The sequence below is a fragment of the Blastomonas sp. AAP53 genome (genome assembly GCF_000331245.1).
Taxonomy (GTDB): domain Bacteria; phylum Pseudomonadota; class Alphaproteobacteria; order Sphingomonadales; family Sphingomonadaceae; genus Blastomonas.
Map to the genome: position 1 here is coordinate 230687 of NZ_ANFZ01000009.1, position 55283 is coordinate 285969.

General features: G+C 62.6%; 57 protein-coding genes, 3 tRNA genes and 1 other RNA gene (2 of these 61 running past the window's edge). 43 read left to right on the plus strand and 18 right to left on the minus strand.

Features of this window, described 5'->3' with window-relative positions:
- From D618_RS0107990 to D618_RS0108015, 6 genes are all read right to left on the minus strand, one after another.
- Positions 1-779: the 5' portion of an inositol monophosphatase gene (locus tag D618_RS0107990; protein ID WP_152414598.1), read on the minus strand. The gene continues 16 nt to the left of window position 1, outside the view; 779 of the gene's 795 nt are visible here — the first part of the coding sequence; it begins with the start codon at positions 777-779; its stop codon lies off the left edge, out of view.
- Positions 776-1384: a glutathione S-transferase family protein gene (locus tag D618_RS0107995; protein ID WP_026091432.1), complete on the minus strand. Its 609-nt coding sequence runs from the start codon at positions 1382-1384 to the stop codon at positions 776-778. Before D618_RS0107995 ends, D618_RS0107990 begins: the two co-directional genes overlap by 4 nt.
- A 5-nt stretch (positions 1385-1389) precedes the next feature.
- The gene (gene argJ, locus D618_RS0108000; protein ID WP_026091433.1) at positions 1390-2616 is read right to left on the minus strand and encodes a bifunctional glutamate N-acetyltransferase/amino-acid acetyltransferase ArgJ; all 1227 of its coding nucleotides are present in this window, start codon (positions 2614-2616) and stop codon (positions 1390-1392) included.
- A gap of 119 nt (positions 2617-2735) precedes the next feature.
- Positions 2736-2819, minus strand: a tRNA-Leu gene (locus tag D618_RS0108005).
- A gap of 72 nt (positions 2820-2891) precedes the next feature.
- On the minus strand, positions 2892-4340 hold the full coding sequence (locus D618_RS0108010) for a coniferyl aldehyde dehydrogenase (protein ID WP_017670986.1): 1449 nt from the start codon (positions 4338-4340) through the stop codon (positions 2892-2894).
- A 97-nt stretch (positions 4341-4437) separates the two neighbouring features.
- Complete coding sequence (locus tag D618_RS0108015) at positions 4438-5637, minus strand: PQQ-dependent sugar dehydrogenase (RefSeq protein ID WP_238550621.1); 1200 nt, start codon at positions 5635-5637, stop codon at positions 4438-4440.
- 106 nt (positions 5638-5743) lie between these two features.
- Here D618_RS0108015 and D618_RS0108020 point away from each other — a divergent pair, with 106 nt between their 5' ends.
- The 4 genes from D618_RS0108020 to D618_RS0108035 all read left to right on the plus strand — a co-directional run bounded on the left by D618_RS0108020 (position 5744) and on the right by D618_RS0108035 (position 9035).
- Positions 5744-6340 carry a ribonuclease HII gene (locus D618_RS0108020; RefSeq protein ID WP_026091436.1) on the plus strand — a complete coding sequence of 199 codons (597 nt, stop codon included), beginning with the start codon at positions 5744-5746 and terminating at the stop codon, positions 6338-6340.
- A 249-nt stretch (positions 6341-6589) separates the two neighbouring features.
- Positions 6590-7711 carry a DNA methyltransferase gene (locus D618_RS0108025; RefSeq protein ID WP_026091437.1) on the plus strand — a complete coding sequence of 374 codons (1122 nt, stop codon included), beginning with the start codon at positions 6590-6592 and terminating at the stop codon, positions 7709-7711.
- Positions 7711-8820, plus strand: coding sequence for a dihydropteroate synthase (gene folP, locus D618_RS0108030; RefSeq protein ID WP_017670990.1), 1110 nt, complete (start codon positions 7711-7713; stop codon positions 8818-8820). Before D618_RS0108025 ends, folP begins: the two co-directional genes overlap by 1 nt.
- Positions 8821-8834: 14 nt before the next feature.
- On the plus strand, positions 8835-9035 hold the full coding sequence (locus tag D618_RS0108035) for a hypothetical protein (RefSeq protein ID WP_017670991.1): 201 nt from the start codon (positions 8835-8837) through the stop codon (positions 9033-9035).
- 582 nt (positions 9036-9617) lie between these two features.
- Here the strand turns inward: D618_RS0108035 and katG are convergent.
- A complete protein-coding gene (gene katG / locus D618_RS0108045) occupies positions 9618-11810 on the minus strand; it encodes a catalase/peroxidase HPI (protein WP_017670993.1) in 2193 nt (730 codons plus the stop codon).
- A gap of 292 nt (positions 11811-12102) precedes the next feature.
- Positions 12103-12179: transfer RNA gene (locus tag D618_RS0108050), tRNA-Pro, on the minus strand.
- A gap of 143 nt (positions 12180-12322) precedes the next feature.
- Between D618_RS0108050 and D618_RS0108055 the strand changes: the two genes are divergently transcribed.
- From D618_RS0108055 to D618_RS0108070, 4 genes are all read left to right on the plus strand, one after another.
- The gene (locus D618_RS0108055) at positions 12323-13288 is read left to right on the plus strand and encodes a thymidylate synthase (protein WP_017670994.1); all 966 of its coding nucleotides are present in this window, start codon (positions 12323-12325) and stop codon (positions 13286-13288) included.
- 119 nt (positions 13289-13407) lie between these two features.
- Positions 13408-14682, plus strand: coding sequence for a 3-methyl-2-oxobutanoate dehydrogenase (2-methylpropanoyl-transferring) subunit alpha (locus D618_RS0108060; RefSeq protein ID WP_026091439.1), 1275 nt, complete (start codon positions 13408-13410; stop codon positions 14680-14682).
- A gap of 53 nt (positions 14683-14735) precedes the next feature.
- Positions 14736-15740 (plus strand): alpha-ketoacid dehydrogenase subunit beta, encoded by a 1005-nt coding sequence (locus D618_RS0108065; protein WP_026091440.1) that lies wholly within the window; start codon positions 14736-14738, stop codon positions 15738-15740.
- A gap of 6 nt (positions 15741-15746) precedes the next feature.
- Positions 15747-17030, plus strand: coding sequence for a dihydrolipoamide acetyltransferase family protein (locus D618_RS0108070; protein ID WP_017670997.1), 1284 nt, complete (start codon positions 15747-15749; stop codon positions 17028-17030).
- 40 nt (positions 17031-17070) lie between these two features.
- Here the strand turns inward: D618_RS0108070 and D618_RS0108075 are convergent, their stop codons facing one another.
- On the minus strand, positions 17071-17538 hold the full coding sequence (locus D618_RS0108075; protein ID WP_017670998.1) for a hypothetical protein: 468 nt from the start codon (positions 17536-17538) through the stop codon (positions 17071-17073).
- Positions 17539-17731: 193 nt separating this feature from the next.
- On the opposite strand from D618_RS0108075, the gene D618_RS18050 reads away from it, so the two are divergent.
- Positions 17732-18901 carry an AI-2E family transporter gene (locus D618_RS18050; protein ID WP_051041302.1) on the plus strand — a complete coding sequence of 390 codons (1170 nt, stop codon included), beginning with the start codon at positions 17732-17734 and terminating at the stop codon, positions 18899-18901.
- Positions 18902-18955: 54 nt separating this feature from the next.
- Positions 18956-19032 (plus strand) — tRNA-Asp (locus tag D618_RS0108085).
- Positions 19033-19138: 106 nt separating this feature from the next.
- Here D618_RS0108085 and D618_RS0108090 read toward each other — a convergent pair.
- The 5 genes from D618_RS0108090 to D618_RS19670 form a co-directional block, all read right to left on the minus strand.
- A complete protein-coding gene (locus D618_RS0108090; RefSeq protein WP_017671000.1) occupies positions 19139-19348 on the minus strand; it encodes a DUF2842 domain-containing protein in 210 nt (69 codons plus the stop codon).
- A complete protein-coding gene (locus D618_RS18055) occupies positions 19345-19929 on the minus strand; it encodes a 5-formyltetrahydrofolate cyclo-ligase (protein ID WP_017671001.1) in 585 nt (194 codons plus the stop codon). The genes D618_RS0108090 and D618_RS18055 overlap by 4 nt, the downstream gene beginning before the upstream one ends.
- A gap of 63 nt (positions 19930-19992) precedes the next feature.
- Positions 19993-20149, minus strand: a non-coding RNA gene (ssrS, locus tag D618_RS19360) — 6S RNA.
- Positions 20150-20156: 7 nt separating this feature from the next.
- Entirely contained in the window at positions 20157-20531 is a 375-nt protein-coding gene (locus D618_RS0108100) for a cell division protein ZapA (protein WP_017671002.1), read from the minus strand.
- 5 nt (positions 20532-20536) lie between these two features.
- Complete coding sequence (locus tag D618_RS19670) at positions 20537-20743, minus strand: hypothetical protein (protein WP_152414600.1); 207 nt, start codon at positions 20741-20743, stop codon at positions 20537-20539.
- A 198-nt stretch (positions 20744-20941) separates the two neighbouring features.
- Here D618_RS19670 and tkt point away from each other — a divergent pair, with 198 nt between their 5' ends.
- From tkt to D618_RS0108140, 7 genes are all read left to right on the plus strand, one after another.
- Positions 20942-22915, plus strand: a complete 1974-nt coding sequence (gene tkt, locus D618_RS0108110; protein ID WP_026091442.1) for a transketolase — start codon at positions 20942-20944, stop codon at positions 22913-22915.
- Between the two features lie 38 nt (positions 22916-22953).
- Positions 22954-23961: a type I glyceraldehyde-3-phosphate dehydrogenase gene (gap, locus tag D618_RS0108115; RefSeq protein ID WP_017671005.1), complete on the plus strand. Its 1008-nt coding sequence runs from the start codon at positions 22954-22956 to the stop codon at positions 23959-23961.
- A 32-nt stretch (positions 23962-23993) separates the two neighbouring features.
- Complete coding sequence (locus D618_RS0108120; RefSeq protein WP_017671006.1) at positions 23994-25184, plus strand: phosphoglycerate kinase; 1191 nt, start codon at positions 23994-23996, stop codon at positions 25182-25184.
- Positions 25185-25240: 56 nt separating this feature from the next.
- Positions 25241-26140, plus strand: a complete 900-nt coding sequence (locus tag D618_RS0108125; protein ID WP_017671007.1) for a fructose bisphosphate aldolase — start codon at positions 25241-25243, stop codon at positions 26138-26140.
- 4 nt (positions 26141-26144) lie between these two features.
- Complete coding sequence (gene thiE, locus D618_RS0108130) at positions 26145-26786, plus strand: thiamine phosphate synthase (RefSeq protein ID WP_017671008.1); 642 nt, start codon at positions 26145-26147, stop codon at positions 26784-26786.
- Positions 26787-27188: 402 nt separating this feature from the next.
- On the plus strand, positions 27189-27752 hold the full coding sequence (gene efp, locus D618_RS0108135) for an elongation factor P (protein ID WP_017671009.1): 564 nt from the start codon (positions 27189-27191) through the stop codon (positions 27750-27752).
- A 15-nt stretch (positions 27753-27767) separates the two neighbouring features.
- Positions 27768-28586, plus strand: coding sequence for an inositol monophosphatase family protein (locus D618_RS0108140; RefSeq protein WP_017671010.1), 819 nt, complete (start codon positions 27768-27770; stop codon positions 28584-28586).
- Positions 28587-28615: 29 nt separating this feature from the next.
- Here the strand turns inward: D618_RS0108140 and D618_RS0108145 are convergent, their stop codons facing one another.
- Positions 28616-29095, minus strand: coding sequence for a YbjN domain-containing protein (locus D618_RS0108145; protein ID WP_017671011.1), 480 nt, complete (start codon positions 29093-29095; stop codon positions 28616-28618).
- A gap of 220 nt (positions 29096-29315) precedes the next feature.
- On the opposite strand from D618_RS0108145, the gene ndhC reads away from it, so the two are divergent.
- The 20 genes from ndhC to D618_RS0108245 all read left to right on the plus strand — a co-directional run bounded on the left by ndhC (position 29316) and on the right by D618_RS0108245 (position 47849).
- Positions 29316-29681 (plus strand): NADH-quinone oxidoreductase subunit A, encoded by a 366-nt coding sequence (ndhC, locus tag D618_RS0108150; protein ID WP_017671012.1) that lies wholly within the window; start codon positions 29316-29318, stop codon positions 29679-29681.
- Positions 29651-30247: an NADH-quinone oxidoreductase subunit B gene (locus D618_RS0108155; protein WP_193746696.1), complete on the plus strand. Its 597-nt coding sequence runs from the start codon at positions 29651-29653 to the stop codon at positions 30245-30247. Before ndhC ends, D618_RS0108155 begins: the two co-directional genes overlap by 31 nt.
- A gap of 49 nt (positions 30248-30296) precedes the next feature.
- Complete coding sequence (locus tag D618_RS0108160; protein ID WP_017671014.1) at positions 30297-31064, plus strand: NADH-quinone oxidoreductase subunit C; 768 nt, start codon at positions 30297-30299, stop codon at positions 31062-31064.
- Complete coding sequence (locus D618_RS0108165; protein ID WP_017671015.1) at positions 31061-32299, plus strand: NADH-quinone oxidoreductase subunit D; 1239 nt, start codon at positions 31061-31063, stop codon at positions 32297-32299. The genes D618_RS0108160 and D618_RS0108165 overlap by 4 nt, the downstream gene beginning before the upstream one ends.
- A 26-nt stretch (positions 32300-32325) precedes the next feature.
- Entirely contained in the window at positions 32326-32631 is a 306-nt protein-coding gene (locus D618_RS0108170) for a nuclear transport factor 2 family protein (protein ID WP_040370471.1), read from the plus strand.
- On the plus strand, positions 32631-33299 hold the full coding sequence (gene nuoE / locus D618_RS0108175; RefSeq protein ID WP_017671017.1) for an NADH-quinone oxidoreductase subunit NuoE: 669 nt from the start codon (positions 32631-32633) through the stop codon (positions 33297-33299). The genes D618_RS0108170 and nuoE overlap by 1 nt, the downstream gene beginning before the upstream one ends.
- The gene (locus D618_RS19860) at positions 33299-33469 is read left to right on the plus strand and encodes a hypothetical protein (protein WP_017671018.1); all 171 of its coding nucleotides are present in this window, start codon (positions 33299-33301) and stop codon (positions 33467-33469) included. The genes nuoE and D618_RS19860 overlap by 1 nt, the downstream gene beginning before the upstream one ends.
- Positions 33466-34764, plus strand: coding sequence for an NADH-quinone oxidoreductase subunit NuoF (gene nuoF / locus D618_RS0108185; protein WP_017671019.1), 1299 nt, complete (start codon positions 33466-33468; stop codon positions 34762-34764). The genes D618_RS19860 and nuoF overlap by 4 nt, the downstream gene beginning before the upstream one ends.
- 2 nt (positions 34765-34766) lie before the next feature.
- Entirely contained in the window at positions 34767-36785 is a 2019-nt protein-coding gene (nuoG, locus tag D618_RS0108190) for an NADH-quinone oxidoreductase subunit NuoG (protein WP_017671020.1), read from the plus strand.
- Entirely contained in the window at positions 36782-37825 is a 1044-nt protein-coding gene (gene nuoH / locus D618_RS0108195) for an NADH-quinone oxidoreductase subunit NuoH (RefSeq protein ID WP_017671021.1), read from the plus strand. Before nuoG ends, nuoH begins: the two co-directional genes overlap by 4 nt.
- A gap of 4 nt (positions 37826-37829) precedes the next feature.
- Positions 37830-38309, plus strand: coding sequence for an NADH-quinone oxidoreductase subunit NuoI (gene nuoI, locus D618_RS0108200; RefSeq protein ID WP_017671022.1), 480 nt, complete (start codon positions 37830-37832; stop codon positions 38307-38309).
- A 107-nt stretch (positions 38310-38416) separates the two neighbouring features.
- Entirely contained in the window at positions 38417-39031 is a 615-nt protein-coding gene (locus tag D618_RS0108205) for an NADH-quinone oxidoreductase subunit J (RefSeq protein WP_017671023.1), read from the plus strand.
- Positions 39028-39333, plus strand: a complete 306-nt coding sequence (nuoK, locus tag D618_RS0108210) for an NADH-quinone oxidoreductase subunit NuoK (protein ID WP_017671024.1) — start codon at positions 39028-39030, stop codon at positions 39331-39333. The genes D618_RS0108205 and nuoK overlap by 4 nt, the downstream gene beginning before the upstream one ends.
- 5 nt (positions 39334-39338) lie before the next feature.
- The gene (gene nuoL, locus D618_RS0108215) at positions 39339-41336 is read left to right on the plus strand and encodes an NADH-quinone oxidoreductase subunit L (RefSeq protein ID WP_017671025.1); all 1998 of its coding nucleotides are present in this window, start codon (positions 39339-39341) and stop codon (positions 41334-41336) included.
- 1 nt (position 41337) lies between these two features.
- Entirely contained in the window at positions 41338-42879 is a 1542-nt protein-coding gene (locus D618_RS0108220) for an NADH-quinone oxidoreductase subunit M (protein ID WP_017671026.1), read from the plus strand.
- Positions 42879-44342 carry an NADH-quinone oxidoreductase subunit NuoN gene (gene nuoN, locus D618_RS0108225; protein WP_017671027.1) on the plus strand — a complete coding sequence of 488 codons (1464 nt, stop codon included), beginning with the start codon at positions 42879-42881 and terminating at the stop codon, positions 44340-44342. Before D618_RS0108220 ends, nuoN begins: the two co-directional genes overlap by 1 nt.
- Positions 44343-44356: 14 nt before the next feature.
- Entirely contained in the window at positions 44357-45049 is a 693-nt protein-coding gene (locus D618_RS0108230; RefSeq protein WP_343207530.1) for a biotin--[acetyl-CoA-carboxylase] ligase, read from the plus strand.
- 32 nt (positions 45050-45081) lie between these two features.
- On the plus strand, positions 45082-45858 hold the full coding sequence (locus D618_RS0108235; protein WP_026091445.1) for a type III pantothenate kinase: 777 nt from the start codon (positions 45082-45084) through the stop codon (positions 45856-45858).
- 4 nt (positions 45859-45862) lie between these two features.
- Positions 45863-47539: a ribonuclease J gene (locus D618_RS0108240; protein WP_017671030.1), complete on the plus strand. Its 1677-nt coding sequence runs from the start codon at positions 45863-45865 to the stop codon at positions 47537-47539.
- A 31-nt stretch (positions 47540-47570) separates the two neighbouring features.
- On the plus strand, positions 47571-47849 hold the full coding sequence (locus D618_RS0108245) for a DUF1467 family protein (protein WP_017671031.1): 279 nt from the start codon (positions 47571-47573) through the stop codon (positions 47847-47849).
- An 85-nt stretch (positions 47850-47934) separates the two neighbouring features.
- On the opposite strand, the gene D618_RS0108250 is transcribed toward D618_RS0108245, so the two are convergent.
- Complete coding sequence (locus D618_RS0108250; protein ID WP_017671032.1) at positions 47935-48189, minus strand: hypothetical protein; 255 nt, start codon at positions 48187-48189, stop codon at positions 47935-47937.
- 168 nt (positions 48190-48357) lie between these two features.
- On the opposite strand from D618_RS0108250, the gene D618_RS0108255 reads away from it, so the two are divergent.
- Positions 48358-48567: a cold-shock protein gene (locus D618_RS0108255; protein WP_017671033.1), complete on the plus strand. Its 210-nt coding sequence runs from the start codon at positions 48358-48360 to the stop codon at positions 48565-48567.
- A gap of 62 nt (positions 48568-48629) precedes the next feature.
- On the opposite strand, the gene D618_RS19675 is transcribed toward D618_RS0108255, so the two are convergent.
- On the minus strand, positions 48630-49016 hold the full coding sequence (locus D618_RS19675) for a hypothetical protein (protein WP_238550622.1): 387 nt from the start codon (positions 49014-49016) through the stop codon (positions 48630-48632).
- 93 nt (positions 49017-49109) lie between these two features.
- Here D618_RS19675 and D618_RS0108270 point away from each other — a divergent pair, with 93 nt between their 5' ends.
- Positions 49110-50234, plus strand: a complete 1125-nt coding sequence (locus tag D618_RS0108270; RefSeq protein WP_017671036.1) for an ATP phosphoribosyltransferase regulatory subunit — start codon at positions 49110-49112, stop codon at positions 50232-50234.
- Between the two features lie 14 nt (positions 50235-50248).
- Here the strand turns inward: D618_RS0108270 and D618_RS0108275 are convergent, their stop codons facing one another.
- Entirely contained in the window at positions 50249-51268 is a 1020-nt protein-coding gene (locus D618_RS0108275) for an alpha/beta hydrolase (protein ID WP_017671037.1), read from the minus strand.
- A 192-nt stretch (positions 51269-51460) separates the two neighbouring features.
- Between D618_RS0108275 and D618_RS0108280 the strand changes: the two genes are divergently transcribed.
- The 4 genes in view from D618_RS0108280 to grpE are tightly spaced (at most 55 nt apart) and all read left to right on the plus strand, a layout consistent with a single transcriptional unit that may run on beyond the window.
- Positions 51461-52750, plus strand: coding sequence for an adenylosuccinate synthase (locus D618_RS0108280; RefSeq protein ID WP_017671038.1), 1290 nt, complete (start codon positions 51461-51463; stop codon positions 52748-52750).
- 25 nt (positions 52751-52775) lie between these two features.
- Complete coding sequence (locus D618_RS19010; RefSeq protein ID WP_152414602.1) at positions 52776-53678, plus strand: hypothetical protein; 903 nt, start codon at positions 52776-52778, stop codon at positions 53676-53678.
- Between the two features lie 55 nt (positions 53679-53733).
- Positions 53734-54774 carry a heat-inducible transcriptional repressor HrcA gene (hrcA, locus tag D618_RS0108290; RefSeq protein WP_017671040.1) on the plus strand — a complete coding sequence of 347 codons (1041 nt, stop codon included), beginning with the start codon at positions 53734-53736 and terminating at the stop codon, positions 54772-54774.
- Positions 54771-55283: the 5' portion of a nucleotide exchange factor GrpE gene (gene grpE / locus D618_RS0108295; RefSeq protein ID WP_017671041.1), read on the plus strand. It continues 114 nt past the right edge of the window; only the first 513 of its 627 coding nucleotides appear in the window; its start codon is at positions 54771-54773; its stop codon lies off the right edge, out of view. Before hrcA ends, grpE begins: the two co-directional genes overlap by 4 nt.

A 55283-nucleotide genomic window follows, 5' to 3' on the forward strand; every position in this document is an offset into this window, starting at 1 on the left:
GCTGCTGTGTCCCACATCGCTGGGCTGGCGGCGGCGAGCATGCCCTTGCGCTGGTCGCCGGGGCGATAGGGCGATCCATCAAGGCGCGCAGCCTTGCCGCCCGCTTCCTGGATGAACAGCACGCCTGCGGCATGGTCCCAGGGCAATGTGCGTTCGAACAACGTCATATCGTTCTGCCCCAGCACCAGCCGCGGGTATTGTTCTGCCGCGCACCGCGGAATGTCGACCATCGTGAACTTGCCACGCATCGCGTCTGATAGCGCGGTGCGGCGCGGTTCGGGGATGAACAGCGTCGAGATGGCTGCCACAGGCAGGGCGTTGCCGCTTTCGCGTGCCATCACGGGCGCATCGTTGATGAATGCGCCGCCATCCCGCACCGCATGGCACATGCGGTCTGCCAGTGGATCGTAAAGCCAGCCGGCGACAGTCTCGCCTGCCTCCACCAAGGCGATGATGATACCGAAGGGCGGATGCCCATGCGCATAATTGTGCGTTCCGTCGATCGGGTCGATGATCCAAGCCACGCTGTCGTTGACGCGCTCGATCAACGCCGGGTCCGCCTCAACAGCCTCTTCACCCACAATGCTGGCATCTGGCAGGATCAGCGCTAGCCCGGCGCTCAGTCGCCGCTCGCTTTCCTTGTCGGCGATGGTCACCAGATCGCCGGGGGTCTTTTCGTCAATCTGATCGGCTGCCAGCTGCTGGTAATGGTGCAGCACCACCTCGCGCGCAACGGTTCGGATCAGGTCCGATACCGGGGTGTGGAGCGTGTGCATCAGGTCAGCTTTATCATGACATTGGCCTTGTATCCGGGGCGGGTTTGCAAGCCTTCATACCAGCGGCGCACATGCGGCATGTCCGGACGCGGCATGTCGAGCGTGAACCAGGTGTGGGCGTAGGTTCCCATCGGTATATCGGCTATACCAAAGCTGTCGCCGGTAATCCACGGCTGCTGCGCCAGCAGGGCCTCGAGCATGGCCATCATCCGGCCTGTTGCTTCCGCCCCGCGCGCGATCACTGCCGGATCGTGAAGGTGCTCCGGCTTGCGCACCATCATCAGGAAGACATCGCGCTGCGCATCGGCAAAGGCGAACTGCCAGTCCATCCATTTGTCCGCCGCCGCGCGTTGCCTGAGGTCATCGGGCCACAGATGTGGGGCATAGCGCGCCGCCAGATAGCGCAGGATTGCGTTCGATTCCCACAAGACCAGCCCGTCATCCTCGATCGTCGGGATCAGCGCATTGGGGTTGAGCGCCAGATAGGCCGCATCCATGCCGAACGTGCCGCCCACATCGTTGCGGACATAGGCCAGCCCCATTTCTTCGGCAGCCCAAACGACCTTTTTGACGTTGTGCGAATTGAGCCGGCCCCAGATGGTCAGCACTGCGCTCAACTCCGGTAATCGGCGTTGATCGAGATATAGCCATGGGTGAGATCGCAGGTCCACACCGTGGCGCGTCCGCTGCCCAGCCCGATATCGGCCTCGACCAGTATTTCGCTGCCCTTGAGATGCGCTGTCACCGGCGCTTCGTCATAGCCCTCGATCACCACGCCCTGGGCTGCCACCTCGACGCCGCCGAAGCGGATCGAAAGCAGGTCGCGTTCGGCAGGTTCGCCTGCCTTGCCGACGGCCATCACGACCCGGCCCCAGTTGGCGTCTTCGCCCGCAATCGCAGTTTTCACCAGCGGCGAGTTGGCGATCGAAAGCGCGATGCGATGCGCGCTCTCGTCGGATACTGCGCCGGTAACGCGGATCTCGATGAACTTGCTCGCGCCTTCGCCGTCGCGCACGACCAGATGGGCGAGCTGACGGCACAGATCGGCAAGCGCGGCGGCAAAGGCATCCGCACCGGGGCTGCCCATCGTTTCCAGCAAGGCGTGCTGCGCCTGACCGGTGGCAAAGGCGAGCACCGTGTCGCTGGTCGACGTATCGCTATCGACGGTGATGCAGCCGAAGCTCTGGCGATTGGCTGCGCTGAGCATCTGCTGCAACAACGCGGGGGCGATGGCGGCGTCGGTGAAGATATAGCCCAGCATCGTCGCCATGTCTGGCGCGATCATGCCCGAACCCTTGATCACGCCGACCAGTTCGACCCGGCAATCGCCGATCATCGCGCTGGTCGTCGCCGCCTTGGCGAAGGTATCGGTGGTGCCGATCGCATCGGTGAGGTCGCGCCAGCTGCACGGCTCTGCGATGAACGCCGCCTCAAGCCCTGTGCGCGCCTTGTCCTGAGGCAACGGCACGCCGATCACGCCAGTGGCAGAAACGAACACCTCGTCGACGGAGCAATTCAGCTGCGTGGAGACCGTGTTCACCACCATTTCGACCGCAGCCCGGCCACGTCCGCCGGTAAAGGCGTTCGCATTGCCTGCGCTGACGACAAGCGCGCGTGCACGCTCCTGGTGGAGCGCGCTGCGGCACCATTCGACTTCTGGCGATGGGCATTTGCTAGTCGTGGTGACGCCAGCAACAGCGGTGCCGGGGGCCAGTTCTACAAAACTCAGGTCACACCGGTCCCAGTCCTTGTACCGCGCCCGTGCGACGCGCGGCGTGACGCCTGAGATGGCGGGAAGATCGGGGAAGGGGCGAGCGAGCGGCGATACCGGGTGTGTCATGATGCAGATCCAGACCAGAAGAGACTGGCTGCGGCCCTAATCGCAAACTGGCAGCGCGCAAAGTCCTTTGCCAGCGGACGCGGCAAAAGCGGAAGGGTTGCAGCGCTGTCAGGGATTATTGGTGCGGGCGGTGGGACTCGAACCCACACTCCTTGCGGAACCGGATTTTGAGTCCGGCGCGTCTACCATTCCACCACGCCCGCCAATGAGCGGCAGCCTATAGCGCCTTGATCATATCCTGCAAGGCGCAAAAGTGGCTGACCCGCCCCCTTCAGTTACAGCTTCATGTCGCGGGCAATCGTCTTGTGCGTGGCCTCGCCATAAGGCGGCAGGAACCCGGCCAGCTTGGCGACATCGATGCGCGGCTGGCTGTAGATGCCCTTGGCGTGGCTGAAGGTGCGGAAGCCATCGACCCCGTGATACGCCCCCATGCCCGATGGGCCGACACCGCCGAAGGGCAGGTCTTCCATCGCGACATGAAAAATCGTGTCGTTGAGCGTCACGCCGCCGGAAACCGTACGGTCGGTGACCTTTTTCGCCTCGATGCTATCCTCGCCGAAATAATAGAGCGCCAGCGGGCGGTCGCGGCCGTTGACGTAATCGATCGCCTCATCGACGGTCGAATAGGTCTTCACCGGCAGGATCGGGCCGAAAATCTCGTCCTGCATCACCTTCATGTCATCGGTGACGTTGCGCAGGATGTGGAGCGGCATCTTGCGGCTGTTGGCCGATTGGAAGTCTTCGCCCGCCGGGTTGACCTCGATCACTTCGGCGCCCTTTTCGCGGGCGTCGTCGAGATAGCTGCTCAGCCGCTGGTGGTGCCGTTCGTTGACCACCGCGGTATAGTCGTCGTTGCCCAGCAGCGTGGGATAGAGCGTCGCTGCGGACTGCTTGATGTTGTCGATGATCTCGCTCTCGTCCTCGCGAGGGACGTAGAGATAGTCGGGTGCGATGCAGATCTGCCCGGCGTTCATCATCTTGCCCATGGTAATGCGCTGCGCGGCCTTGGCCTTGTCTGCGCCGCGTCCGACGATGGCAGGCGATTTGCCGCCAAGCTCGAGCGTGACCGGAACCAGGTTCTTGGCTGCAGCGCGCATGATGTGATGGCCCACGCTGGTCGCGCCGGTGAACAGCAGATGGTTGAACGGCAGTTCGGAAAACGCCTGGCCGACTTCAGGCCCGCCGGTGAAGAAGGCGACCTCGCTGGCATCGAAATATTGCGGGCCGAGCCTGGCAAGCAGCTGCGATGTGTTTTCGGTATATTCGCTGTTCTTGATCATCACCCGGTTGCCGGCGGCCAGCGCGCCGATGGCGGGGGTGAGGCACAGCTGAATTGGGAAATTCCACGGGGCGATGATGCCGACGACGCCCAAGGGCTGGTATTCGACGCGCGCGCGGGCGCCCAAAAGGCCCAGCGGGAACTGCACCGGACGCTTTTCCGCCTTCGCCCAGCCATCCATGTGCTTGAGCGTATGGCGCGCGGTGTTCAGCACGCCGACGATATCGGTCATTTTCGACTGTTCTGCGCTGCGATGACCGAAGTCTTCGCTCATCGCCGCGACCAGCGCATCAGCGTTGTCGTGCACCAGCTTCATCAGCCGACGAATGCGGTCCTTGCGGACTGCCATCGGCACTGGCAGTTCTGCCAGAAAGGCCGATTTCTGCCTTTCGAGAATGTCGTTCAGCTGGTCCGCCTTCAGCGGTGCGTCTGTCGTGGTCGCCATGCATCGTCTCCCGAATTGTTGTTTGTCGCGAGGGATATCGCAATGGGTTGCGAATTGAAATGTCTTTTGCGCCACTTACGACGCGGGCGAAGACCGATTACTTCGCCGGTGTCAGCTTGAGCAGGCGGCCCTGCGACCCGCGCGCGCCGTCTTCCAGCAGCCAGATCGCGCCATCGGGACCCTGTTCGACCTCGCGGATGCGCCCTTCCATGCTCCAGTTGTCGGCCTTGGCGGCGTTTTCCCCATCGAGCTTGACCCGCACCAGTGCCTGTCCGCTGAGCGCTCCGATAAAGGCGCTGTTCTTCCAGGCGGGGAACAGGTCGCCGTTGTAGATCATCAGGCTGCCCGGCGAAATCACCGGGGTCCAGAACACCTTGGGCGGCACGAACCCGTCTTCGGGCGAATGATCGGGGATGTCGCGGCCATCATAGTGATCGCCGTTCGAAACTTTGGGATAGCCATAGTTGGCACCGCGCTTGACGAGGTTGAGTTCGTCGCCGCCCTTGGGGCCCATCTCGCTGTTCCACAGGTTGCCTGCGCTGTCGAAGGCAAGGCCCAGTGGGTTGCGGTGGCCATAGGACCAGATCTGCGCCTTGATGCGACCCTGATCGTACATGGGATTGTCAGACGGGATTCCGCCGGTCGGCGTGAGCCGCACGACCTTGCCCAGATTCTGCTCGAGATCCTGCGCCGGATCGAACTTCTGCCGTTCGCCCGAAGAGATGTACATCATGCCATCGGGACCAAAGGCGATGCGATGGCCATAATGGCCCTTGCCGCTGACCTTGGGTTCCTGTCTCCAGATCACCTGCATGTCATTGAGGCTGGCTGCGCCATCATTGGCGGTGACCAGCTTGGCCCGCGCGACGGCAGCGCCGCTGGTGTCGCCTTCGCCCGCCTCGGCAAAGCTCAGATAGACATAGCCGTCATTGACGAAATCGGGCGACAGCACGACGTCGCCCAGACCGCCCTGGCCGCCATAGGCAACCTCGGGCGTGCCGGTCACATCGACCATCGCTGCCTTGCCATCCGCGCTCAGGGTGACAAGCTTGAGCTTGCCCTTGCGCTCGGTCACCAGAGCGCGGCCATCGGGCAGGAAGGTCATCGCCCAGGGTTCATCGAACTTCGATACGACGGTGGTCTGGAAGGGGAGCGTGTCGACCGGCGAGATCGCGGCAACGGCCTCGGTTTCCTCGTTGCCCGCCACGGCTTCACCGCTGCTGGTGCACGCGATCAGGGCCAGCGGCAGCGCCGCGCTGAGGGTCAATCGGTGCATCAGGTTCACTCCGTTCATCATGGGGACGATCATCGCTATCCACTGACAGATTGCAAACGATTCGAGTAGAGTTCGATCATCGGGGGCAGGCCTTGCGGACGCAAAGGCCTTGGGCCACAGACGCTTGATGAACACAACTAGTTCCCCCGTATCGCCCAATCACTCGCTCCTCATCGCCGGCGTCGACGAAGCGGGCAGGGGGCCTTTGGCCGGGCCGGTCGTGGCCGCCGCCGTCATCCTGTGCCCGGAAGGCATCGCCGGGCTGGCCGACAGCAAGACATTAAGCTTTGCCCGGCGTGAACGGCTGGAAGCGGAAATCCTGGCCCGCTGCCGCTTTGGCCTTGGCATGGCGAGCGCCGAGGAGATCGACACGATCAACATCCTGCAGGCGACACTGCTGGCGATGACCCGCGCCGTGGAGGCGCTGGCAACCGAACCGGACGAGGTGCTGGTCGATGGCAACCGGCTGCCCCGCTGGCGGTACCGTGCGCAGGCGATCATCAAGGGTGACGCGCTGCACCCCTGCATCTCTGCCGCGTCCATTCTCGCCAAGCAGGAGCGGGACCGGATCATGCGCGCAGCGGCGCAGGAGCATCCGCATTACGGCTGGGAGCGAAACATGGGCTATGGCACCGCCGAACACCTCGCGGCACTGCGCACGCATGGTCCGACACCGCTCCATCGCCACAGTTTTGCTCCTGTGGCCCGAGCGGCATCGCGTTAACCAAAGTTTTTTTGCAGGCGAGTCCTGCGTGCCACACCACCAGTGGTTGAGTCTCGTTGCGTTAACGAGACTCAACATGTGGATTTGGACTCATTGTGTTCCGCCGATTCGTGCTCGCGTTAACCATTTCAACACGCGGAATCCCTAGGGTTTTGGCCTTGACCGATGGTCGCCAAGGACTCATGCAGGGCCCAGTTCCAAGGGTTAGCGGGGGTGAATATGGTTCAGATCAGCGAACGGGTAAGGCCGATGGCAAAAGCCGTGAAGGTGCCTTCGCGCGCCAAGGCGGTGGCCAAGGCGGACCTGCCGCTTAACCAGATTTTGCGCGGCGACTGCATCGAGGAGATGCGCCGACTGCCGACCGCATCGGTCGACATGATCTTCGCCGACCCGCCCTATAACCTGCAGCTGGGCGGCGACCTGTTCCGTCCCGAGGGCGGCCGCGTTGATGCAGTCGACAACGACTGGGATAAGTTCGATACCTTCGCCGTCTATGACCGCTTCACCCGCGAATGGATGACCGAGGCACGCCGCATCCTCAAGCCCGATGGTTCAATGTGGGTGATCGGCAGCTATCACAACATCTTCCGCTGCGGCGCGACGCTGCAGGATCTGGGCTTCTGGATCCTCAACGACATCGTCTGGCGCAAGGCCAACCCGATGCCCAATTTCCGCGGCACGCGCTTCACCAATGCGCACGAGACGCTGATCTGGGCCTCGCGCGACGAGAAGTCGAAATACACGTTCAACTATCGCGCGATGAAGACGCTGAACGACGAGCTGCAGATGCGCTCCGACTGGGTGCTGCCGATCTGCGGCGGCCAGGAGCGGCTGAAGCGCGGCGGCACCAAGGCACACCCGACGCAGAAGCCCGAGGCGCTGCTTTATCGCATCCTGCTCGCCTGCACCAACCCGGGCGATGTCGTGCTCGACCCGTTCTTCGGCACCGGCACCACCGGCGCGGTCGCCAAGCGTCTGGGCCGCGACTGGATCGGCTGCGAGCGTGATCCCATTTATTGCGAAGTCGCCGAAGAGCGCATCGCCGCTACACTTCCGCTCGATGAATCGGGCTTGAAGACCATGCAGTCGCCTAAGAGCCAGCCGCGCGTTGCGTTCGGCACCTTGGTCGAGACCGGCTATATAGCGGTCGGCACCGTGGTGTACGACAAGGCGCGCAAGCACCGCGCCACGATCCGCGCCGATGGCTCCTTGCTTTCCGACGCGCACACCGGATCGATCCACAAGGTCGGCGCGCTGCTGCAGAATGCGCCTTCGTGCAACGGCTGGACCTGGTGGCATCTCGAGACCGATGACGGCTTGAAGCCGCTGGATAGTCTGCGCCAGACCTATCTGCTCGCCACCGAACCGTGATGAGCAACGCGCGCGTCTATGTGCGGCCCGTGGGTCTCGCGGAAAGCCCGCAGACCTATGACGGCGCGACGATCCGGCTGGGGCACAGCCTGGTCTGGTGCCATCTGCTCGCGCTGGAAAGCTATGACGCCGGCAGGCTGGTCGCGCGGCAGATCGTGCCCGTCGATCGCTTTGTCGAGGCATTGAACGCGCTGAGCACCGATCAGGCCACTCGCGCGCAAGCCCAGTTAGCCAACCTCTCGCGGATGCATGCCCCGCTGACGCTGGGCGAGCGCGTGCTGCGCTTCGATCAGCCGCAGGTCATGGGAATATTGAACGTCACGCCGGACAGCTTTTCCGATGGCGGACGGTTTACCGATGATCCGGCGGGCGTGCGCGACGCCGGTTTCGCCATGCTGACTGCGGGCGCATCGCTGATCGATATCGGCGGCGAATCCACTCGGCCCGACGCGCCAGTGGTGTGGGAGGGCGATGAGATCGCGCGCGTCGTGCCCGCGATCCAGGCGCTGGCGCATAGCGGTGCGATCCTCTCGGTCGATACCCGCAAGGCCGCCGTCATGGAGGCGGCGCTGGAGGCCGGCGCGCATGTCGTCAACGATGTCTCGGCGCTGCTCTATGATGCCCAAGCGCTCGATGTCGTGGTGCGGTCAGGCTGCCCGGTGGTGCTGATGCACGCGCCGTCGCAAGGCGCCAACCCGCATGCCGGGGGCGGCTATGGCCATGTCGTCACCGACGTGTTCGACTGGCTTGAGGCGCGCATTGCCGCCGTGGTTGCCGCAGGCGTGGCGCGCGAAAAGGTGATCGTCGATCCGGGTATCGGCTTCGGTAAATCGCTCGCCGACAATCTGGCGCTGATCAACGCGCTGCCTTTGTTCCACGCGCTCGGCCAGCCGATCCTGTTCGGCGCGAGCCGCAAGCGGATGATCGGTGCGCTTTCCAACGAAGCCCCGGTCGATGTACGGCTCGGCGGGTCGGTCGCGCTGGCGATGAGCGCCATCGGTAGCGGCGCACAGATCGTGCGCGTGCATGACGTCCCCGAAACCGTCCAGGCCTCGCGCGTCTGGCGCGGCCTGCGCGATGCCGCCTTGACGGTGCCGGGTCTGGACTGACAGAGGGCTTGGGCATGACCAGCTTCGTCCTCTCCATCGCCATGCTGACCTCCATCGCGCTCGTCTTCGGCGCGATCGCGCTTTTCCGCCGCGGCCAGCGCAAGCAGCCCGCGCTGATGCTGGTGCTCGCGGTGGTGATGATCGCGAACGTCGTGATCTGGTCGATCCCGACCAAGAGCGGGCAATCGCTGGTGAAGTCGGAAGCGCCGGAGTGATTCCCAACCACGTCCGCTCATCCTGAGCCGCGGGCTTTAGCCCGCGAAGTCGAAGGACCCGCGCCCACGCAGGCCGTCTTGCGGGGCCTTGGACAGGCTCAGGCTGAGCTGAGGTGGTGGTCCATTGCTGCACTGGTAACGGAAATTGCACCGGGATATGAGCGGCAGCGCTGTTTACAGACCCTGCAGAATTGATAATTTCAACTCTTATGGCTTTCCAGCGCCCCATTGTACCAAGCACTGCCCTCGAGCGGATTTGCTTCACATTCGCTTTGGCAGCGTTGCTGCTAATGGCAGTCTATTTTCTCTGGCAGCTGAGCTTGGGGAGGTTGGTTGTGTCCCAACTGCCTGAGCTGGTGTTGGTGGTGGCTTTTGCGATCCTACCGTCGGTCTGCCTTGGATTATGGCTGCGATATCGGCGACAACGCAAAATTCTAGCGCTGCGTGAACATGAGCACATTTTGCGGCAGATAACTGGCAATTAGATTTCACGTCTTTCATACTGTGGCCAATGGCCCTGCCACAGAAAAGCCCCGGACATCGCTGCCCGGGCCTTCTTCTTTCGCTTAGCTCACTATCAGCTCACTTCACATCGAACCGGTCGGCGTTCATTACCTTCAGCCAGGCGGCGATGAAGTCCTGCACGAATTTCAGCTCGTTGCCGCGTTCGGCATAAACTTCGGACACCGCGCGCAGTTGCGAGTTGGAGCCGAAGACCAGGTCGGTGCGCGTCGCGTGCCAGCGGGTTTCGCCGCTGGCGCGGTCCCAGCCGATGAAGTCCTCGTCGCCGCTCTCGTCGACGGTCTTCCAGGCCGTGCGCATGTCGAGCAGGTTGACGAAGAAGTCGTTGGTCAGCAGGCCTGGACGATCGGTGAGCACGCCCTTGCTGCTGTTGCCGGCATTGGCCCCCAGCACGCGCAGCCCCGCCACCAGCACCGCCATTTGCGGGATCGACAGGCCGAGCAGATGCGCGCGGTCGAGCATGATCTCCTCGGTCTTCACCGTCTGCCGGGTGGCAAGGTAGTTACGGAAGGCATCGGCGCGCGGTTCGAGCGGCTCGAAGCTTTCGGCATCGGTCTGCTCGGCGCTTGCATCGCCGCGACCGCCGAGGAACGGTACCGAGACATCGAAGCCCGCATCCCGCGCCGCCTTCTCGACCGCGGCGCTGCCTGCCAGCACGATGGCATCGGCCACCGATAGTCCGCCCCGCAACTGCTCGATCTTGGCCAGCACCATTGCCAGCTCTGCCGGATCGTTGACCGCCCAGTCCTTTTGCGGGGCCAGACGGACGCGCGCGCCGTTGGCACCGCCGCGATGGTCGCTGCGGCGATAGGTCGACGCAGACGCCCAGGCCGCCTTGATCAGCGCTGCCATCGGCACGCCGCTCGCCAGGATCGCCAGTTTGAAGGCTTCGACCGCCGCGTCCGAAGGCATGGTGCCGGCGGGAACCGGGTCCTGCCAGATCAGGTCTTCGGCTGGCACTTCGGGGCCGAGATACCGGACTTTGGGCCCCATGTCGCGATGGGTCAGCTTGAACCAGGCGCGGGCAAAGGCGTCGTCGAGCGCCGCCTGATCGTCGCGGAAGCGTTCGGAAATCTTGCGATAGGCCGGGTCCATCTTCAGCGCCATGTCGGCGGTGGTCATCATCGTGGGCACCTTCTTCGAAGGATCGCGCGCGTCGGGTGCCATGTCTTCCGGGTCCGGATTGATCGGCTGCCACTGGTGCGCGCCCGCCGGGCTGCGGACGAGCTCGTAATCGTACTTGAACAGCAGCCGGAAATAGTCGCCGCCCCATTGTATGGGGTTGGGTGTCCATGCGCCTTCGATGCCCGAGGTCGTGATGTGACCACGCTCGATCTGCTCGGCATCGGTCGCCCAGCCAAAGCCCATCAGCTGCATCGCTTCGGATTCGGGCGCGCCGCTCAGCTGATCGGCGGGCACTGCACCATGCGCCTTGCCGAAGGCATGGCCGCCGGCGGTGAGCGCGACGGTTTCCTCGTCGTTCATCGCCATGCGCTCGAACGTCAGGCGCATGTCGCGCGCGGACTGCAGCGGATCGGGCACGCCGCCCGGGCCTTCAGGGTTGACGTAGATCAGCCCCATCTGGATCGCGGCGAGCGGGCTTTCGAGCTCCCAACCCTTGTCGGGCTGGATGCGGGTTTCAGCACCCGTATCGACCCAGGCCTCCTCGGTGCCCCAATAGACGTCGCGCTCGGGCTCGAACACGTCCTTGCGTCCGCCGCCGAAGCCGAACACCGGGCCGCCCATCGATTCGATCGCGACATTGCCGGTGAGGATGAACAGGTCGGCCCAGCTGATGTGCTTGCCGTACTTCTGCTTGATCGGCCACAACAGGCGGCGCGCCTTGTCCAGGTTGCCGTTGTCGGGCCAGCTGTTGAGCGGGGCAAAGCGCTGCTGACCGCTGCTCGATCCGCCGCGCCCATCGGCGGTGCGATAGGTGCCAGCCGAGTGCCAGGCCATGCGGATGAAGAACGGGCCATAATGACCATAGTCGGCCGGCCACCAGGGCTGCGAGTCGGTCATCAGCGCGGTGAGGTCTGCCTTCAGCGCTGTATAGTCGAGCTGCTTGAAGCTTTCCGCATAATCGTAATCCGGCCCCATGGGGTCGGGCGAGGTGCCGTTCTGCGTCAGGATGTCGAGTTGCAATCCGTCAGGCCACCAGTCGCGGTTGGTGCGTCCCAGCAGCGAGCGAACCCCGCCATCCTGTGCCGAGAACGGGCAGCCGCCGCTGGCCGTGCTTGTCTTCATGTCCATATTGCATCTCCGTCAAACGTCTAGGATGACGCTAACATAGGTATGGTCCATGACAGATTGAAACGATCAAACATGGTCTTTCTAATCGGTTTTAGCGATAAGATTGCGGGCGGTGGCTGGGTGCTGCGTGGAACTGCAACGATTCTCGAAGACGCTGGACACGGCCGTAGCCGCCACGGGGCCCGGACTTGCAGAACGCAGTTGTTGTCGCGTGTGAGGACAAGGGCAGCGAACCCTTGGGTTTGGCTGGTTGTTTATGCCGCTGCCTTCACGAAGAGGCGCGCGGAATAAATGGTCGGGGAGAGAGGATTCGAACCTCCGGCCCCTGCCTCCCGAAGACAGTGCTCTACCAGGCTGAGCTACTCCCCGACCCAGACTTCATGGTGCCTTGCGGCGCCTGGGAGGCAGGGGCGTGCCTATAGCCACGCTGTGGCTGGCTTGCAAGCGACCATTTTGCCTTTTCTCCGGGGATGCGATGGCATGGGCAAAAGCGCCATGCTAGACCCCGCGCCATGGACATCGCATTGCAGAGTCGCGCCGCAGACCAGGCGCAATCGCGCCATTTCGAATGGCAGTATCTTGATCTGATGCAACAGATCTGGACGACGGGGCATGAACGTTCCGATCGCACCGGCGTCGGCACGCGCTCGCTGTTCGGTGCGACCATGCGGTTCGATCTGTCCGACAATGCGATCCCCTTGCTCACCACCAAGCGGGTGTACTGGAAGGCCGCAGCGCGCGAGATGCTTTGGTTCCTTACCGGCGAAACCAATATCCGGCCTTTGGTGGCGCAGGGCGTGCACATCTGGACCGACTGGCCACTCGACAGCTACCGCAGGGCAACAGGCGAGACGATCGACCGCGACGCGTTCGAGGCGCGCATCATTGCCGATGCCGCTTTCGCCGCGCGCTGGGGCGATCTCGGCCCGGTCTATGGCAAGCAATGGGTCAATTGGCCGGTCTATGAGCCGGTGGGCGAGGGGCTCTTCCGCCAGCGCGCGCAAGGGATCAATCAGATCGCCGAACTGGTCGAGAGCCTGCGGCACAACCCCGGATCGCGCCGCCATATCTTCGAAGGCTGGAATGTCGCCGAGCTTGACCAGATGGCGCTGCCGCCGTGCCACAAGACCTACCAGTTCTTCGTGGCCAACGGGAAGCTCACCGGTCTGCTGTACCAGCGCTCGTGCGATCTGGCGCTGGGCGTGCCGTTCAACATCTTTTCAGCCGCGCTCATCATCCGCATGCTGGCGCAGCAGTGCGACCTGGAGCCGGGCGAGCTGATCTGGAACGGCGGCGATGTGCACCTGTATCTCAACCACAGCGAACTGGTCGAGGCGCAGCTGGCACGCATGCCGCATGGGGCGCCAAAGCTTGACCTCGTCCGCCGACCGGACAGCATCTTTGATTACCGCATCGAGGATTTCGAGGTGCGCGATTATGCTCCACAGGCCCATATCGCGGTCCCTGTTGCCGTGTGAAGGGCAGCACTATTGACCTATCGCGAATCTTGAAATAATATGTCTCGACGGTGCAATTAGTCGAAAGGCCATCAAGAGCCTCTTCCGGCTGACGGTGCACAGACCCGAGAGGATTTTTGATGGCCGATGGTCCTATGAGATCGAACCTGCCGCCGCTTGCGCTGCACGTTCCCGAACCGCGCTCGCGCCCCGGCGATCCCGTCGATTTCAGCGATGTTATCGTTCCTGCTGCTGGCAGCATGGCACGCCCCGACGAGGCGGCTTCCCCGCATGACATGCGCAATCTGAGCTTCGGGCTGGTGCGCGTTCTCGACGATGACCACAAGGCCGTCGGGGCCTGGGACCCGCGCCTGCCGGACGAAACCCTGCTCAGGATGCTGCGTACCATGGCGCTGACCCGCGCCTTCGACGAGCGGCTGTACCGGGCGCAGCGCCAGGGCAAGACCAGCTTCTACATGAAGTGCACCGGCGAGGAGGCAACGTCGGTCGCCGCTGCCGCCGCGATGCAGGGCGATGACATGGTGTTCCCCAGCTATCGCCAGCAGGGCATTTTGATGTGGCGCGGCTATGCGCTGACCGAAATGATCAACCAGATCTATTCGAATCGCAGCGACAAGCTGAAGGGCCGCCAGCTGCCGATCATGTATTCGGTGCCGGAACTGAGCTTCTTCACCATCTCGGGCAACCTTGCGACTCAATATCCGCAGGCGGTGGGCTGGGCGATGGCGAGCGCGATCAAGGGCGATACCCGGATCGCCAGCTGCTGGTGCGGCGAAGGCTCGACGGCGGAAGGCGACTTCCACAGCGCGATGACCTTTGCCTCTGTCTACAACGCGCCAACGATCCTCAATGTCGTCAACAACCAGTGGGCGATTTCCAGCTTCTCAGGGTTCGCAGGCGCCGAGCGCACGACCTTTGCCGCGCGCGCGATCGGCTATGGCATCGCCGGGCTGCGCGTCGATGGCAATGATGCGCTGGCGGTCTATGCGGCCACCCGCTGGGCCGCCGAACGTGCACGGTCGAACAAGGGCCCGACGCTGATCGAGCACTTCACCTATCGCGCCGAAGGGCACAGTACTTCCGACGACCCATCCGCCTATCGCAGCGCGCAGGAAAGCGCCGAGTGGCCGCTGGGTGACCCGATCCACCGCCTGAAGAGCCACGTCATTGGCCTGGGCATCTGGGACGAGGAACGCCACGCGGCGATGGATCTGGAGCTCGCCGAGATGGTCAAGGCCGCGACCAAGCAGGCCGAAAAGAACGGCGTGCTCGGCCACGGCATGCACCAGCCGTTCGAGACGATGTTCGAGGATGTGTTCGAGGAACTGCCCTGGCATCTGCAGGAGCAGATGGCGCAGGCGCTGGAAGAAAGGGCCGCAAAATGGCCGAAGTGATGCCCGAAGGCGCAATGACCGATGCTGCTGGCGAAGATGCGGCGATCAAGACCATGAACATGATCGAGGCGATCAACAGCGCCATGCATGTCATGATGGAGCGCGACCCCGATGTCGTGGTGATGGGCGAGGACGTCGGCTATTTCGGCGGCGTGTTCCGCTGTACCGCAGGGTTGCAGGCCAAGTTCGGCAAGACCCGCGTGTTCGACACGCCGATCAGCGAATGCGGCATCGTCGGCGTCGCGGTGGGGATGGGGGCCTATGGCCTGCGTCCCGTCCCTGAAATCCAGTTCGCCGATTATATCTACCCCGGCATCGACCAGCTGATCTCGGAAGCCGCGCGGCTGCGTTACCGCTCGGCGGGCGAATTCATCGCGCCGATCACCGTGCGCTCGCCCTTTGGCGGCGGCATCTTTGGCGGCCAGACGCACAGCCAGAGCCCCGAAAGCCTGTTCACGCATGTCGCGGGCCTCAAGACGGTGATCCCGTCGACGCCTTATGATGCCAAGGGACTGCTGATTTCGGCGATCGAAGACAATGACCCCGTCATCTTCTTCGAGCCCAAGCGTATCTACAACGGCCCGTTCACCGGCTATTATGATCGCCCGGTCGAACCCTGGTCGAAGCACGCGGCATCACAGGTCCCGACCGGACACTACCGGATCCCGCTGGGCAAGGCGAACATCGTCCGGTCAGGCGAGGCGCTGACCATCCTGGCCTATGGCACGATGGTGCATGTCGCGCAGGCGGTGGTCGAAGCAAACGGCGTCGATGCCGAGGTGATCGATCTGCGCACCCTGCTGCCGCTCGACATCGAGACGATCGAGACGTCGGTGAAGAAGACCGGACGCTGTCTGATCGTCCACGAGGCGACCCGCACCAGCGGTTTTGGCGCGGAATTGTCGGCATTGGTACAGGAGCGCTGCTTCTATCACCTCGAAGCGCCGGTCGAGCGCGTCACCGGCTTTGACACACCCTATCCGCACAGCCTGGAATGGGCGTATTTCCCCGGCCCGATCCGCATCGGTCGCGCCATTGCCAAGATCATGAAGGACTGACCCGCCATGGCAACTTTTACCTTCAACCTGCCCGATATCGGCGAAGGCATTGCCGAGGCGGAAATCGTGGCCTGGCATGTCAAGATCGGTGACCGGATCGAGGAAGACGGCCGCATCGCGGACATGATGACCGACAAGGCCACCGTCGAGATGGAATCACCGGTCTCCGGCACGGTCATCAAGGTGGCGGGTGCCGAGGGCGATGTGATCGCCATCGGATCGATGCTGGTCGAAATCGAGATCGAGGGCGAAGGCAGCGATGCCGGGGGCGAACCGGTAACCGAAACCGCTCCTGAACCCGAAACGATCGAAGCGGAAACGCCCAAGCTGCCCCCGGTCGAGGAAGCTGCATCGGCGCCCGCGCCCATCGTTGCCCCTGCGCCCGCTCCGGCAGCGCCCAAGGCAGCGTCTGCGCCAGCAGTGATCGAGGCTGATGCGTCCGCCAAGGTTTTGGCATCGCCCGTAGTGCGCCAGCGCGCGCGCGACCTCGGCATCGATCTGGCGAAGGTACGTCCGTCGGAGGGCACGCGCATCCGCCATGCCGATCTTGACGCCTATCTCAACTATGGCGGCACCCGCGCCGGTCCTGGCCGTGCGGCGGACGAGGAAATCCGCGTCATCGGCATGCGCAAGCGCATCGCGCAGAACATGGCCGAATCGAAGCGCAACATCCCGCACTTCACCTATGTCGAGGAAATCGACGTGACGAAGATGGAGGATATGCGCGCAGAGATGAACGCGGGCCGTGGCGATCGCCCCAAGCTGACCGCACTGCCGATCCTGATCGCGGCAATCTGCAAGACGCTGCGCGATTATCCGATGCTCAATGCCCGCTATGACGACGAGGCCAATGTCGTCACCCGCTTTGGCGCGGTGCACCTCGGCATCGCGACGCAGACCGATGCTGGCCTGATGGTGCCGGTTCTGCGCGGCGCGGAATCGTTAAGCGTCTGGGACATGGCGAGCGAGATCGCACGGCTGGCCGATGCGGCCCGCAGCGGCAAGGCGAAGAGCGAGGAGCTTTCGGGTTCCACGCTGACGTTGACGTCATTGGGCCCGCTTGGCGGCATCGCGACGACGCCGGTGATCAACCGGCCCGAGGTCGCGATCATCGGCCCGAACAAGATCGTCGAACGCCCGATGGTGGTCGATGGCGCGGTCGTTATCCGAAAGATGATGAACCTGTCGATCTCATGCGATCATCGCGTGGTCGATGGCTATGATGCGGCAAGCTTCGTTCAGGCACTCAAGCGCCGGATCGAGACTCCGATCTACATCTTTGCGGACTGAAGCGATTGTTTCCCCTCCCGCTTGCGGGCGGGGAGGCCTGTCAGCGCACGATCGCGCGGAAGGTGACGCGGCGGGTTTCGCCCTGCATCAACCGGTCGCCAACGCGCCAGCGCAGGTGGGTGACGTCTTCGGGATTGGCTGGGCGCCAGCTGCCGGTACCGAGCGGAACCTTGAGCTCGGATAACGCACCCCAGCTGCGACCGCCGTCGATCGAAACCAGTTCGCTGCCGTCGACGGTCTCGTCGAGGCGAACGGTGCGGGGCAGGGGGTTAGTGACGGTGAAGCCCTGGACAGGCTTGTTGCCGGTGTTGCGGTATTCCACCACATAGATCAGCCGCTCGCCCGAACTGACCTGCCGGGCAGGCTCCAGCCGCACGCGGCGTGCGCCGGTGCCTTGCGGATCGATCCGTTCGACGAAGATGGACGATTTCGTCCGAACATCATCCGCTGCTGTTGCCATGACTGGCGCCAGCAGTGCGGACAGCGCGATTGCGGTGCGCAGCAGCATTCCTTACCCCGAATTACCCCCGCCGGGATTCTCCGGCTGGCCAAAACGCTACGATGCAGGGGCGAAGATATGGTTAACGCGCATCACCCAAACGCGAATCGCATGACCAAATCGATGCCGCTGGATTGTCGCAAACAAACCGTGCAGATATAACCCGACGGCTCGGTTTGCGGGCCAAGGGCCTGGATTTCTCATGTCTTTACCCCTTCCTGATCGCACGGTTTCCGACGAATTGCGGCGCGACCGCCTGCTGGCGGCATTGGCCCTCATCGCAGGCATTGCGCTGTTTCTCGCATTTCCTTTCGCAATGCGGGCGGGGGCGGAATTCTTCCTGCCGCTGGCCGTTGCGATCGTGCTGTCCATCGCCCTTGTGCCGGCGCTGGAATGGATGGAGCGGCGCGGTTTGCCCTCGATGGCGGCGGCATTCCTCTGCCTGGTGCTGTTCCTGACCATCGCCAACGGCGCGCTGGCGGTCATCGTCGTGCCAGCAGCCGACTGGTTCCTGTTGCTGCCCGACCGCATTCCCAAGATCATGGAGAATCTTGCGCCGCTGATCGATCTGTATTCGGATTTGCAGAGGTTCATCGACGAAACCACCCGGCTGGTGTCAGGATCTATGGTGCGCGCGCAGAAGGCAGCGACGAGCTCTCCCGAATCGGTGCTCGACCTGTTTGCCAGCGCCGCGCCGGCTGTCGCGCTGCAGATGGCGTTCGTGATCCTGCTCATTTTCTTCTTTCTCGCTGGCTGGACCAAGCTGCGCGAGAACGCAATTAGCAGCCGAGGCAGCTTCACTGGTGCCATGGCGACTGCACGGGTCATCCAGAACGTCGTTTCGGCAACCTCGGCCTATCTCACCACCATCACCGTCATCAACCTGCTGCTGGGCCTATCCGTGGGCGTGGTGGTGTGGATGCTCGGCATGGAATCGCCGGCGATGTGGGGGGGCATTGTCGCGTTGCTGAACTTCGTGCCCTATCTGGGACCGGTGCTGGCGGCCGTGCTGCTGGCGCTGGGCGGGCTGATGAGCTTTGGCGATCTTTGGACCGCGCTGATTCCCGCCAGCGTCCAGGTGGTCTTCCACCTCGTCGAAGCCAATCTGATCACCCCGGCGGTGCTGGGTCGCAGGCTGACGATGAACCCGCTGCTGATTCTCGTCTCGTTGAGCTATTGGGCATGGGTCTGGGGCACGACTGGCGCGTTGCTCGCCGTGCCGCTGCTGATCATCATCCAGACGGTCGTTGCAGCCGCAGGCAAGCCGGACATTGCGGGTTTCCTGTTCGAATCGGGAACGCTGACGCGCCACCCCCGCGACAGCGAAACCCCGCCTACAGAGCCACTTTCGCCCATTGGCAGGAAAAATTGAAACAGCTGTTGACAGGCAGGCAGGTCAATTCTATCAGCCGCGCTCCAACACGATGCGGGTGTAGCTCAGTTGGTTAGAGCGCCGGCCTGTCACGCCGGAGGTCGCGGGTTCGAGCCCCGTCACTCGCGCCATTTGGCCCGGATTTCACTCCGGAATAATGGTCACTCGCACGTGTTGGAACTCCCACGGATATATCCGCCGGCAGGCGGCCATTGAGCCCGAAGCAGAGGGCAGGTGTCAGGCGCGCCAGCGCCCGGTTTCCATCCAGATCATCAGCGGACGCATCGGCGCGATCCAGACGATTCCCGCGATGCAGTAGATCACTGATTGAACCGCGATGTGCCAGTTGCCGATGATTCTCGAAAAGCTGGCAACGATGACCGCCCACACGATGATGATCCCCAGAATGGCAAAAATGCCCACTGGCTTGCGCAGGGTCGGCTTCATGGCAGGATTCTCTCATGGATGGGCAGCAGCACCTGCTGTTCGGTAATCACCGCATCGAGCGGCATGTCGTGATCATCGGTGGGGACAGCGTCAGCCTGCTGCACGGTCCAGCCCAGGCCGATTCGGCGCGTGCCAGGGTGCGCAGCGCACCAGCGATCATAATAACCGCCGCCCTGGCCCAACCGGTTCAGTGCGGCATCGAACGCGACCAGCGGCATGAACAGGGCATCGGGAGTCACCTCGGGCATCGCGTTGTGCGGCTGCTGGCCCCATGGGCCCTTTTCCAGCGTCTCGTGCGATCCGGTCCACAGGCGGAAGGTCATCGGGCCTGATGGGTCGCGCGTCCAGGGCAGGGCGATCATCTTGCCGAGGTCGAGCATGTGCATCGCATAGCGCTCGGTCGGCACCTCCCCAGGGACGGCATGATAGAGGCCGACCACCTCTGCCGGATCGATCAGCGGAAGAATCGCGCGCGGGGGGCGCCCGAAGATGAGGGCACGATGGGCATCGGGCAGCGCTTGCCAATGCGCGAGACGTGCAGCGCGCATCGCGCGGCGCAGGTCACGCTTCTGATGAATCACGGCGTTCAAGGGGGGCCCGTTCTCGTCTGGTGCTGATAGCGGCCTGAGCGCGTCAGGCAAAAGGGTGGAACCGCCTTGGCCGTTTGCTGGAATATCCTCTGACGCCAGTAACGTCAGGTGGGCGCCGTGTACCTCTGGCCGGAGCCAGGGCAGGGACAGCTCCCTTGGAAGATGTATCGCCTCAGGGATGTTCTCTGCAGCTCGTACCAGGCAGTCCCAGGATCAATCTAGGGCTGTTGGGTCTGCTTCTCAAGCCCTGCGGCGAGATTCTCGATACGCTGTGCCAGCTTCTCGATCGCGCGGGCCGCCAGCTCGCCATCATTGTCATGCGCCAGCAGATCGCCCTGACCTTTTGGCGCTGGTGCCTGAGCCGCAGTTGCGGCCAGCGCCTCCGCTGCGCGATCCTGCGATTCCGCCAGTTCGTCGGCCAGCAGCAATCCGGCAAACAGCAGCGCGCGCGTTTCGGTCAGTCCACCCGAAGCCCCCGCCTTGCGGGCCGCTGCATCGAGCATCGAGCCCAGTCTTGCCAGATGCTGTTCTTCGCCTGGCTGGCAGGTCACGCTGTAGATTCTGCCGGCGATCGAGAGGCGCATGTCAGGCATGATGCTCAGCCTGCCTTGGCCAGGAGGGAGTCGATGCCAGCCAGGGCATCGGCGGCCGCCGCCTTGAGCTGGTCATGCCGCGCCTGCAATTCGCTGTCCGTTGCTGAAACGGACGCCTGGGGAGTCGCGGCCAGCCTGGCCTGCGCTGTCTCAAGCCGCGTCAAAGCTCGTTCCATTTGTCCGATAGCAAGAATAAGTCGTTCATTTGCCATGGAATGACCTTAACATCAAATGGGACAAAAGCAATGATTTGCCATTGTGAGCGTTCCGCAGAACTTGACGCGATCCACCATGGACACCAAAGGGTGACCCCGAAGCCGACTCGACCGGCACAGATTGCGGTGATTGAACCACATTCCGCGCTGGCGACATGGGCCTGATCAAGGATCAGTTGGGAGTTACAAAGGGCGATGTCCGTTCAATTTCAAGATCTCGCCAATGCCGTTCGTGCACTGTCGATGGATGCAGTCCAGGCCGCCAACAGTGGTCACCCCGGCATGCCGATGGGCATGGCCGATGTTGCCACAGTGCTGTTTGGCGAATATCTGAAGTTCGACGCCGCAGCGCCGCATTGGGCGGACCGTGACCGGTTCGTCCTGTCTGCAGGCCACGGATCGATGCTGATCTATTCGCTGCTGCACCTGACCGGCTACGCGCGTCCGACGATCGAGGACATCCGCAACTTCCGCCAGTTGCACAGCCCCTGCGCTGGCCACCCGGAGAATTTCGAACTGCCGGGCGTCGAATGCACCACAGGCCCGCTGGGTCAGGGCCTGGCGATGGCAGTCGGCATGGCGATGGCCGAGCGGCACCTGAACGCCGAATTCGGCGATGATCTGGTCAACCACCGCACCTGGGTGATCGCGGGCGACGGCTGCCTGATGGAGGGCATCAACCACGAGGCGGTCGGGCTCGCCGGACACCTCAAGCTTGGGCATCTCAACGTACTGTGGGACGACAACCGCATCACCATCGATGGCGCGACCGACCTTTCGACCAGCGAAGACATCCGTGCGCGTCATGCTGCCACCGGATGGCACGTCGTTGATTGCGACGGCCATGATCCGGCCTCCATTCGCGCTGCCGTGGACGCAGCGATTGCTGATCCGCGTCCGTCGCTGATTGCCTGCGCCACCATCATCGGCAAGGGCGCGCCCAACAAGCAGGGTACCTCGGCCACGCACGGTTCGCCGCTGGGCGCTGCAGAAGTCGACGCCGCGCGCGCGACTTTGGGCTGGCAGCATTCGCCGTTCGCCATTCCGCAGGATATCCAGGATGCCTGGGCCGTCTTCGGTCGTCGCGGTGCAGACGAGCATGCTGCATGGTCCGATCGTCTGTCGGCATCGGCCAAGGCCAGCGAATTCAATCGCCGGATGGCGGGCGAACTGCCTGCAGGGTTCAGCCTCTCGCAGCACATTGCCTCGCTGCTGGCCGAACCGCAGAAGGTCGCGACCCGCAAGGCATCCGAACTGGCGCTCGAAGCGATCAACCCGCGCCTGCCCGAAACCGTTGGCGGTTCGGCCGACCTTACGGGATCGAACAACACCAAGACCGCTGGCATGGCGGTGCTAAGCGCGGCCAATTACGGCGGGCGCTACGTCAATTACGGCATTCGCGAGTTCGGCATGGCCGCTGCGATGAACGGCATGGCGCTGCACGGCGGCGTGATCCCTTATGGCGGCACCTTCCTGGTGTTTGCCGACTATTGCCGCGCCGCGATCCGCCTGTCGGCTTTGCAGCGCCAGCGCGTGGTCTATGTGATGACGCACGACAGTATTGGTCTGGGTGAAGACGGCCCGACGCACCAGCCGGTCGAGCATGTCATGAGCCTGCGCATCATGCCCAATCTGCTGACCTTCCGTCCTGGCGACGCGGTGGAAACCGCCGAGTGCTGGGAGCTGGCTCTGCAGGCATCGTCCACCCCCAGCGTTCTTGCGCTCACCCGCCAGAACCTGCCGCAGTTCCGTCGTTCGGAAGCCGACGGCAACCAGTGCGCACGCGGAGCTTATCGCATCAAGGTTGCGGGCAACAAGCGCCAGGTGGTACTGATCGGCACCGGTTCGGAAGTGTCGCTGGCGCTCACCGTCGCTGATGCGCTGGAAGCCGCCGGGATTGGCGCGGACGTCGTGTCGATGCCGTGCTGGTCGTTGTTCGACGCGCAGCCGGAAAGCTACCGCGCCGATCTGCTGCCCGCCGACGTGCTGAAGGTGTCGATGGAGGCCGGCGTGACCTTCGGCTGGGATCGCTATGTCGGCCGTGATGGCCTGAGCTTCGGGATCGACAGCTTTGGTGCATCGGCTCCGGCAGAGGCGCTGTTCGACTATTTCGGCCTGACCGCCGACAAGATCACGCCTGCCGTCCGCGCCGCGCTCGGCCAGGCATAAACCCGCTTTTACGACATCAATCGCAGGAGAATTTTCCGATGGCAGTCAAGGTTGCAATCAATGGTTTTGGCCGCATCGGCCGTCTTGTCGCGCGCGCCATTCTGGAGCGCACCGATCATGACCTGGAACTGGTCGCGATCAACGACCTGGGCGATGCCCAGTCGAACGCCCTGCTGTTCAAGCGTGACAGCGTGCACGGTCCGTTCCCCGGCACCGTTGAAGCGGTGGGCGATACGATGGTCGTCAATGGCAAGGCGATCAAGGTGACCGCTGAACGTGACCCCGCCAAGCTGCCCCATGGCGAAATGGGCGTGGATATCGCGCTGGAATGCACCGGTTTCTTTGCCGACAAGGCAAAGGCCAGCGCGCACCTGACCGCAGGCGCCAAGCGCGTGCTGATTTCTGCCCCTGCCGGTGGCGCGGACAAGACCGTCGTGTTCGGCGTCAACCACGACGTGCTCACCGCCGATGATCTGGTCGTGTCAAACGCCAGCTGCACCACCAACTGCCTCGCGCCGATGGCCAAGGTGCTGAACGATCTCGTGGGTATCGAGCGCGGCCTGATGACCACGATTCACAGCTATACCAACGACCAGAAGATCCTCGACCAGATCCACAGCGACATGCGTCGTGCACGCGCGGCTGGCATGTCGATGATCCCCACCACCACCGGCGCTGCGCGTGCGGTTGGCCTGGTGCTGCCTGAACTGAAGGGCAAGCTCGACGGATCGGCGATCCGCGTGCCGACCCCCAACGTCAGCCTGGTCGACCTGACCTTCACGCCGGGCCGCGATACCACGGTCGAGGAAATCAACGGTGCGCTCAAGGCGGCATCGGAAGGCGCGCTCAAGGGCGTGCTGGCTTATACCGACGAGCCGCTGGTTTCGATCGACTTCAACCATGATCCGGCCAGCTCGACCATCGACAGCCTGGAAACCGCGGTGATCGACGGCAAGCTGGTTCGCGTGATCAGCTGGTACGACAACGAATGGGGCTTCTCGAACCGTATGGTCGATACCGCAGGCGTGATGGCCGGCCTGCTCTGATCAACGACACATAAACAGGAGAGGCTGCCCCCATGTTCAAGACCCTGGATGATCTGATTGCTGATCGTCATGGCGTGGCAGGCAAGCCTGTCCTGGTTCGTGAAGACCTGAACGTACCGATCCACGAAGGCCGGGTGTCCGATGACACCCGGCTGCGGTCGGCAATGCCGACGCTGGCCGAACTGGCAGATCATGGCGCCAAGGTTCTGGTGCTCGCACATTTCGGCCGCCCCAAGGGCAAGGTTGATCCCGAGTTCACGCTTCGTCCGATCGCCGAGGCGCTGGGTACGGTGATGGGGCGGCATGTCGGCTTTCTGGCATCGCCCGATCGCCATGCCATCGACGTGCTTGAGCCAGGCAGCATCACCGTGCTGGAAAACAGCCGCTTCTTCCCCGGCGAGGAAAAGAACGATCCCGAACTGGCCAAGCAGATGGCGGCGCTGGGGGATTTCTACGTCAACGACGCGTTTTCCGCTGCGCACCGCGCGCATGTGACCACCGAGGGCCTGGCGCATCTGCTGCCGGCCTTTGCCGGTCGCGCGATGGAGGCCGAGTTGAAGGCGCTGGAAGCGGCGCTGGGCAATCCGGAACATCCGGTCGCAGCCGTCGTCGGCGGCGCGAAGGTTTCCACCAAGCTCGACGTGCTGACGCATCTGGTCGGCAAGGTCGATCATCTGATCATCGGTGGCGGCATGGCCAACACCTTCCTCGCCGCGCGCGGGGTTGATGTCGGCAAGTCGCTCTGCGAGCATGATCTGGCCGACACCGCCAATGCCATTCTGGAGGCGGCCGACAAGGCGAACTGCACCGTTCACCTGCCTTATGACGTGGTCGTGGCCAAGGAGTTCGGCGCCAACGTGCCATGCCGCACCGCGAATGTGCATGAAGTGGCCGCCGACGAGATGATCCTTGATGTCGGCGCGTCCGCGGTCGAGGCTTTGTCCGATGTCCTCAAGACCTGCCGGACTCTGGTATGGAACGGCCCGCTGGGCGCGTTCGAATATCCGCCGTTCGATACCGCCACGGTTGCCCTGGCGCGCACCGCCGCAGCGCTGACGCGCGAGGGCACCCTGGTATCGGTTGCAGGTGGCGGCGACACCGTAGCCGCGCTCAACCATGCTGGCGTAGCCGAGGATTTCTCTTTCGTTTCAACCGCTGGCGGCGCGTTCCTCGAATGGATGGAAGGCAAGGAGCTGCCCGGCGTCAAGGCGCTTCACACCTGAGGCGCGCGACCTCCAATAAACAACCATAAGCCTGCAAACTTCAGGGAAGACCGACCATGACCGACACCGCAAATTTCGACCAGATGCTTGCCAAAATCGAGGCAGGCCAGGGCTTTATCGCTGCGCTTGATCAGAGCGGCGGTTCCACGCCCAAGGCGCTCAAGGGCTATGGCCTTGAAGATGACGCCTGGAGCAGCGACGAGGAAATGTTCGCGCTGATTCACGGCATGCGCAGCCGCATCGTGACCTCGCCCTGCTTCAACGGCGACAAGGTGATCGGTGCGATCCTGTTCGAACGCACGATGGACGGTGAAGCAGGCGGCAAGAGCGTCCCTGCACTGTTGTGGGAACGCGGCGTGGTGCCGTTCCTCAAGGTCGACAAGGGCCTGGAAGACGAAGCGGACGGCGTGCAGTTGATGAAGCCGATCGGCGGTCTGGGCGAATTGCTGGATCGCGCCAAGACGCTCGGCGTGTTCGGCACCAAGATGCGTTCGGTGATCAACTCCGCCTCGCAGACGGGCATTGCGGCGATCGTGAAGCAGCAGTTCGAGGTTGCAGGCGAAATCCTCGATCATGGTCTGATCCCGATCATCGAGCCTGAAGTGAACATCAAGAGCGACACGCGCGCTGATTGCGATGACATTCTGCTCGCCAAGCTGAAAAAGGCGCTCGATGCGCTGCCCGAAGGTCGCCGCGTGATGCTCAAGCTGTCGCTGCCTGCCAAGGCCGGGCTGTTCGCCGATCTGGTCGCGCACCCGGCTTGCATCCGTGTCGTCGCGCTGTCGGGCGGTTTCAGCCGTGCCGAAGCGTGCGTTGAACTTGCCAAGAACAGCGGCATCATCGCCAGCTTCTCGCGCGCATTGCTCAACGATCTCAAGCATCAGATGAGCGACGATGAATTCGACGCTTCGCTGGGCGGTGCGATCGACGAAATCCACAGCGCCTCGGTCGCCTGAGCCTATGACCAGCTGCCAGCTTTACCTGATTTCTCCGCTCGAAGTAGGCGGGGAGTTCCCCGACCGGTTACGCGCCGCGCTGGAGGCAGGGCCGGTGGCCGCGTTCCAGTTTCGCGTCAAGGATATCGACCAGCATGAGGCGGCACGGCTCGCCGCGCCGCTGCAGGAGATCTGCCGCGAGCATGACTGTGCGTTCATCGTCAACGATGATGTGGCGCTCGCCAAGCGGCTGAGCGCGGACGGCGTGCATCTGGGGCAGGGCGATGGCGACCCGCGCGAGGCGCGCGAGGAACTGGGCAAGGATGCGCAGATCGGTGTGACATGCCACAACAGCCGCCATCTGGCCTTGGAAGCGGGCGAAATGGGCGCAGATTACGTCGCTTTCGGCGCTTTCTTTCCCAGCACCACCAAGGATGCGAAGATCAAGGCCGATCCGGAAATTCTGGAATGGTGGTCATCGATGATGGAGCCGCCGTGCGTTGCCATCGGCGGGATCACGCTGGAAAATGCCGCCTCCATCATCGCGACCGGAACGGATTTCATTGCCGTGTCGGGTGGCATCTGGAACCACCCCGAAGGTCCGGCTTCAGCTGTGCGACAGTTCTTTGCTCTCCTGGAGCAGGGCAAGGGGACGGCTGCGGGATGATCCGTCGAGCCGGGACAGATAGCTGACGAAGTCCGCTTCGAACTCTTCGACATCGGGAACGGCATGCCCGCGCTCGGCATGCGCGCTGACAACCTCGTTTCGTGCACGGCCAAAGATCCCGGCAGCTGGCGTCTCGATGCTGAACAATGGCATAGTGATCAGATCCCGTCCCATGCGGCAAGATTGCAGCGTTGGGATGCAGGTTTAACCTAATATCTTCAGCTTCTGGCATATAGGAAGAAAGCGTCATCGCGAGGGGATTGGGCGGCGTCCCTGGTCGGGGGCACGGATTTTGAAGGACCCGCGTGATCGTGCACGTGCAGCCCAAAGCCCTTGCCATGCCCGCTCCATCCGCCTAGAGGGCACCACCATTCCCTGAAATCCATTGGAAACGAGCCTCGCATGAAGATCAGCGGTGTCGATATTCGCCCCGGCAACATTCTGGAACACGAAGGTGGCATCTGGAAAGTCGCCAAGATCCAGCATACCCAGCCCGGCAAGGGCGGTGCCTTCATGCAGGTCGAGATGAAAAATCTCGAGGATGGCCGCAAGACCAATATCCGCTATCGCAGCCAGGATACGGTCGAGAAGGTCCGGCTGGACACCAAGGATTTCCAGTTCCTGTTCGCAGATGGCGAGTCCTATGTGTTCATGGATCAGGAAAACTACGAGCAGATCACCATCGCGGCCAAGCTGTTGGGCGACGAAGCTGCCTTCCTGCAGGACGGCATGCAGGTGACGCTGGAAATGTATGACGAGCGCCCCATCTCGGTGCAGCTGCCTGACACGATCGAGGCGACCATCGTCGAGGCGGATGCCGTCGTGAAGGGGCAGACCGCCTCGTCCAGCTACAAGCCTGCCATTCTCGACAACGGCGTGCGCGTGATGGTGCCTCCGCACATCAGCAGCGGCACGCGCATCGTCGTCGATGTCTATGCCAAGGAATATGTCCGCAAGGCGGATTGATCGGACCCTATTGCCATGCCTGCCATCTCAGCCATCATCCGTGTCATGGAAAGCGCCGCGCGCAAGGCCGGAGGCCGTTTGCGCCGCGACTTTGGCGAGGTGGAGCATCTCCAGGTCTCCAAGAAGGGCCCGGCGGACTTCGTTTCCAAGGCCGATCAGCGCGCCGAGCGCATCCTGTATGATGAGCTCTCCAAGGCGCGTCCGGGCTGGGGTTTCCTGCTCGAAGAGGGCGGCGACATTCCCGCCGAGGCCGGCAAGCCGCGCTTCATCATCGATCCGCTCGATGGCACCAGCAACTTCCTGCATGGCATTCCGCATTTCGCGATCTCGATTGCAGTGCAGGAGCCGACGCTGGACGGCAAGGGCTGGGGCGAGATCAGCGCAGGGCTGATCTATCAGCCGGTGACGGATGAGAGCTATTGGGCTGAAAAGTCTCGCGGAGCCTGGCTGCATGATCGCCGGTTGCGTGTATCGGGTCGTCGGAGCCTCAACGAAGCGTTGATCGCTACCGGCATCCCGTTCCTGGGCCATGGTGACATGGCCGAATGGACGCGCATCTTCGGCGCGATCGCGCCGGAAGTGGCCGGTATCCGCCGCTTTGGTGCTGCCTCGCTCGACATGGCGTGGCTGGCGGCAGGCAAGTTCGACGGTTTCTGGGAAAGCGGTCTGCAGCCCTGGGATGTTGCGGCAGGCATTTTGCTGGTGCGCGAGGCTGGCGGGTTCGTCACCGATTATCGCGGCGGCAGCCAGCCGATGGAGCGCCAGCAGGTGATCGCCGGCAATGACGCGTTGCACTCGCGCCTGCACAAGCTGCTGGTCGGTGCGCTGCGCTGAGCCGCGCAACGCACCGGATCCTTTGAAGGCTATTCCGTCACGAAGCGCCGGTATTGCTGCATCTGGTCCAGCCAGACGCTCAGGTTTTCGTTGAAAACAGCCTGCGGCACGCCGCCCTTGTCGGTATCGACATCCATCACCAGCACCGGATCGTTCTCGTCGTCGCGATACGCGCGCACGAACCGCTTGGTAGCGTTCCATTCGTTGAGCTTCTCGAGCGGAAAATCCTTCTTATCGTTGAAGCCGAAATAGAACTGCACGGTGGCGCAATTGGTCTTGTCGTCATCGCAGTTCATCAGGGCCACCAGGAACGGCATGTCGTCATAGGCGCTGCGGATATAGGGGTTGCCTTCGCCCCGCTTCAGTTCGCTGGGCAGGCCGCGCGCCTGCAGCACGGCCGCTATGCTGTCCGGTATGGTGGCCGTGACATTCTGTGCATGTGCGGGCAGGATGTTCAATCCCGCCGTCAGCGCCATAATGCCGAACAGCGCCGATTTGATTGCTGACATGATCGTGGTGTTCCTCTCCTTGGGCGACCGTGTGCCGCCTTGCCAATCGGATAGCTCGGTTGCCTAGGTCAAATTGTGCCCAAAAGCACAGATTTGCGCAACTTTTCGCGACTTTGAGAATGCGTTGCATTGCCGCAAAAAAGGGGGCGTTGCGGCTTGCGATAGCCGGTTTGCTGGCCTAAAGACCGCTCCAAGCAACACGCACAAGCGGGATACGCACATGGCCGAATATCTGCCGATTTTGCTGTTCCTTGCGGTCGCTCTGCTTCTGTCGGTGGCATTTGTCTTCCTGCCGATAGGGGTGTCGCGGCTCACCGGAGCAGATAAACCGACCGTCGCCAAATTGAGCGAATATGAATGCGGCTTCCCCGCGTTCGAGGATTCGCGCAGCCAGTTTGACGTGCGGTTCTACCTTGTCGCCATCTTGTTCATCATCTTCGATCTCGAAGCGGCGTTCCTCTTCCCCTGGGCGGTGTCGCTGGAGCAGATCGGCTGGGCCGGTTGGGCCACGATGATGGTGTTCCTGTTCGAACTGATCATCGGTCTTGTCTACGCATGGAAAGTGGGAGCACTCGATTGGGAGTAGGATCTAACCCTGCCGCAGGGCTGGCCACGTCGCCTGCCGGAGCGCTGGTGCCCGGTACCGGTACCCTGCCCGATGTCGGCTTTCTGAACGATATCAACGCCGAGGTTGCCGACAAGGGCTTCCTGGTCACCTCGACCGAAGAGCTGTTCCAGTGGGCGCGCACCGGTTCGTTGTGGTGGATGACTTTTGGCCTGGCCTGTTGCGCGGTGGAGATGATCCATGTCAGCATGCCGCGCTATGACATGGAGCGCTTTGGCGTCGCGCCGCGTGCATCGCCGCGTCAGTCGGACGTGATGATCGTCGCTGGCACGCTGTGCAACAAGATGGCCCCGGCTCTGCGCCGCGTCTACGACCAGATGTCCGAGCCGAAATATGTTATTTCGATGGGCAGCTGTGCCAATGGTGGCGGCTATTACCATTACAGCTACTCGGTGGTGCGCGGCTGCGACCGCATCGTTCCGGTGGACATTTACGTCCCCGGTTGCCCGCCGACCGCCGAGGCTCTGCTTTATGGTGTGATGCAATTGCAGCGCAAGATCCGCCGGGTGGGCACGATCGAACGTTGACGTGAAGTGAAAAGGCCTGCTGTGGAGGCTGGCCGGTTGAGGGACGCACATGGGACATTCGGCACCACGTTATGCCGTTCTTGATGGCCTGGGCGACGCTGTCGCCCTCACGCTGGGCGACCGGCTGCTGGCCACGCGGTTCGCGCAAGGCGAATATTGCTTCACCGTCCGCCGCGATGCCGTGGCTGAGGCGCTGGATCTTTTGCGCGACCGGCACGACTATCAGCAGCTGATGGAAATCGCAGGTGTTGACTATCCCGACCGCGCTGAGCGGTTCGAGGTCGTCTATTGTCTGCTGAGCCTGACCAGGAACCACCGCATCCGCGTGGCGTGCACCACCGACGAGGATACGCCGGTGCCCACCGTGACCAATATCTGGCCGGTCGCAGGCTGGCTGGAGCGCGAAGTCTATGACATGTATGGCGTCATCTTCGCCGGCAATCCGGATCTTCGCCGCATTCTCACCGACTACGGTTTCCGTGGTCATCCCTTCCGCAAGGACTTTCCGCTCACCGGCTACAGCGAGATGCGCTATTCCGAAGAGCAGGGCCGCGTGATCTACGAACCCGTCAAGCTGGCGCAGGACTTCCGCAACTTCGACTTCACCTCTCCATGGGAGGGGGCGGACTATGTGCTGCCGGGCGACGAAAAATCGCTGGGCGGTCCGCCGCACGCCGACATCCCGAAGACCACCGAAAAGCAGTCGGATACCGGCGCGGGCAAGGGTGCCAACAAGGAGGCGGCCAAGACCAGCCCCGAGGCGCCTGCTGAAAAGCCGGCCGACAAGAGCCCCGACAACAAGGAGGGCAAGCCATGACCGCCGAAGCCTTTCACGACGATCTGGGTGGCGTGCTGGTCGAACAGGATTTGACCGCAGGCGATCTGGAGATCCAGAACTACACGATCAACTTCGGGCCCCAGCACCCCGCAGCACACGGCGTGCTGCGCATGGTCATGGAACTGGACGGTGAAATCGTCGAACGCATCGATTGCCATGTCGGCCTGCTACATCGCGGCACCGAAAAGCTGATCGAGTACAAGACGTACCTGCAGGCGCTGCCGTATTTCGACCGGCTCGATTACTGCTCGCCGCTGGCGATGGAATACAGCTATGTGCTGGCGATCGAGAAGCTGCTGAACCTCGAAGTTCCGCTGCGTGCGCAATATCTGCGCGTGCTGTTTGCCGAACTGACCCGCATCTGCAACCACATGCTCAACCTTGGCGCGCACGTGATGGATGTCGGTGCGATGACGCCCAATCTGTGGCTGTTCGAAATCCGCGAGGATTGCCTCAACTTCTTCGAACGCGCCTCGGGTGCGCGCATGCACAGTGCCTGGTTCCGCCCCGGCGGCGTGCATCAGGATGTGCCGCTCAAGCTGCTCACCGATCTGGCCGACTGGCTCGACACGTTCCCGAAGCTGTTCGAGGACGCGATGAGCCTGGTCGTCGACAACCGCATCTTCAAGCAGCGCAATGTCGATATCGCCATCGTGTCGAAGGACGACGCGGTGCGCTGGGGCTTTTCCGGTCCGATGATTCGCGGCAGCGGCATTCCGTGGGACCTGCGCAAGTCGCAGCCTTATGATGTCTATGACCGGATGGAATTCGATGTTCCTGTCGGCACGCGCGGCGACTGCTACGATCGTTTCATGGTCCGCGTCGAGGAAGTCCGCCAGTCCGCGCGTATCATGCGCCAGTGCCTGAACGAGATGCCCGAAGGCCCGATCGCGTCTGCTGATCGCAAGGTCGTGCCGCCGAAGCGCGCCGAGATGAAGCAGTCGATGGAAGCCCTGATCCATCACTTCAAGCTCTACACCGAGGGCTTCCATGTCCCGGCGGGCGAAGTCTATGTCGCGACCGAAAGCCCCAAGGGCGAATTCGGCGTGTATCTGGTCGCCGATGGCACCAACAAGCCGTACCGCTGCAAGATCCGCCCGACCGCGTTCTCGCACCTTCAGGCGATGGACTTCATGTCGCGTGGCCACATGCTCTCTGACGCGACCGCCATTCTGGGTGCGATCGACGTGGTGTTCGGGGAGTGCGACCGGTGAGCGTCAAACTGGCCGTCGCAGAGGCGATGATCGCACATTACAATGCTCAGGATGCCGACTCCTATGTCGCGCTGATGACCGACGATGCCTGCGAAGCGGGCTATCGCGGTGCCGTGCTGCGCGAAGGCAAGGAAGGGGTGCGTTCGGGGCTCAAGGCGATGTTCGCCGAGTTTCCACAGAACCGCGCCGACATCCTGTCCAGCTATGTCCTGGGCGAGACCGTCGTGCTGCATGAAAAAGTCTCGCGCTCTGCCGAGAGCGAGCCTTTCGAAGTCATGTCGATTTACAGTTTTGAAGGCGACAAGGTGTCGCGCGTGGAGTTTGTCCGCTGATGGCTGACGCAGCCCATATCCCCGATGAAGCCGAAACCCGCGCCCGCTGGGGTGGTTTTGTATTCACCGATGAAAACCTCGCCAAGGCGAAAACCGTCATCGCGCGCTATCCCGAAGGGCGCCAGCGCAGCGCGGTGATGCCGTTGCTCGATCTGGCACAGCGTCAGGTCGGCGCGGAAACGCAGACGCAAGGCTGGCTGCCGGTTCCAGTGATCGAATATATCGCTGCGATGCTCGATATGCCGTATATCCGCGCCTATGAGGTCGCGAGCTTCTACACGATGTACAATCTCGCGCCGGTTGGTCGCTTCCATGTTCAGGTCTGCGGCACGACGCCGTGCCTGCTGCGCGGCAGCGATGACGTGATGGCGGCATGCGCCAACAAGGGGCTGGTCAAGGGCAAGACCACGCCCGACGGCCTGTTCACGCTGACCGAGGTCGAGTGCATGGGCAATTGCTCGAACGCACCGATGGTCCAGATCAACGACGATAACTTCGAAGACCTGGATTACGACAGCACCACACGGATTCTGGAAGCCCTGGCGGCGGGTGAAAGCCCCAAAGCTGGTACGCAGATCGTGGGCCGCCACACCAGCGAGCCCGAGGGCGGGCCGACCACGCTCAACGCCATGGTCGATGCCAACCACGATTATCGCGGGGATTGGTGATGAATGAGCCGATGCGCAAAGGGGTGCCCGTTATCGGCATCATTTTCCTGGCGCTGGCGGTGTTCAAGTTTGTGAATGGGGATGGCTGGGTTGTCTGGGCCATCCTCGGCTTTTTGTTCGGTGGTTTCGGTATTTTCAGCCGGGATCGATCGGGAGGTACCAAGTCGTGAGTCTCGCTGACAAGGATCGCATTTTTACCAACGTCTACGGGTTCCAGCCCTGGAACCTGAAAGCGGCGCAGGCGCGTGGCGATTGGGACAACACCAAGGATCTGATTGCCTGGGGCCAGGACAAGCTGATCGAAGAGGTGAAGGCTTCGGGCCTGCGCGGACGTGGTGGTGCGGGCTTCCCCACCGGCATGAAGTGGAGCTTCATGCCCAAGGAATCGAAGGACGGTCGTCCCAGCTTCCTGGTGATCAACGCCGATGAATCCGAGCCGGGCAGCTGCAAGGACCGCGAGATCCTGCGCCACGATCCGCACAAGCTGATCGAGGGCGCGCTGATCGCCGGGTTCGCGATGCGCGCGCGCGCTGCGTATATCTATGTTCGTGGCGAGTATATCCGCGAGGCCGAGGTGCTGCAGGCGGCGGTTGACGAGGCTTATGAAGCCGGTCTGATCGGCAAGAACGCCGCCAAATCGGGCTATGATTTCGATGTCTTCGTCCATCGCGGCGCAGGCGCCTATATCTGCGGCGAAGAAACCGCGATGATCGAAAGCCTGGAAGGCAAGAAGGGCCAGCCCCGTCTCAAGCCCCCGTTCCCGGCGGGTGCGGGCCTGTATGGCTGCCCGACCACGGTCAACAACGTCGAATCGATCGCGGTGGTGCCCACCATCCTGCGGCGCGGTGCGAGCTGGTTCTCCAGCTTCGGGCGCGAGAACAACAAGGGCACCAAGCTGTTCCAGATCAGCGGGCATGTCGACAAGCCCTGCGTGGTCGAGGAAGCGATGAGCATCCCGTTCCGCGAACTGATCGAGAAACATTGCGGGGGCATTCGTGGCGGTTGGGACAATCTGCTCGCGGTGATCCCGGGCGGCTCTTCGGTGCCTTTGGTGCCCGCTGCACAGATCATCGACGCACCGATGGATTTCGATGGCCTGAAAGAGGTCGGATCGGGTCTTGGCACAGCTGCGGTCATCGTCATGGACAAGTCGACCGACATTGTTCAGGCGATCAGCCGGTTGAGCTATTTCTACAAGCACGAAAGCTGCGGCCAGTGCACGCCGTGCCGCGAGGGCACCGGCTGGATGTGGCGCGTCATGGAGCGTATGCGTACGGGTGACGCTGACATCAGCGAAATCGACACATTGTACGAAGTCACCAAGCAGGTCGAAGGCCACACCATTTGTGCGCTCGGCGACGCGGCTGCCTGGCCGATCCAGGGCCTGATCAAGCATTTCCGTCCGGAGATGGAGCGTCGCATTGTTGAAAAGCAGGGCGGCGGCCTGATGGAGGCAGCGGAGTAATTATGCCTAAGCTTACCGTAGACGGGATCGAGGTCGAAGTCCCCCAGGGCGCAACCGTGCTGCAGGCCTGCGAGGCTGCTGGCAAGGAGATACCGCGTTTTTGCTATCATGAGCGGCTGAGCATCGCCGGCAACTGCCGAATGTGCCTGGTCGAGGTGAAGCCCGGACCGCCCAAGCCCCAGGCGAGCTGCGCTTTGCCCGCGATGGATAACCAGGAAGTCCGCACCAACAGCGATATGGTGAAGAAGGCGCGCGAAGGCGTCATGGAATTCCTGCTGATCAACCACCCGCTTGATTGCCCGATCTGCGATCAGGGCGGCGAGTGCGATCTGCAGGACCAATCGGTTGCCTATGGTCGTGGCGGTTCGCGCTATGACGAGAACAAGCGCGCGGTGACCGAGAAGTACATGGGACCCATCATCAAGACGGTGATGACCCGGTGCATCCATTGCACCCGCTGCGTGCGCTTTGCCGAGGAAGTGGCCGGAACCGAGCAGATCGGTGCGGTCGGTCGCGGCGAAAACATGCAGATCACCAGCTATCTCGAAAAGGCGGTATCTTCCGAGCTTTCGGGCAATGTCATCGATCTGTGCCCGGTCGGCGCGCTGACCTCGCGGCCTTACGCCTATGAGGCGCGGCCGTGGGAGCTGAAGAAGACACTGGGCATCGATGTGATGGACGCGGTCGGCACCAACATCCGCTTCGACAGCCGGGGCAGGGAAGTGCTGCGCGTGCTGCCGCGCGTCAATGACGACGTCAACGAGGAGTGGGCGCACGACAAGACCCGCTATGCGGTCGATGGCCTGATGCGCCGTCGTCTCGACAAGCCTTTTGTCCGCCGCGACGGCAAGCTGGTCCCGGCCAGCTGGGCGGAGGCCTTCCAGGCGATTGCGGACGTCAACGCCGGGTCGAGCGTCGCAGCGGTTGCAGGCGATCTGCTCGATTGCGAAACGATGTTTGCCGCGCGCGAACTGCTCGGCCTGATGGGCTCGAAGCTGATCGAGGGCCGTCAGACCGGCCTCAAGTACGACGTATCCAGCTTCGCTGCGGTCAACTTCAACTCGACGCTCAACGGCATCGAGACCGCCGACGCGATCCTGCTGGTCGGCACCAACCCGCGCTGGGAAGCGCCTTTGGTCAACACCCGCATCCGCAAGGCGATCAAACATGGCGCCAAGGTCTATGCGATCGGCGAACAGATCGATCTGACCTACAAGGTCGAGTGGCTGGGCAACGACATGGGTCTGCTCGCCAAGCTGCCCGACGCCGTGGCCGAGGTGCTCAAGGGTGCCAAGCGGCCCGCGCTCATCATGGGCGGCGGCGCGCTGGCGGTCGAAGGTGCGCATGGCGCAGCTCTGGCGCTGGCCGAGACCTTCAACATGGTCCGCGATACTGAGGACGGTGCCTGGAACGGCTTCAATGTGTTGCACATGGCGGCATCGCGCATGGGCGGTCTGATGCTCGGCTGGGCGCAGCCGGGCGGCATCGCCGATCTGGTCGCCGCCAAGCCGAAGCTGCTGTTCGCGCTGGGTGCCGACGAGGTGGATTTCAGCCAATTCGATGCCAGCTGCAAGGTGTTCATCGGTCATCATGGCGACAAGGGCGCAGCAGCGGCGGATGTGATCCTGCCCGCAGCAGCCTATCCCGAAAAGAACGGCACCTATGTTAATGTCGAGGGCCGGGTGCAGATGAGCGACAAGGCCGTGTTCGCGCCGGGCGATGCCCGCGAGGACTGGTCGATCTTGCGCGCGCTGTCTGAAGTGCTGGGCCACAAGCTGCCGTTCGACAGCTTTGTAGAATGCCGCGCGGCGATGATCGCTGCGGTTCCGGCGCTGGGAGTCGAAGGGCTGGCATCGTTCGATTGGGCACCGCCCAAGCTGGCGGCGAATGCAAGCGGTCCGGTCGGCTATCCGATCAAGGACTTCTATCTGACCAACGCCATCGCCCGCGCCTCTGCGACGATGCAGCGCTGCTCGGCTGAACTGCTGCACGGCGAAGAAATTCTGGAGGCAGCAGAATGACCGAGTTTTTCCAATCCACGCTCGGCATGGGCTGGGGCTGGTTCGTCGCCAACCTCATCCTGATCCTGCTGATCGCGCTGCCGGTGATGCTGTCGGTGGCGATCGTGATCTATTTCGACCGCAAGATCTGGGCCGCCATGGCGCTGCGCCGTGGCCCCAACGTGGTTGGACCGTTCGGCATCCTGCAGAGCTTTGCCGATGCGGCTAAGGTGTTCCTGCAGGAAACGATCATTCCTTCGGGCGCCAACAAGGGCCTGTTCCTGCTTGCGCCGATCATCACCTTCACCGTGGCGCTGCTGTCGTGGGCGGTGATCCCGTTCGATCAGGACATGGTCCTGGCAGACATCAACGTCGGCCTTCTCTACATCCTCGCGATCAGCTCGCTCGGCGTGTACGGCGTGGTTATCGCCGGTTGGGCGTCGAACTCGAAATACCCGTTCTTCTCGGCTCTGCGCGCAGCTGCCCAGATGATCTCGTACGAAGTTTCGATCGGCTTCATCATCGTCACCGTGGTGCTGTGGACCGGCAGCTTCAACATGAACGACATCGTCGAGGCGCAGCGCGGTCATGGCCTGGGTTTCGTCAACTGGTACGGCTTCAACCTGCTGCTGTTCCCGATGGCGGTGATGTTCCTGATCTCGTCGCTGGCGGAAACCGCGCGCGCGCCGTTCGACCTGACCGAGGCTGAAAGCGAGCTGGTTGCGGGCTATCAGACCGAATATTCGTCAATGGCCTTCGCGCTGTTCTGGCTGGGTGAATATGCCAACGTGCTGCTGATGTGCACGCTCAACGCGGTGCTGTTCTGGGGTGGCTGGCTGCCGCCGGTCGATTGGGCGCCGCTGTATGCGATCCCCGGCATCTTCTGGCTGATCCTCAAGATCTCGGCGTTCTTCTTCATTTTCAGCTGGGTCAAGGCAACGGTCCCCCGTTACCGCTATGACCAGCTGATGCGGCTCGGCTGGAAGGTCTTCCTGCCCATCTCGCTCCTGTGGATTTTCCTGGTGTCGGGATACCTGATGCTCACCAGATACGGGGTCTGAAGTCATGTTGCAGACGATCAAGGCGTTCACGCTCTATGAGTTCGTGAAGGCACACGCGCTGACCTTGAAGTATTTCTTCAAGCCCAAGGCGACGATCAACTATCCGTTCGAAAAGAACCCGCTTTCGCCTCGGTTCCGTGGCGAGCATGCTCTGCGACGCTATCCCAATGGGGAAGAGCGCTGCATCGCATGCAAGCTGTGCGAGGCCGTGTGCCCGGCACAGGCGATCACCATTGAGGCCGAACCGCGCGACGACGGCAGCCGCCGTACGACGCGCTACGACATCGACATGACCAAGTGCATCTATTGCGGTTTCTGTCAGGAAGCCTGCCCGGTTGACGCGATCGTCGAAGGGCCGAACTTCGAATATGCGACGGAAACCCGCGAGGAACTGATCTACGACAAGGGCAAGCTGCTAGAGAATGGCGACAAATGGGAACGCGCCATTGCCGCCAACCTTGAAGCCGATGCCCCTTATCGTTAAGGCGCACTCGAATTCGATTCACGCATGGCTTTTGACCCGCTGGGAGAGGCGGGGCGAGGGCCGGACACCAGACCTGCTCGATTGGGCGCATCGGGGGCTGTAAAGCTTTGATCCAGATATTTGCCTTTTACCTGTTTGCATCGGTGGTGATAGCCAGCGGTGCGTTCACGATCCTGGCTCGCAACCCGGTGCACTCGGTGCTCTGGCTCATTCTCGCGTTCTTCAACGCGGCGGGGCTCATGGTGCTGATCGGTGCCGAGTTCATCGCGATGCTGCTGGTCATCGTGTATGTCGGCGCGGTCGCGGTGCTGTTCCTGTTCGTCGTGATGATGCTCGACATCGATTTTGCCGAGCTGCGCGGCGGCTTCATGAAGAACCTACCGCTGGGCCTCGCGCTCGCCGCAGTGTTCCTTGCCGAGCTGATCTTCGGCATCGGTGCGTATCAGGCCGGCAACATTGCGCTGGGCGAGCATGCGCTGAACCCCGCGCGGATGGGCGCCAGCAACATCCAGGCAGTGGGTGAGCTGCTCTACACGCGTTATATCTTCCTGTTCGAAAGCGCCGGGCTGGTGCTGCTGGTGGCCATGGTCGGTGCGATCGTGCTGACACACCGCAAGCGCGTCGGCGTTCGTCCGCAGAACATCGCTTCGCAGGTGCGTCGTCGTCCCGAGGACGCGACACGCAACACGCAGCCCGTCGTCGGTGAAGGGGTCGACCTGTGATTGGTATCGAGCATTATCTCGTGGTCAGCTCCATCCTCTTCGTGATGGGCGTGCTGGGCATTTTCCTCAACCGCAAGAACGTCATCATCATCCTGATGGCCATCGAGCTGATCCTGCTGGCGGTGAACATCAATCTCGTCGCGTTCAGCGTCTTCCTGGGCGACATGGTGGGGCAGGTCTTCGCGATGTTCGTGCTGACGGTCGCCGCTGGCGAAGCAGCTGTCGGGCTTGCGATCCTTGTCATCTACTTCCGCGGCCGCGGCACGATCGCGGTTGACGACATCAACCAGATGAAGGGTTGAAGCACATGGCCATTACCCTCATCGTCTTCCTGCCGCTTCTGGCAGCGATCATTGCAGGCCTGGGCAACCGGATCATCGGCAATGTCCCCGCCAAGGTCGTCACCACGCTGGCGCTGTTTGCCGCTTGCGGTCTCAGCTGGCCGATCTTCATCGGTTTCCTGAACGGGTCGAGTACCGAATATGTCGTGCCGGTCCTCTCCTGGCTGCGCTCGGGCGACCTGCAGTTCGACTGGGCACTGCGCGTTGACACGCTGACCGCGGTGATGCTGGTCGTCGTGACCTCGGTTTCGGCGCTCGTTCACCTGTATAGCTGGGGCTATATGGACGAGGATCCCGATCAGCCGCGCTTCTTTGCGTATCTGTCGCTGTTCACCTTTGCCATGTTGATGCTGGTGACCGCTGACAACCTGGTGCAGATGTTCTTCGGTTGGGAAGGCGTGGGCCTTGCCTCGTACCTGCTGATCGGTTTCTGGTTCCGCAAACCCAGCGCCAATGCCGCCGCGATCAAGGCGTTCGTCGTCAACCGCGTCGGTGACCTTGGCTTCATGATGGGCATCTTCGGCACCTTCCTGGTGTTCGGCACCGTGTCGATCCCTGCGATCCTCGCGGCTGCGCCGGGCATGGAAGGCGCGACGATCGGTTTCCTGGGCAACCGGTTCGACCTGATGACCGTGCTGTGCCTGCTGCTGTTCATCGGTGCGATGGGCAAGTCGGCGCAGCTCGGCCTGCACACCTGGCTGCCCGACGCGATGGAAGGCCCGACGCCGGTGTCGGCGCTGATCCACGCGGCGACGATGGTCACCGCCGGTGTGTTCATGGTCTGCCGTCTGTCGCCGATGTTCGAGGCCAGCCCGACTGCGCTCACCGTGGTGACGGTGGTCGGTGCCTGCACCGCGCTGTTCGCCGCGACCGTCGGCCTGGTGCAGACCGACATCAAGCGCGTCATCGCCTATTCGACCTGCTCGCAGCTGGGCTACATGTTCTTTGCCGCAGGCGTGGGCGCCTACAGCGCGGCGATGTTCCACCTGTTTACGCACGCCTTCTTCAAGGCCTTGCTGTTCCTGGGTGCCGGTTCGGTGATCCACGCGATGCACCATGAACAGGACATGCGCTATTATGGTGGCCTGCGGAAACACATCCCGCTGACCTTCTGGGCGATGATGGCGGGTACGCTCGCAATCACCGGCGTCGGCATCGTCGGCGTCGCAGGCTTTGCCGGCTTCTATTCGAAGGACGGCATCATCGAGGCGGCGTTCGCCAGCGGCACGCAGGTTGGCCAGTTCGCGTTCACCATCGGTGTGGTCGCAGCCCTGCTGACCAGCTTCTACAGCTGGCGTCTGATGTTCCTGACCTTCTTCGGCAAGCCGCGCTGGATCCAGTCCGAGCATATCCAGCACAGCGTCCACAAGACGCCCGAGCAGGCAGGCGCGGACACCACCGGCGGCTATCACCCGCACGAAAGCCCGATGCCAATGCTGTTTCCGCTAGGAATGCTGACCGTCGGCGCCATTGCAGCCGGTTTCGTCTTCCACCACTCCTTCATCGATGCCGAACATGGCGCTGCATTCTGGAACGGCAGCCTTTTCTTCGACGCGCACCTGATGCACGAAATGCACGAGGTTCCGTTGTGGGTGAAGCTGGCGTCGACCGTCGCAATGCTGATCGGCCTGATGACCGCGATCCTGATGTATCTGGTGAACAACACGCTGCCGGCCAAGGTCGCAGGGGCGCTGTCGCCGATCTACAAGTTCTTCCTCAACAAGTGGTACTTTGACGAGCTGTACAACCACATCTTCGTCAAGCCCAGCTTCGCGCTCGGCCGCTTCTTCTGGAAGGTCGGCGATGAGGGGACGATCAATCGCTTCGGTCCCGATGGTGCTGCCGTGCTGGTGGCCTCTGGCAGCCGCATGGCGGTGAAGCTCCAATCCGGTTTCCTTTATAGCTATGCTCTGGTGATGCTGCTTGGCCTTGTGGCCGCACTCACCTGGCTGATGGTGCGCTGACATGAACGATCTGGGCTTTCCTATCCTGTCGCTGATGCTGGCCGTGCCGATGGCAGCGGCTATCGCCTGCCTGTTCGTCAGCGCCAACACTGCGCGCTGGCTGGCGCTGATCGCCACCTTGGTCGATCTGGCGCTGGGCATCGTGTTGTGGATGAACTTCGACATTGGCGGCGCACAGTGGCAGTTCGTCGAGCGCGCTGCGCTGTTCGACCGGTTCAGCTGGGCTTTGGGTATCGATGGCATCGCCTTGATGCTGATCATGCTCTCGGTGTTCCTGATGCCGATCTGCATTGGCGCGAGCTGGGAAGCGATCCAGACGCGTGTCGGCGAATACATGGCTGCGTTCCTGCTGATGGAAGTGCTGATGATCGGCGTGTTCGCCGCGCAGGACATCTTCCTGTTCTACATCTTCTTCGAAGCCGGCCTAATCCCGATGTACCTGATCATCGGCATCTGGGGTGGTGCGAACCGCATTTATGCCAGCTACAAGTTCTTCCTCTACACCCTGCTCGGATCGGTGCTGATGCTGATCGCGATGTTCTGGATGGTGAACGAGGCGGGCACGTCGGATATCCCGACACTGATGGCCTATGACTTCCCGCTGGAAGCACAGTCCTGGCTGTGGCTCGCGTTCTTCGCCAGCTTCGCGGTCAAGATGCCGATGTGGCCGGTGCACACCTGGCTGCCTGATGCGCACGTTCAGGCGCCGACCGCAGGCTCGGTGATCCTCGCCGGCGTGCTGCTCAAGATGGGCGGCTATGGCTTCATCCGCTTCTCGCTGCCGATGTTCCCCGATGCGTCAGTCGATTACATCTGGCTGGTGTTCGCGCTGTCGATGGTCGCGGTGGTCTACACCTCGCTGATCGCGCTGGTGCAGAGCGACATGAAGAAGCTGATCGCCTATTCGTCGGTCGCGCATATGGCGATCGTCACCGTCGGTCTGTTCGCGTTCAACCGCCAAGGGCTTGAAGGCGCGCTTGTCGTGATGCTCAGCCACGGTCTGGTTTCGGGCGCCTTGTTCCTGTGCGTTGGCGTGATCTACGATCGGCTGCACACGCGTGAGATCGACCGTTACGGCGGCCTGTCGATCAACATGCCGCGCTATGCTTTGCTGTTCCTGCTGTTCACCATGGCCTCGATCGGTCTGCCGGGCACCAGCGGTTTCGTCGGCGAATTCCTCTCGCTGGTCGGCGTGTACGAAGTGTCGAGCTGGGTCGCGATCGTGTCGACCACCGGCATCATCCTGGGCGCTGCGTACATGCTCTATCTCTACCGCCGCGTGGCCTATGGCGTGATCAAGTCCGATGACGTTGCCGCGATGCCTGACCTGACCAAGCGCGAGATCGCCCTGTTGCTCCCTATCGCGATTGTCGTGCTGTGGATGGGTGTCTACCCTGAAAGCTTCATGGCACCGATGCGCAAGGATGTCGGCGCTCTCGAAGCCCGGCTTGCCTCGGCCAAGCCGGTTGGCGATGCCCAGGTCAAGCTCGGCGCCACCCCCGTTCTATCGCCCGCAGCCCATGCTGAAGAAGGCCATCACTGATGAATTACGCGCTCTGGTTCCAGCTGGCCTCGCCGGAAATCCTTCTCAGTGCCTCGGGCCTCGTCGTGCTGCTGATTGCGGCATGGGGTGGGGTGCAGTCGTTGCGTCTGGTGAGCATCCTCACCGTGACTGCGCTGTTCGGCGCGCTTGCGCTGTCGCTCAACTTCCTGTTCGATCCGGCCTTTGCCGAGGGCGCGGATGCGTTCTACGGCCAGTACCGCATGGACCGCTTCGCCTCGCTATCTAAGGTGCTGGTGTTCCTTTCGGCAATCGGCTGCATCATCGTGGCGCCCAAGTTCTTCGCGCGCGGAAACATGATGCGCCCGGAATATCCGGTGCTGATCCTGTTCGCGACCATCGGCATGGGCCTGATGGTTTCCGCGGTCGACCTGCTGACGCTGTACATCGGTCTCGAAATGCAGAGCCTTGCGGCTTACGTCCTCGCGAGCTTCCTGCGCAGCGATGATCGTTCGGCAGAAGCGGGTCTCAAGTATTTCGTGCTCGGCGCATTGGCGAGCGGCATCCTGCTGTTCGGCATGTCGCTACTGTATGGCTTTACCGGAACCACCAGCTTCATCGGTATCCAGACGGCCTTTGGCGATGGCGTATCGACCGGCGCATTGTTCGGCATCGTGTTCGTGCTGTCGGGCCTGGCGTTCAAGATCAGCGCCGTGCCGTTCCACATGTGGACCCCCGACGTCTATGAAGGCGCCCCAACGCCGGTGACGACCTTCTTCGCCACCGCACCCAAGGTTGCTGCGCTCGCGCTGACCATGCGCGTCGCGATCGAGGCGTTCGGCGGTCAGCAGGCCGTCTGGCAGCAAATCGTGATCTTCGTGGCTCTGGCCTCGATCATTCTGGGTGCCGCTGGCGCTATCGGCCAAACAAACATCAAGCGGCTGCTCGCCTATTCGTCGATCAACAACGTCGGCTTCATGCTCATCGGTCTCGCTTGTGGAACCCCTGAGGGCGCGTCGGCGATGATGACCTATCTGATCATCTATGTCGCGATGACGCTGGGCAGCTTCGTCTGCGTTCTGGATCTGAACGATCGCAACGGTGCGCCCGTCGAGGACATCGGCAAGCTAGCCGGCCTCTCGCGGACCCGCCCGGGCCTCGCGGCAGCACTGGCCGTCTTCATGTTCAGCCTTGCCGGCATTCCGCCGCTGTTCGGCTTCTGGGGCAAGTTCGTGGTGTTCGATGCGGCTGTGGCGGCTGGCCTGATCCCGTTGGCAGCAATCGGTATTGCCGCTTCGGTGATTGGGGCGTTCTATTACCTCAAGGTGATCAAGGTCATGTACTTCGATGAGCCCGCTGACGTGATTGCGCCCAGCGATTCACCCGCGCGCATGACGCTGGTGCTCATGACCGCACTGTTCTGTTCGCCGCTTGGTTATTTTGCGACACTGGCGCTCAGCCCTGTCACGGCAGGCGCTGCCAAGGCACTGTTCTGGTCAGCCTGATCGAAACGGTCGCGCTGACGGCCTCCACCAATGCCGATATGCTGGCGCGGGGCGATGCTGGTGCAGCAGAGGGACTTTGGCTCAGGGCAGAGCAGCAGAGCGGGGGCAGGGGCCGGCTGGGTCGGCAATGGCTGAGCCCGCTTGGCAACCTGTATTGCAGCACCCTGGTCCGTCTGCAGGCAGATGATCCGCCCGCGCATCTGCTGGCATTTGTGGCTGGGCTGGCGGTGCTCGATACCGCTTTGAGCATTCTGCCCCAATGTGGTGCGCGATTGAAATGGCCCAATGACGTTCATGTCGATGGTGCCAAGCTGGCCGGCATATTGCTCGAGCGGCGGCGCGACGTCGTCGTGGTCGGCATCGGCCTGAACGTCGCGCTGGCGCCGGAAATTCCAGGGCGCACGGTCACCTGTCTGCGCGATCAGGGCGCGATGGCGCAGATTGATGCGGCTGCGGTGATCGAGCTGCTGGCCGAGCGGTTTGCCGCGCGATTGCTGCAGTGGCGCGCGACGCCACCTGCAACGCTGCTTGAAGTCTGGTGCGCCGCCGCGCATAAGCCGGGCGAAGCGATGGCTGTCCAGCGGGGGCCGGATGACCGGATCGACGGAGTGTTCGACGGGCTGTCGTCCGATGGTGCGCTGCGGCTCCGCCTGGCAGATGGCCGGGTCGAGACGGTCAGCGCCGGGGATGTGCATCTTGTCGGGTGATCTGGGTTTCCTGCTTGTAGAGGGTGGTCAACATGCTGCTTGCCATTGATGTCGGCAATACCAATGCCGTGTTTGCATTGTTCAACGGACAGACGATCAAGACCCGCTGGCGCATCTCGACCGATGCGCGGCGCACGGCGGACGAATATGCGGTATGGCTGAACCAGCTGCTCGCGCTGGAGGGTTTTGTCCGGCAGGATATCGCCAATGTCATCATTTCGACGGTGGTTCCGCGCGCTCTCCACAATCTGCAGGTGCTGTCGCGCAAGTATTTCAACGTCGAGCCGCTGATTGCCGGTGTGGAACCTGCCGATTGGCGGATGCAGATCGATGTCGACGAGCCCAAGTCGCTGGGGGCCGATCGGGCCGTCAACAGCATCGCTGCGCATGCCCTGCATGGCGGCGACCTGATCGTCATCGACTTTGGCACGGCAACCACGTATGACGTGGTGGATTATACCGGTGCGTACAAGGGCGGAATTATCGCGCCGGGGATCAACCTGTCGCTCGACGCGTTGGTCAACGCTGCTGCCAAGCTGCCCCGCATTGCGGTCGAAATACCCGGGAACGATGGTTCGGTCATCGGGCGCAATACCGAAGACCAGATGCAGATCGGTGTCTTCTGGGGATATGTCGCCATGATGGAAGGCCTGGTCGCAAGAATGCGGGCTGAGATTGGTCGTCCCGCCAAGGTTATCGCGACCGGTGGTCTGGCCGTGCTGTTCGATCAGCACACAACGATATTTGATGCGGTCGAACCCGACCTGACGCTACAGGGTTTGGCCATGATTGCCGAAAGGGCATTTTGATTACATGAAACCCGGAAAAGAACTGTTGTTCCTGGCCCTTGGCGGGTCGGGCGAAATCGGCATGAATGCCAACCTGTACGGCTGTGACGGCAAATGGGTCATGGTCGATCTGGGCATGACGTTCAGCGATCCCGCCTATCCGGGGGTGGAACTGGTATTCCCTGACCTCGAGTTCATCGAGGAGCGTTCGGACGATCTGCTGGGCATCGTGCTGACGCATGGCCATGAAGATCATATCGGCGCGTTGCCCTATCTGGCGGCGGACCTGGGTGTGCCTTTGTACGCCACGCCGTTCACCGCAGACCTGATCCGCCGGAAACTGGAGGAGCAGGGGCTGGTCAAGGACATCCAGCTCAATGTCATCGAGAACGAAGGCAGCCTGCAGTTGGGCCCGTTCGGCTTCCGTTATCTGCCGCTGGCACATTCGATCGCCGAAGGTAACGCGCTGCTGATCGATACGCCTTATGGCCGCATCTTCCATACCGGCGACTGGAAGCTCGATGACGAACCGGTCATCGGTGTTCCCTCGACGCCTGCTGCGCTGAGCGCGTTGGGCGACGAAGGCATATTGGCGCTGGTCTGCGATTCCACCAACGTGTTCAATCCCGAAAGCTCAGGGTCGGAAGGCGATGTTCGCGATGCACTCATTGCCGCCGTCAAGCCGCTCAAGGGCCGCGCGCTGATCACCACCTTTGCTTCCAACGTCGCACGCCTGCACACGCTGGGTGAGGTTGCCAAGGCGACCAACCGGCAGCTGTGCGTCGCCGGGCGTTCGCTCGACCGGATCATCGCGGTGGCCAAGGCGAACGGCTATCTGCACGATCTGCCTGATCTGGTGGATTTTGACACTGCAATGGGCCTGCCCCGCCGCGAGGTGCTGGTCATCGCCACTGGCGGCCAGGGCGAGCCGCGCGCCGCATTGGCGCGCGTTGCCGAGGGCAATCACCAGATCAAGCTGGAGAAGGGCGATACCGTCCTGTTTTCATCGAAGGTTATCCCCGGCAACGAGATCGCGATTGGCCGGATTCAGAACAAGCTCGCTGCCGATGGCGTGCAGATGGTTACCGATCGCCAGGCCGATATCCATGTCTCCGGTCACCCGGGCCGTCCGGAACTGGCGGAGATGTACCGCTGGATCAGGCCGAAGGTGCTGGTTCCGGTGCATGGCGAGATGCGCCACATGACCGAGCAGGCACGCTTCGGGCTGGAGCAGGGCATCGCCCATGCCGTGGTCCAGAAGAACGGCGATCTGGTTCGTCTGGCCCCCGGCAAGCCCGGCGTGATCGGGCAGGAACGTTCGGGCCGTCTGGTGCTGGATGGCGATGTGATCCTGCCCGCCGATGGCCTGACCATGGGCGAACGCCGCAAGCTTGCGGTCAATGGCCAGGTAAGTGTTGCGGTGGCGCTGGATGGCCGGGGTCGCCTTGCCGGCGATCCGGTGGTGCGTCCCCTGGGGCTGCCGGTTGAGGATGACCTCGAAGCCTTTATCGCAGAAACGGTGCAGGACGTCCGCGATGCGATCGAAAAGCCCTCCTCGGCCAAGCCAAAGGGCAAGGGTGGGCGTCAGACGGGCCGGGAAGACAATGTGCAGGAGGCGATCCGGCTTGCCGTCCGCCGTGCCGCCACCCGCTGGACGGGAAAGAAGCCGGTCGTCACGGTCTTGATGATCCAGGCCGGCTGACCTATTTTGCCGTGATGACAGGACGAAACGCATGAGCTGGACAAGCATCGCAGCGATCTATCTGCTGTTCTGGGTCATCACCGCGTTTGTGGTGATGCCTTTTGGCGTGCGGACTGCAGAAGAGCTCGGGATTGAAAAGGTGCGCGGTCAGGCTGACAGCGCACCGGGCAATTTCAAGCCTCTGCGCGTCATCGCCATCACCACCCTCATCTCGGCAGCTGTCTTCGGAATGTTCTATGCCAACTATCTGAACGGGTGGATTGCACCTTCGGACGTGAACATTTTCGGCAAGCCGCCTGGGGTTGATTAAGCGCAATTCCCTTATTTTGCGGGATTTGCGTTTAGCGCGGGACTTTCAGGGCTGATCGTGTTACATAGGTTGCATCGCGCGAACCTTACTTCAAGCCTACGCGCGACTGAGAGACCTGCGGCATGCCGCTCCACGCTCTTGCTTGTTCAGCAATAAGAGCGACCTTTTGCCCAATCTCAATCAGCTGTTTGAAAATCTTCACATCGCCCACCTGCGCGCGCTTCATGCGCCTGGCGCGGGTGAGCGCGATGAGCAGCGTCAGCATGCAGAGCTTCAGGCCGCCTTGCTGCACGCGCACGTTTACCCACAGCCCGGCAGTTTCCTGCCCGGCTGAGACCATTGGAACCGGCGGCAGGTCTCTATGAGACCGCGCTGGTTCTGTTCTTCCCTAGCAATGGCCGGAGCCGGGCGTTGCAGGGGTCGCAATCGAACTTCCGGCTCCAACTCCGCAGGGGGAACAATCCGTTTTTTGTGCGGCCTCCTGCGTACTACTCTTAAGGAAATGACTATGCCGATTGGCACCGTAAAGTTTTTCAACGCCGACAAGGGCTATGGCTTCATCCAGCCCGATGACGGCGGCAACGACGCATTCGTGCACATCAGCGCGGTTGAAGCGTCGGGCATGCGTACGCTCGATCGCGACCAGCGCGTGAACTTCGAGCTGGAACAGGATCGTCGTGGCAAGATGGCGGCTGTCCGCCTTTCTGCTGCAGCCTGAGGCTGACAAACCATCTGCGGGGCGGCCTTATCGCCGTCCCGCAGCTGGGCCTGCGTATTCGTTTACGCCGGTATAATCTCTTTGGCATCGACGACCCAGAGAATAGGGATCGGGAGATACTGGAGAGACTTTTGTGCGATCACGCCGTCACGCGTGAGAGAGGCGAAGCCTTGCTCCGGCTGTGCGATCAGCCAGAGCTTGTGCCCTCTGATATTCTTGCTGATGCGCGATGGCAGCCGAGCAGCCACGTCAGGCGACATGTCGCCTTTGAAGGCCGTCAGCTTTACAGCAAATTGCTGAGTGATGAACGCGACCATGTTGAGCCGGATCGATCTTGAAGAAACGGAGCTGTTCCCGTTGGCTTTCGACGCTGCCATCGATTTGGCCGCGCATGGCTTGACGACGCACAACTGAACGAGCGATCCCTTCGCGATCAAGGATGCGCTCACCAAAGAGCCGCATCGCGCCGCGTAATGAGCGTCTTCCATCTCGTTCGCGTCAGAAGGTTTTCCCGCCGCCACTAATCGTCTAAGCGCAGCGGCATGTCTGATCCGAATCCCGATATCCTGCCTGCAGGTCTGTCCGATCTGCTGCCCCCGCGCGCCGAACAGGCCGCCTGGCTGACCCGCAATGCCATGCAGGTGTTCGCCGGGCATGGCTATGACCGGGTGTCTCCGCCATTGGTCGAATATGAGCGCTCGCTCGCGCTGCGCATGCAGGGAACAGGGCGGCAGCACCTGTTCCGGATGGTGGATCCATCATCGATGCGGACGCTGGCCATCCGGTCCGACATTACCGTGCAAGTGGGGCGCGTCGCCACGACCCTGATGGCATCTGCGCCGCGCCCGCTGCGATTGAGCTATGCCGGACAGGTGCTGCGCATCTCCTCCGATCAGCTCACTCCAGAGCGCGAGCGACTGCAGATCGGTGCCGAGCTTATCGGTCACGACAACGTGGCCGCGGCACAGGAAGTGGTGCGGATTGCGATCGAGGCGCTGGCGCAGGCCGGCGCAACCGGCATTACCGTCGACCTGACATTGCCCGATCTGGTCGATACGCTTGCCGCGACCGCCTTTCCACTTTCTGCCGAACACATCGACGCGGTTCGGCGCGAGCTCGACATGAAGGATGCAGGCGGGCTGACTGCGCTGGGCGCGGATGCGTATCTGCCGTTGCTTTACGCCATGGGGCCATTTGACGACGCAATCGACGCACTCGCTGCTATCGACGCAGGCGGTGTTCTGGCCAGCCGGATCAAGGCCTTGCGCGAAATTGTTGCAGGATTGCCGGCAGATGTCGCGGTGACGCTCGATCCGACGGAACGGCATGGCTTTGAGTATCAAAGCTGGTTCGGCTTTTCGCTCTATGCCGAAGGATGCGCCGGTGCGTTGGGGCGGGGCGGCACCTATGCCATCCCGAACGGCAAGGGCGGGCAGGAAGTGGCGACCGGCTTTTCGCTCTACCCCGACGCGCTGCTCGATCTGGGCGGGACTGGCGAAGGGCAGGGAGTGGCCAAGCTGTTCCTGCCATTGGACCATGATCGCGAAGTCGCAGCGCGGTTACGTGCCATCGGCTGGCGCACATTGGCTGCCATCACATCGGACGACGATGCGACAGACCTGGGGTGCACGCACACATTGGTGGGGCAGGATGCCGTGCCGCTGTGACGGCCAGGGTCTGATCAGCCTCCCGCCAGAAACGCTTGCACCAGGCTGGTCTGGCGGTTGCCGGTCTGGCCGAGTTCGCGGTTGATCGTCATGTGCGACACATCCTCGACTGCCTCCAGTTGCACCTGTGCGCCCGACGTCTGCAGCGCGGCGGCCAGTGTGGCAGACTGTTCTCTCGAATCCGCGCGCCGCGCCACATGCAGGATGAGCCAACGTGGCGCATTGGGCGCGGCAGCATGCTGGGTCGGCGAAAGCCGGGCCTGACGGGCAGGGTCGGTGCCGAACGCGGGTTCATAGATCTTGCGAGTCAGCACATTGGCCTGCTGCATCTGGCTGGCGACATCATAGCCGGCACCATCGAGCAGGATCACGCCCGCCAGACGGGTCAGGTCGGCGCCCAGATAGGCGGGATCGGTGGAAACCAGAGCTGCCAGATGCGCCCCTGCGCTATGCCCCATCACGATGACCCGGTCAGGGTCGATGCCCAGCGCACTGGCCTCGTGTGAAAGCCTCGCGATCGCTGCTGCGACATCGGCCGCCTGCTGCTCCACCGGAGCGTCAGGCAGCAGACGATAGCCCACTGAGGCAAAGCCCCATCCTTGCGCGTTGAAGAAGTCCGGCTTTTGCTGGACCATCTCCTTGCTGCCGTTCCGCCAGCCTCCGCCGTGGACATAGACCAGCAGCGGGTGGCCTTTGGCAGGGCGTGCGGTGGCGGGTGTGAACAGGTCGATCTTCTGGATCGGATCGCTGCCGTAGCTGATGCGTCTTGCTGGCCGCGCGGTTGTGGCGCGGGCTTCATCCTCGCGCATGCGCTGACCGATGGCCTGTACCATCTGCGCCTTGCATGGCGGGGAGAGTTCCTCGTGCCGTTCCTTCAGGCAGCTGCGGATTTCGCTGCGGTTCATGCCGCACAGCTGAACGACTTCTCGCCGACATTCGCGCGACAGCGCGCGGTCACGCCCGCCTGCCTGTTGCGCCGCGACCGATGTCGCCAGAACGCCGGTCAGGATGATGATAAGACCCTTTGCTCGCATGCGCCTGTCCCTCCAGCACTTGGCGTGATGCAGGATGCCGATTTCCAGGGTGCGACGTCCATCCCCGAAGTGCACTAATTTGTATCACAGTTTCGCGGTACGGGCTGGACGTCGCCGCTTGCCGTCACTAGGACGGCCCGGCTTTGCGCGCGGCCATTCTGCGCGCTTTCCATCGAACGAAGGTGTTGTTTCGTGGCGAATGTAACCGTGATCGGTGCCCAGTGGGGCGATGAAGGCAAAGGCAAGATTGTCGACTGGCTGGCGGAGCGCGCCGATGCGGTCATCCGTTTCCAGGGTGGGCACAATGCCGGGCATACCTTGGTCATCGGCGAAAAGGTGTTCAAACTGTCGCTGCTGCCGTCGGGCATCGTGCGCGGAACTTTCAGCGTCATCGGCAATGGCGTGGTTCTGGATCCCTGGGCGCTGCGCGATGAGGTAGAGAAGCTGCGCGGCCAGGGCGTGGAGATTACGCCGGAAAACCTTGCGATCGCGGACAATTGTCCTTTGATCCTGCCGTTCCACCGTGATCTCGATGCGCTGCGCGAGGATGCGAGCGGTCAGGGCAAGATCGGCACGACCCGGCGCGGCATCGGCCCTGCCTATGAAGACAAGGTCGGCAGGCGCGCGATCCGGGTGTGCGACCTTGCGCATCTCGATTCGCTCGATCCGCAGCTCGATCGTCTGTGCGCACATCATGATGCGCTGCGCGCCGGTTTCAATGAGCCCCCGATCGACCGGGCGCAGCTGCTGGCCGAGCTGGCCGAGATCGCGCCTTTCGTGCTGCAGTTCGCGCAGCCGGTGTGGAAGCGGCTGGGTGAAATCCGCCGCGCCGGTGCGCGCATGTTGTTCGAGGGCGCACAAGGCGTGCTGCTCGATGTCGACCACGGCACCTATCCCTTCGTCACCTCGTCGAACACGATCACCGGCTCGGCCTCGGGCGGCAGCGGCCTGGGTCCGCAAGCCAGCGGCTTCGTACTGGGCATCGTCAAGGCGTACACCACGCGCGTCGGTTCCGGCCCGTTCCCCACCGAACTTGAGGATGACATTGGCCAGCGATTGGGCGAGCGCGGTCATGAGTTCGGCACCGTCACCGGGCGCAAGCGCCGCTGCGGCTGGTTCGATGCGACGCTGGTACGCCAGAGCTGCGCCGTGGCAGGCGTCACCGGCATCGCGCTGACCAAGCTCGATGTGCTCGACGGCTTCGACAAGCTCAAGATCTGCACCGGCTATCGCCTCAATGGCAAGGTGCTGGACTATTTCCCCGCGCACGCCGGTGATCAGGCAGCGGTGCAGCCGATCTATGAGGAAATGGACGGTTGGCACGAATCCACCGCTGGCGCGCGTAGCTGGGTTGACCTGCCCGCGCAGGCCATCAAGTATATCCGCCGGGTCGAGGAACTGATCCAGTGCCCGGTGGCGCTGGTATCCACTTCGCCCGAGCGTGAGGATACCATCCTGGTCCGCGATCCGTTCGCGGATTGAGGGCTGCGGAACAAGGGGGATTTCGATGTCCGAAGACGGGCCAATGCCATTTGGGGACTGGCCCGCGCCGCGTGTCAGCACGTTGAAAATCGCTGCGCAGACCCTTGAAATTGCAGGCCTAATCGAAGCGGCAGGATGGCCGGTCGCAGCGGACGGTGACGACAGGCTGACTCAAGCCAATATCATCGCCCTGGACTGGCGTGCGGATGTTCCTTCGGATGCAGGTCTTGCGCACCTGCCGTTGGATTGCGGTCTGCTGGTGCTGGTCAGCCTGGATACCATCGACAGCGCCGATGCGGTCCTGCAGGGATATTGCGCGCGCTGCGTTTTCGATGCGACACCTGGCCCTGTCGCCGTTGAACTTGCCGAACTTGCAGCACTGGTGACCGGTCGCACTGCCTCGGATCCCCATAGTGGAGAACGAGCCCGGTTGCAGGCGATGGCAGCCGAGCTGGCCCGCCTGGCCGAACAGCTGGGATCGTTGTCGTCGGATATCATGACCGGCAATCCTGATGACACACTGGCCGAGCAGACGCTCGCTTATCGTGCCGAGGCGGCTCTGGATCGCACGCCTGCGACACCGCCAGACCCTCAGCGCATTCGCCATCTGATCAGCATGCGGCGGTTGCGCGACCGGTTCTTCAATGCTGACCTGTTTGCCGATCCTGCGTGGGACATATTGCTCGACCTGTCGGCGTCGCGGCTGGAGGGGCGGTCGGTGTCTGTGTCGAGCCTGTGCATCGCCGCCTCGGTGCCGCCGACAACCGCCTTGCGCTGGATTCGCATGATGACCGATCAGAACCTGCTGGTTCGCCGAGCAGATGCGGCTGATGCGCGCCGCATGTTCGTCGACATTTCCGATGCCGCCTTCGATCAGGTGGCAGGCTGGTTTGCAATGGCAGATGCTCGCGGCGGATTGGGCGTTTGACCGCTGCCACCCACGATGACTTGGCAGACCGCATGGTTCTGCCTAACTTGCAGTCATGACCAGTCCGTTCACCGAACTGAACGACCGCGCCCGCGATGTCTTTCGCATCGTCGTGGAAAGCTATCTCGATACCGGCCTTCCAGTGGGCTCGCGCACCATTTCCAAATCCACGGTCGTCAACCTGTCTCCAGCCTCGATCCGCAATGTCATGCAGGATCTGGAGGAGCTGGGCTTGCTCGCCGCGCCGCACACAAGCGCGGGCCGCATGCCGACCGAACAGGGCCTGCGGCTGTTTGTCGACGGCATGATGCAGGTGGCAGAGCCCTCACAGGAAGAGCGCGCCGCGATCGAAAAGCAGCTGGAGGGTTCAGGGCCGATCGAGGCTGCGCTGGCCGCCACCACCCAGGCCTTGTCGGGGCTTTCGGCATGCGCAGGAATTGTCATGGTCCCGCAGCGCGAGCCCGTCCTGCGTCAGATGAACTTCGTGCGCCTGTCTGATACCCAGGTTCTGGCTGTGCTGGTCGGCAACGACAGCAGCATCGAGAACCGCGTGCTGCAGATCGACCGGCGGGTCACCGAATCGATGCTGGTGCAGGCCGGCAATTTCATCACCGCGCGTTTATCCGGACGCAGCCTTTCCCAGGCCTTGGCCACGCTGGAGGCGGAGATCAGCACGGAGCGTGCCGCGCTCGACATGGCGAGTTCCGATCTCGTGCGGCGGGGGCTGGCTTTGTGGTCGCGCGACGGGTCAAATCGCCCCGTGCTCATCGTGCGCGGCCAGGCAAATCTGCTCGACAACGATGCCGTTGCCGATCTGGAACGGGTGCGCCGCCTGCTCGACGAACTTGAAGCCATGCAGGACATTGCCCATCTTCTCGACAGCGCACGCGAAGCAGCTTCGGCCCGGATCTTCATCGGGGCGGAAAACAAATTGTTTTCGCTTTCCGGGTCATCCGTGATAGCGGCGCCCTATCGTGACGGCGAAGGCCGTGTTGTTGGCGTGGTCGGGGTCATTGGCCCAACCCGCCTCAATTATGCGCGTATTGTACCGATGGTGGACTTTACCGCGCAGAGCCTGACCCGATTGTTGAAATGAGCAGGAACACCGTGATCCACGACGAAACCGAAACCCAAAAGACCGCCACCACCGAGACTGAAGCGGGACAGCCGCTCGATGCGGAAGCTGCCGCTGAACTGGAGGGCGTGCCTGACAGCTTGACGCAGCAGGGCGATGGCCAGACCGAACTGGAAGAGCGCATTGCCACGCTGGAGGCACAGCTTGCTGATGCGAAGCAGGACGTGCTGTACGCGCGCGCCGATACGCAGAACGTGCGTCGCCGCCTGGAAAAGGATGCGCAGGACGCGCGCGCCTATGCCGCGACCGGTTTTGCCCGCGACATCCTGTCGGTATCGGACAACCTGTCGCGCGCGCTGCAGCTGATCCCCGAGGATCTGCGTGAAGACGAAAAGTGGAAGGGCCTGGTCGTCGGGTTGGAAGCCACCGGGCGCGAGCTTGACAACGTCTTTTCCAAGCACAGCATTTCGCGGATTGCCGCGATCGGTCTGCCGCTTGATCCCAACCAGCACCAGGCGATGATCGAAATT

What these genes read in the sequence shown, in the direction of transcription:
- argJ (WP_026091433.1), bottom strand. Translation starts at nt 2,616, where the DNA reads ATGACACACCCGGTATCGCCGCTCGCTCGCCCCTTCCCCGATCTTCCC.
- D618_RS0108010 (WP_017670986.1), bottom strand. Translation starts at nt 4,340, where the DNA reads ATGGCGACCACGACAGACGCACCGCTGAAGGCGGACCAGCTGAACGAC.
- D618_RS0108015 (WP_238550621.1), bottom strand. Translation starts at nt 5,637, where the DNA reads ATGATGAACGGAGTGAACCTGATGCACCGATTGACCCTCAGCGCGGCG.
- D618_RS0108020 (WP_026091436.1), top strand. Translation starts at nt 5,744, where the DNA reads ATGAACACAACTAGTTCCCCCGTATCGCCCAATCACTCGCTCCTCATC.
- D618_RS0108025 (WP_026091437.1), top strand. Translation starts at nt 6,590, where the DNA reads ATGGCAAAAGCCGTGAAGGTGCCTTCGCGCGCCAAGGCGGTGGCCAAG.
- folP (WP_017670990.1), top strand. Translation starts at nt 7,711, where the DNA reads ATGAGCAACGCGCGCGTCTATGTGCGGCCCGTGGGTCTCGCGGAAAGC.
- D618_RS0108035 (WP_017670991.1), top strand. Translation starts at nt 8,835, where the DNA reads ATGACCAGCTTCGTCCTCTCCATCGCCATGCTGACCTCCATCGCGCTC.
- katG (WP_017670993.1), bottom strand. Translation starts at nt 11,810, where the DNA reads ATGGACATGAAGACAAGCACGGCCAGCGGCGGCTGCCCGTTCTCGGCA.
- D618_RS0108055 (WP_017670994.1), top strand. Translation starts at nt 12,323, where the DNA reads ATGGACATCGCATTGCAGAGTCGCGCCGCAGACCAGGCGCAATCGCGC.
- D618_RS0108060 (WP_026091439.1), top strand. Translation starts at nt 13,408, where the DNA reads ATGGCCGATGGTCCTATGAGATCGAACCTGCCGCCGCTTGCGCTGCAC.
- D618_RS0108065 (WP_026091440.1), top strand. Translation starts at nt 14,736, where the DNA reads ATGAACATGATCGAGGCGATCAACAGCGCCATGCATGTCATGATGGAG.
- D618_RS0108070 (WP_017670997.1), top strand. Translation starts at nt 15,747, where the DNA reads ATGGCAACTTTTACCTTCAACCTGCCCGATATCGGCGAAGGCATTGCC.
- D618_RS0108075 (WP_017670998.1), bottom strand. Translation starts at nt 17,538, where the DNA reads ATGCTGCTGCGCACCGCAATCGCGCTGTCCGCACTGCTGGCGCCAGTC.
- D618_RS18050 (WP_051041302.1), top strand. Translation starts at nt 17,732, where the DNA reads ATGTCTTTACCCCTTCCTGATCGCACGGTTTCCGACGAATTGCGGCGC.
- D618_RS0108090 (WP_017671000.1), bottom strand. Translation starts at nt 19,348, where the DNA reads ATGAAGCCGACCCTGCGCAAGCCAGTGGGCATTTTTGCCATTCTGGGG.
- D618_RS0108100 (WP_017671002.1), bottom strand. Translation starts at nt 20,531, where the DNA reads ATGCCTGACATGCGCCTCTCGATCGCCGGCAGAATCTACAGCGTGACC.
- D618_RS19670 (WP_152414600.1), bottom strand. Translation starts at nt 20,743, where the DNA reads ATGGCAAATGAACGACTTATTCTTGCTATCGGACAAATGGAACGAGCT.
- tkt (WP_026091442.1), top strand. Translation starts at nt 20,942, where the DNA reads ATGTCCGTTCAATTTCAAGATCTCGCCAATGCCGTTCGTGCACTGTCG.
- gap (WP_017671005.1), top strand. Translation starts at nt 22,954, where the DNA reads ATGGCAGTCAAGGTTGCAATCAATGGTTTTGGCCGCATCGGCCGTCTT.
- D618_RS0108120 (WP_017671006.1), top strand. Translation starts at nt 23,994, where the DNA reads ATGTTCAAGACCCTGGATGATCTGATTGCTGATCGTCATGGCGTGGCA.
- D618_RS0108125 (WP_017671007.1), top strand. Translation starts at nt 25,241, where the DNA reads ATGACCGACACCGCAAATTTCGACCAGATGCTTGCCAAAATCGAGGCA.
- thiE (WP_017671008.1), top strand. Translation starts at nt 26,145, where the DNA reads ATGACCAGCTGCCAGCTTTACCTGATTTCTCCGCTCGAAGTAGGCGGG.
- efp (WP_017671009.1), top strand. Translation starts at nt 27,189, where the DNA reads ATGAAGATCAGCGGTGTCGATATTCGCCCCGGCAACATTCTGGAACAC.
- D618_RS0108140 (WP_017671010.1), top strand. Translation starts at nt 27,768, where the DNA reads ATGCCTGCCATCTCAGCCATCATCCGTGTCATGGAAAGCGCCGCGCGC.
- D618_RS0108145 (WP_017671011.1), bottom strand. Translation starts at nt 29,095, where the DNA reads ATGTCAGCAATCAAATCGGCGCTGTTCGGCATTATGGCGCTGACGGCG.
- ndhC (WP_017671012.1), top strand. Translation starts at nt 29,316, where the DNA reads ATGGCCGAATATCTGCCGATTTTGCTGTTCCTTGCGGTCGCTCTGCTT.
- D618_RS0108155 (WP_193746696.1), top strand. Translation starts at nt 29,651, where the DNA reads ATGGAAAGTGGGAGCACTCGATTGGGAGTAGGATCTAACCCTGCCGCA.
- D618_RS0108160 (WP_017671014.1), top strand. Translation starts at nt 30,297, where the DNA reads ATGGGACATTCGGCACCACGTTATGCCGTTCTTGATGGCCTGGGCGAC.
- D618_RS0108165 (WP_017671015.1), top strand. Translation starts at nt 31,061, where the DNA reads ATGACCGCCGAAGCCTTTCACGACGATCTGGGTGGCGTGCTGGTCGAA.
- D618_RS0108170 (WP_040370471.1), top strand. Translation starts at nt 32,326, where the DNA reads ATGATCGCACATTACAATGCTCAGGATGCCGACTCCTATGTCGCGCTG.
- nuoE (WP_017671017.1), top strand. Translation starts at nt 32,631, where the DNA reads ATGGCTGACGCAGCCCATATCCCCGATGAAGCCGAAACCCGCGCCCGC.
- D618_RS19860 (WP_017671018.1), top strand. Translation starts at nt 33,299, where the DNA reads ATGAATGAGCCGATGCGCAAAGGGGTGCCCGTTATCGGCATCATTTTC.
- nuoG (WP_017671020.1), top strand. Translation starts at nt 34,767, where the DNA reads ATGCCTAAGCTTACCGTAGACGGGATCGAGGTCGAAGTCCCCCAGGGC.
- nuoH (WP_017671021.1), top strand. Translation starts at nt 36,782, where the DNA reads ATGACCGAGTTTTTCCAATCCACGCTCGGCATGGGCTGGGGCTGGTTC.
- nuoI (WP_017671022.1), top strand. Translation starts at nt 37,830, where the DNA reads ATGTTGCAGACGATCAAGGCGTTCACGCTCTATGAGTTCGTGAAGGCA.
- nuoL (WP_017671025.1), top strand. Translation starts at nt 39,339, where the DNA reads ATGGCCATTACCCTCATCGTCTTCCTGCCGCTTCTGGCAGCGATCATT.
- D618_RS0108220 (WP_017671026.1), top strand. Translation starts at nt 41,338, where the DNA reads ATGAACGATCTGGGCTTTCCTATCCTGTCGCTGATGCTGGCCGTGCCG.
- nuoN (WP_017671027.1), top strand. Translation starts at nt 42,879, where the DNA reads ATGAATTACGCGCTCTGGTTCCAGCTGGCCTCGCCGGAAATCCTTCTC.
- D618_RS0108235 (WP_026091445.1), top strand. Translation starts at nt 45,082, where the DNA reads ATGCTGCTTGCCATTGATGTCGGCAATACCAATGCCGTGTTTGCATTG.
- D618_RS0108240 (WP_017671030.1), top strand. Translation starts at nt 45,863, where the DNA reads ATGAAACCCGGAAAAGAACTGTTGTTCCTGGCCCTTGGCGGGTCGGGC.
- D618_RS0108245 (WP_017671031.1), top strand. Translation starts at nt 47,571, where the DNA reads ATGAGCTGGACAAGCATCGCAGCGATCTATCTGCTGTTCTGGGTCATC.
- D618_RS0108250 (WP_017671032.1), bottom strand. Translation starts at nt 48,189, where the DNA reads ATGGTCTCAGCCGGGCAGGAAACTGCCGGGCTGTGGGTAAACGTGCGC.
- D618_RS0108255 (WP_017671033.1), top strand. Translation starts at nt 48,358, where the DNA reads ATGCCGATTGGCACCGTAAAGTTTTTCAACGCCGACAAGGGCTATGGC.
- D618_RS0108270 (WP_017671036.1), top strand. Translation starts at nt 49,110, where the DNA reads ATGTCTGATCCGAATCCCGATATCCTGCCTGCAGGTCTGTCCGATCTG.
- D618_RS0108275 (WP_017671037.1), bottom strand. Translation starts at nt 51,268, where the DNA reads ATGCGAGCAAAGGGTCTTATCATCATCCTGACCGGCGTTCTGGCGACA.
- D618_RS19010 (WP_152414602.1), top strand. Translation starts at nt 52,776, where the DNA reads ATGTCCGAAGACGGGCCAATGCCATTTGGGGACTGGCCCGCGCCGCGT.
- hrcA (WP_017671040.1), top strand. Translation starts at nt 53,734, where the DNA reads ATGACCAGTCCGTTCACCGAACTGAACGACCGCGCCCGCGATGTCTTT.